The following is a 57,326-nucleotide window of genomic DNA, read 5'->3' on the forward strand; positions in this document are numbered from 1 at the left end:
AAAACTTTTGGGGTTCTGCATCTAAGATATAAAAGTCAGCACCAAAAGTTCTATATTCAAGACCGTTTACTTCCATGACTTTCGTGGAAAACAAAGCCTCACCTTTTTTACCGTTCTTACTATCCTCAGCAAAAGTAGCGTAAAGCACCTGTTCAACCTTATCTTCTAAGTCAGATTTAATTGAGATAAGTGTTGCGTTAGTTAGTTTTACTCTTGGTCTCATGCTTGTGCTTCCTTCTTATCTTCTAGGCAAAACGGGCGGAAAAAACTAAGGTACTTAACTCCATTAACTTTTAGTAAATTGTTGTCAGCATCAAAATGTGACAGAACGCTAGACTGATACAACGAAATATATTTTTCATAATCGATGGTGTTAAAAAAATTGGTATCGACACGTCGTGCATGGAAAACAAGAGCTTGCTGATCGATACGAACAATGAACTTTTGATCACCATCTAGATTTTTAACCTGTAGACATAAATCAGGTTTGTGCCAATCAGATACAAAGGAAGGAATCAGTGGGAAGCCATATACCAAATAGCGCATACCTTCGATTTTGAAGGTTGTTGGATTGAACTGAGCCTTATTTACTTTGCCGCTACGGAATAATTCAAGTGTCAACACCAGCCAGTGCTTATGCTTAGAAAATGTATTTCCTTCAGAAATACAGCCTTCGAACTCACTATCATGGTTTACATGATTGATGTACATGTATTTTTTAATGTCATTCAAGGAAAGCTTTTCAACCGGAAACTTTGAAGCTATGAGCCTGAAATAACAACCATGAACTTTTAAATCTGCATATTGAACTATCAACGGATCATCAAAGGCATCAAAGTATGGTCGCCACTCTAAGCGGAAGTCTGCGCCTGTATTAACAATAAACTTGGCATCTTCAGGTAACCCTAAAACTTGGTATATCAATGAAACTAAATCTAAAGTTTCAATATCTACCAGCATCAGGCTTTCAATACGGTTTGCCATTGACTCAATTTCTTTATGAAGCGATTCAATAATTTCTTGATCATCGTGTTCGTTGATCATTAAATATTTCAGGGAATCGTGCTTTAGAATTGAATCCAGTTTTTTCTGTTCAAATGCTTCAGTGAGGCTATTATGGGTATCAGAAAAATGAGGGCAGTTATAAACACCTCTAGCCCACAGGCCTTGGGCGTAAAGATCAGGAAACTCTAATAACTCAGCAAACTCTTTTGCTTGTTTATTGAGTTTATTCTTTAATTGATAAAGTGAGATCATTTAGTTCTCCAAACAACTTTTTAATAAACAATGGCCTACCAACACATTGCTTTATTTATTGTTCAAATAACCAAATTTTTACGGATGCTCCGCTTCACTGTTCACGTTTTCAAGGCGAAAAACATGTGTAGGCGTAGGCTGTCCGTTCAGCCTTCTTATTATAATATCGCCAAAAAACAAAATGACAACTTACGTATTTGTACAACTTTAGGTAGATATTTTGAGTTTGAACTCTGAAAAGCTAAGCCCAAACAAGGATACGACCATCTCTTCATTTATATTGGAGCCGGGAAATTTTTTTTCAAAATTTCCAATAATGCTATCTAGGTGGCTAGCTAATATTTTTACTAAAAATATTTCCGAGTTTGGTGAGAGTGCAGACAGTGCTATCAATGGGTTGTCAAAGGATTCAGCTTTTATTTTTACTAGTAAATCGCTGTAACTGTCACAGCCGTAAAGACAAATAGCTAGGGCTTCTTGGGCTTGTCCAAGGGGAATAGTTAATAATTTAGATAATCGTTTTGCCTGCCTTTTTATATTTACTAGCAGGTCTTCTTTATTAAAAGACATCAATACACCAAAAAACGGCAACGCTAGGCCACGCACCTATGTCACTCAGTTTTTGTGAATATTTAATCTTTTAGTTCAGAGTAAATCCATTTCGTCCTGTTTTCGTGGGAACGGGCTTCTCTGAAAAGCCACTGCAAAAAGCAGTGGCTATTGTCGCAATATTATAAGGAAATGTGAATTGTAGTTTGATGCCTACATGTTCTTTTCAGTGAATTCAGCCAAGCTACTACGCTCTACTTCATCAAATATCAATACTGAGCCTTTTTCATAGTTTCTATACACGTTAACAGCCGCGCTAGCACCTGAAGATGCGGGTGTGACAAACTTATCATCAATCTGGGCTAAGTTGCCCAACACGATTGTGCGACAATTTTTGCCACCACGGCTTAACATGCCCTTAATTTGCGCTCTAGTCATGTTTTGAGCTTCATCAATGATTAAAACAGCATCGTCTATTGAACGACCTCGGAAGTAAGCCATACTAGTAAATTCTATATTGGCTTTTTCGATCACATGCTCGACTGTTGCATGAATATTTGTTTCATGGCTATCATCTGAATGCATCGAAATTAAGGCGTCAGTAATACCAGCCAGAAGAGGCATCGATTTTTCTGTTAAATCCCCCGGTAAGAATCCCGGATCGTCGTCCATAAAGTCTCTGGAGCGCACCACAACGATTTTTTTGTACTTTTTTAACTCCAATACTTGATGCAGCGCTGAAGCAACTGCTAAAAAAGTTTTTCCGGAGCCAGCAGGGCCAAGGATGATATTTAAGTCATAATATGGATCTGTTAATTGGCTTAAAGCTACTGCCTGACGCTGATTTTTAGGCAAAATGCCCCATACTTTTTCTTGTTTACGAGGCAATAACTTTGTGAATACCTCAGTATCTGTTACTTCTGAAATTCGCCCAATGTGTCCAGCTTCATCGTACCAATACATGTTTGGCTGAACTTCATCGTTAAACAAGCTTATAGGGAATGTATAAACCTCTCCTGAAACTTTGAAATCTTTATCTGATTCAATTCGATCAAAAAGGTCGCCTTCAAAAGCCTGTACTCCTGTATACAACAAATCTATATCTGCGATTTGATTATCAACGGATACATCTTCAGCCATAACACCAACTGTACGTGCTTTCAGTCGCATATTGATGTCGCGGCTAACAATTGTTACGTCTTTATTGAGTTCTTTTTGAAGATATAAAGCATAATTAATTATTCTGTTATCAGCGTCACTTCCTATCCCGTGCTTTAACTCCTTAGCCAGATCCAATTGAGTGTCAATTCCAATGAAAAGCTTTCCTCTCTGGGCTGTTTCGGTAGATGGTAAAGGAATACCTATTTCCATTTCCTCGGCTGTATGTCCATTTATAATGTCTTCAAGCATTCTAATGCACATACGGGCATCGGCACTTACCGATTTATTAGTTCTTTCTTTCAGGTTATCAAGCTCTTCAAGGACAGTTAGACAGATGTAAATATCATCTTTGTAGCTAAAAATAGATTTTGGATCATGTACTAATGCAGATGTGTCTAGTACACGAGGATTTCGATTATCAATAGAGCTTTTCATTACGCAGCCCCCCAAAAGATTGAATCGTTGCTAGGCTTTGTGTTGTACTTTTCTTGTAAATTACAAATTTTGAGTAAAGGTTTATTGTTGAGAGACTGCTCAGAGTAGCTAAGGTAATCAATTTTTTTGGAAATTCTTTTTACTTTTTCTACAGGCCAATAAAAACAAGGGGGTAAAAACTTTAAAACATCCCCAATTCGGGGTTGCAAAATTACCACGGCATTCTGGATACTACGCCCACGCATGAAGTTCACCGATTTAAACTGAATATTGGCTTTTTCCATAATATAGTTGCGACTGGAAATCGGGTTCTCATCGCCTTTGTGCAACACCTCCAAAGAATCGGTGATCGCTGCCAGCCAAGGCGCCATTTTCTCTTCCTCTGTGCCTGGCAAAAAACCTATAGACTCCGCTATTTCAGGGGTATTGCGGGTCACAATTAGTTTGTCGTATATGCCTTTTTCGATGATCATTTCAAGGGCGGCCGCTAAGGCTAAAATCGTTTTGCCGCACCCTGCCGGACCAGTGAGTAACACCAGTTCGATATCTGTGTCGAGCAAGGCGTCCATGGCCATGCCTTGGTAAATATTTTTTGGTTTAACGCCCCAGGCGCTGCGCGCCAAAAGCCGTTCGACTCCTAGGTCTTTTAGGGTTATATGTGCTTCATCATAGCCAACTACACGAGCCGCGAAATGGCCACTGTCATCAAGCAAATATTCATTGGCAAAGATATCAGGTACCAACTCTCTGGCAACGTGATGAAGGGCATCGCGCCCTTGCTGCTCGGTTTCACACTCCCCGACATGCTGCCAGAAATCACCCTCTATTTTTTTATACCCTGAGGTCAGTAGCGTAATGTCATCAATCAGTTGGTCTGTACGGTAATCTTCAACATAATGCAGACCCGCACCTTTGGCTTTAAGACGCATGTTGATATCTTTGGTCACTAGCACCACTTTGGCGTCGCTGTACTGCTTTTGCAGATACACCGCGCAGTTAATGATGCGGTGATCGTTTTCATCCCCAGGCAGTCCAGAGATGCTATCTGCAAACAAATGATCATTAACAATAATGAGCTTACCCCGAGGCGCTTCTGGTGCACGTTTATTACTGGGTAATAGCCCCCCCTGCAACATTTGCTCTGGGGTGGCATCGCGCAATACTTCATCGAGTGCACGAATAGCCACTCGTGCATCGCGACTCACATCACGTTTGCGGTCTTTTATGTGGTCGAGCTCTTCGAGGACAGTCATTGGCACAATTACATCGTGTTCTTGGAAAGAGAGGAAAGCAAGGGGTTCGTGGAGTAATACGTTGGTGTCGAGCACATACATTTTACTACTGGTAGCGTGGCGGTCTTGGTCCATAGCGCGTTCCTATTTGTCTTTTATTGTATGTATGCCGCCGCAGCTCAATAAACAGCCTGAATCAGTAGCAGCATACTTCAAGTTTAGTCTATGGATTACAAAAGACGCTTTTATGACAGTAAAAAAGACGGTGAAAATCACACTTTTTTGTTTGCAAAAATGCCCTTCTTTTGCTGCTGTATATAAAACACACAAGCGTAGAAACTTTTCTGCGTTTTGTGGTGATAATCAATCAAGAGCACGCTAATATAGCCGCCTTTTTTTGCTTGGGCCAACGCGCTCAAGCCTAGGTAAATCAAAGTCGAGTCGAGCAAGTAATGAATTTTTCCTTAGGTCAACGTTGGATCAGTGATACCGAGTCCGATTTAGGATTAGGTACCGTAGTTGCATTGGAAGGACGCCAAGTCAGCATTCTTTTTCCTGCAAGCGGGGAAAACCGGGTCTATGCACAAAGTGAAGCCCCCGTTACCCGTGTAAAGTTCAATCCTGGCGATACTATTCGCAGTGCTGATGAATGGGAACTTGAGGTCAGCGAAGTAACACAAAGCGATGGCTTATATACCTACGTAGGCAAACGTCTTGATAATGACGAACCGGTGGAACTCAAAGAAACTTTTCTCGATCATTTTATTAAGTTTAATAAGCCTCAAGACAGGCTTTTTGCTGGTCAAGTAGACCGCTTCGATCGTTACACGCTGCGCTACAACACGTGGCAACATCGCTACCAGCGCGCGCAGTCACCACTAAAAGGGTTAATTGGGCAACGCGCTAGCCTGATTGAGCACCAATTGCATATTGCCCGTGAGGTGGGACAACGTTTTGCCCCGCGCGTGTTACTCAGCGATGAAGTGGGTCTAGGTAAAACCATTGAAGCCGGTATGATTTTGCACCAACAGTTGCTTACCGGGCGCGCTGCGCGCGTGCTCATAGTCGTGCCGGAGAATTTACAACATCAATGGCTAGTAGAAATGCTGCGCCGCTTTAACTTACAGTTTGCCATTTTTGATGAGGAGCGCTGCGCCGAAGCCTATGCCGACAGCCCCAATGTGTTTGAGACCGAACAGTTGGTGCTCACTAGCTTAGAATTCCTAACCAAGAAAAAACGCTGGTTTGAACAAGCAACCTTGGCGGATTGGGACCTTATGGTGGTTGATGAAGCGCATCACCTAAGCTGGTCGGTGGATAACCCCAGCACCGAGTATCAGCGCATTGAAGAGCTCAGTCGCGATATTGCCGGTCTTATTTTGCTTACCGCCACCCCAGACCAACTTGGCCACCAAAGTCACTTTGCCCGTTTGAAACTGCTCGACCCTGACAGGTTCTATGACTACGACGCCTTTGTTGCCCAAGAAGCGCATTATCAAGACATTGCTGACGCAGCCAATAGCGTACTCCAAGAACAAGCTCTGAGCACTGACCAACAGCAAGTACTTACCAACCTGCTAGGTAGCGAAGCACAAGCACTACTTGCTGGTATTGCTAAGGGCGATGAGCAAGCGAAAGCCAGCATGTTAGAGCAGCTTCTGGACCGTCATGGCACAGGGCGCATTTTATTCCGTAACAGCCGCAGTGGCATAAGCGGCTACCCCGAGCGTATTTTACACACCTACCCAATGACAATGCCGTCGCAATACCAAACGGCGATGAACGTAATGGGCAGTTTAGGCAGCTCAGGACCGGCTGAGCTCAACGCCATGCGCGCGCTGTTCCCAGAGAAAATGTTCCAAGAATTCGAGGGCCAAGACAGCAGCTGGACACAGTTCGACCCTCGGGTGCAGTGGCTTATCGACACCCTTAACGCCAATAAGCCGCAAAAGATGTTGGTGATTTGTGCTAAAGCCGAAACCGCGTTAAGCCTTGAGCAAGCCCTGCGTGAACGCGAGGGGATCAAGGCCGCACTGTTCCATGAAGGCATGAGCATTATTGAACGTGACCGCGCCGCCGCATTCTTTGCCGACATTGAAGACAGTGCTCAGGTCCTTATTTGTTCTGAGATTGGCTCTGAGGGGCGCAACTTCCAGTTCGCTCACCACCTCGTGCTGTTCGACTTGCCGCTCAACCCAGACCTGTTAGAGCAGCGCATTGGCCGTTTAGATCGTATCGGCCAAAGCGAAGACATTAAAATTCACGTGCCTTATTTTCAACACACTGCACAAGACACTCTGCTGCAGTGGTATCACCATGGCCTGAATGCCTTTGAACACACCGCCAGCACTGGGCATATTCTCAATCAAGAGTTTGGTGATGAACTCATCGAGCTGCTGGCTGATGGCAGCTACCAAGATGAACCGCTACAAGCACTGGTACAACGCGTTCATGCGCGGTATCTAGCGCTCAAAGCGCAAATGGAATCAGGACGTGACCGGTTATTAGAGCTGCACTCTAGCGGCCAAGGCCAGTCTGAGCACCTAGTGCAGGATATCAATGCCTTAGACCACAGCTTTGAGCTGCCCAGCTACATGATCAATGTGTTTGATATTTGGGGAGTGAACCAAGAAGATAAAGGCGAAAATAGCATTATCCTCAAACCCACGGAGCACATGCTCGGTGCCACCTTCCCCTGCTTAAAAGAAGAAGGCATCAGTGTCACTTTTGATAGAGACACGGCGCTTGCGCAAGAAGATTTGCACTTTATCAGTTGGGATCACCCCATGGTCGAAGGGGCGATGGAGATGATCTGTGATGACGATTTTGGCACCGCTTCGGTGGCGCTGTTTAAAAACAAAAAACTGCCGGCCGGCACCTTCTTTGTTGAATTGGTTTACATCGCCGAAGCCATGGCTCCGAAATCGTTACAGTTAGGCCGCTATTTACCGCCGACGCCCATACGACTCTTACTGGATAAAGGCGGTAACGACCTCAGCGCCAATGTTGCCTTTGATACCTTTAATCAGCAATTAAATGCCGTTGGCAGACAAACGGCATCGAAGCTTGTGAACGCATTGCAAAGTGCCATTCACCCGCTGATTGAGCAAGGCAATGAGCAGGCGCAGGTGCACATGGAGCAACTACGTGAACAGGCCAAACAGAGTATGCATCAGGCACTGGATACAGAGCTGACTCGCCTGCAAAACCTGAAAGAAATCAATCCGAATATTCGTGACGAGGAGCTCAGTTATTATCGTGATAACAAGCAGCAAATGGATGATTACATCGACAAAGCCAAGGTTAAACTCGATGCCATTCGCTTAATCGTTGTCAGCCACTAAGCATTTCTTTAAAATGGCCGGCCTTATCTAACGGGGCTGGCCATGCTGTTACACTACAATCCACCGCGCACTCCTTATCTGCGCATTCTTTACCAAGATGATGACTTATTAGTACTGGATAAACCCAGTGGCTTACTCAGCGTTCCCGGAAAAGACCCCAAGCATGCAGATTGTGTGATCCGTCGCGCTAACCTTGTTTTTCCTAGCGCCAAAATTGTGCACCGCCTGGATATGGCCACCTCCGGGGTTATTTGTCTGGCATTAAATAAAGCCGCACACCGCCACCTAAGTATGCAATTCCAAGAGCGGCAAACGGCCAAGCGTTACCTTGCTCGGGTTGAGGGTCACCTAAAAGAGCAAAATGGCAGTATCGATTTGCCCCTGATTTGCGACTGGCCAAACCGGCCAAAGCAAATGGTCGATCATGACCGAGGGAAACCCTCACTCACGCATTATCAGGTGCTTGATTATGAGCAGGACGCCACCCGCGTTGAGCTCACCCCGATCACCGGGCGCAGTCACCAGTTACGCGTACATATGCTTAGCCTAGGACATGTGATCCTCGGCGATAGACTTTACGCCCACGAACGTGCCAAAGCGCGAGCAGATAGGCTACAACTACACGCCACTTGGCTACAGCTACGCCATCCTAGTAACGAAGAGGTGATGGAGTTCACCGCTTCGTGTCCGTTCTAAACTTTTTATGGCGGTGGCCGATAGCTATGTAGATATAAAATAATAGAGAGTGTTTAACGTCTGTGCTGCGATTGATACTGATATTAATAGGGTTGCTCGTGCAATGGCCAACCAATGCCAGCCCGGCCCTCGATAGGCATTACTTAGCTAGCCTCGATGAGACACAAACGCTGCTCGCCAAAGGGGAAGAGTTTAATGTGGTGTTTCGCCCACATATGGCTTCAGAGCATCGCGGTGTAGTGCTTATGATCCCGAGCATCGATGATCCCTATGGTAATCAACGTGGTTTTATATTTTTACGGGCACTGCTCAGTGAGCGTGGCTATAGCAGCTACCTCTTAATTAATCGCCCAGCAACACTTGACGATGAGCAACAGAGCGAAGCTGCTCAGCAAGACGCTAACGAAGAACAGCAACAAGGCCAAGCGCAGCAATCTCAGGAGCCGCCTCCACAACCCGCTGACGAAACCGAGCAGCCGCAACCCAGTTATGTCCCTGGCTATCAACAAGCCATCTCCTCTGAGCTGTTGGATAAAGAACAACAGCGCTTAAGCGCACAACTAGTTAGTCTACTAGAGCGGGCACAAGAGCAAGGCAAAGCGGTTAGTGTGTTCGCTGCTGGGCGCAGCGCCGGCTTACTCAGTGAGTACTTTGTCGATAATCTACAGGTGGATATTAACGCGTTTATTGCTGTGGGCGCCTACTTGCCGATCCCTACGCGTCACCATCATATTAGTGCCAATTTATCAGTGATGCCTCCTGCGGTGCTCGACGTGTACACCCCTTTTGATCATAGCTGGGCCACGCAGCAACGGCCACAGCGACGACTCTGGGCAGAGAAAAACAGAAAGCTTGATTACCGCCAACGTACATTGTTCGCTGAGCTTAGTGAGCAGCAGCAAATACACCGCCTCGCAACGGAAATCGACGGTTTTCTGCGGCGCTTATTCTAAGCCTTTAGGTACTCATACGCCGCTTGGATATCCTGGCTTTTCTTTTGCGCTAACTTCATCATATGCTCAGGAAGGCCCTGGGATACCAACTTATCTGGGTGGTGCTGCGCCATCAACTTGCGGTAGGCCTTTTTTACAGTGCGCGCATCCGCTCCCTCTTCCAAACCAAGAATATCCAACGCCTGACGACGATTCATACCGGCATCGCTGGTACTTGATGTGCGCCCTTGATGATGTTGTCGTTGCTGCTGTTGAAAGCGTTGTTGCTGTTGGCGAAAAGCAAATTCGGCTTGGTAGCGTTTGAGGATAAAGTTAAAATGGGTTTTACTGACACCCAGCCCTTTGGCGACCTGCTCCAACAGCGCTTTTTCTTGCTCAGCTAAGTGGCCATCACTGAAGGCCATCTGAATTTGGATTTCCAAAAATAACTGCAACATATCGAAGCGCCCGGCAAAATGCTCGCGGAACTCTCGCAGCGTCGCATTCATGGAGAAATCAGCCTCTTTACCCGCGCGAAATGCATGCTGAGCTTCGCGCTTGTCCTCACCACTTAAGCCCATTTCATCCATAAACTGTGTGGCTGCACGAATATGCATCTCGTTGACGCGACCGTTGGACTTCGCAATATGCCCCATGACAGCAAAGCAACTAGAGAAAAATAAGGCTTGGCGCTGAGATACATCTTCGTGGTTAAAAAAGCCACGAAAACCGCCAGCACGGTCAAAGTCCTGCTTTAAGCTTCTATCGAACATGTGCCCAACGAACAGCCCCAATAAGGCGCCAAGAAACTTACCAAACATAAAGCCAAAGCAGGCACCAAGAAGCTTGCCCCACATCACCAAAATACCTCTGAAAACCAATGTGCACCACATAGTGACGAAAAATCATCGAACTAACAAGCGAAAGCATGGCCCAGTAGCGCACCTAGTTGTATACCCTAGCGCTTTTATCGCTAACAATTTTTAACCCTTATCCGCTGACATCGCTTTGTCAGCGGATGTAATTACGGAAAAATTGCTTTATTATGTCATGCTTATTTCCAGTGCACTTGGCAAGCAACATTAAGTTTAAGGGAAGTCGATGAATAAATTGTGGGGCATGGTTATTCTCGCCCTGTATGGTGCCAGCGCAGGAGCTGTTTTTGCGCGTACAGCAGAGCTTGCGGCCAATACCGCTTCGGCGCAAGAGCACACAGATACCGATAAAAAACAGTTATCACAAAATATTAAGGTAGCGCACTGCTTAGCTGCTTCACGCCCTGCGCCTTGGCAAGCCCCTAACTTACCCTTGGGTCTAGTAGAAATTGTTTCCGACGATGTTGAATTAATAGGCCAAGATAGTGCTCAGTTTGACGGCAACGTCAACATCAATACGCGCACCATGAGCTTACAAGCGCAGTCGGCACTGATTGACAAACAACAAGGCTTATTAAATGCGACTGGGCCGCTCACTTACCGAGACGGTGTTTCTAAAATCACCAGTCGCGGCTTAAATGCAAGCTTAAACGACTCTAATATCAGCCTTCTTGGTGCCGATTATCAGCTCACTCAACAGCAAGGCCGTGGTGGCGCTGAACAACTTCAAGTTAATGAGGACGCCTTAGAGCTGAGTAATGCCAGCTTCACGACCTGCCCGGTCGATAGCGAAACCTGGGCAATCAGCGCCGATAAAATCATTCTTTCGCAAAAAGAAGGTTGGGGCGAGACCTACGGTGCCACGCTGAAAATTTATGATACTCCGGTGTTGTATCTGCCCTATTTTACCTTTCCTATCGATGATAAACGCAAAACAGGGTTTTTAGCACCACAGATTTCCAGCTCAAACCGATTTGGCGTGGAGACTATCACTCCTTACTACATCAACTTGGCTCCCAATTACGACCTCACATTGACGCCGCGCTATATGTCCAAAAAAGGCATTCAGCTGCAGTCTGAGTTTCGCTATTTAACCCCGAGCAGCCAAGGCTTGCTGGGACTCGAATACTTAGATTCAGATAAAAGTGAGCGCGAGCTTGGAAACCGTTATTTATTCCACTGGCAGCAGCAGAGCTATTTTAGTGATGTCTGGCGTGCAGGCGTTGATATTACTAATGTGAGTGACGATAACTACCTCACTGACCTGAATTCTAATTACGCCAATAAGACCGACACCCACTTAGCCCGTACGGGGATTCTTACCCATTGGGGTGAACGTTGGCGCACCGATATACAATTGCAAGATTATGAAGTCCTGGGCGACCATCTTGAGTCCTACACAACCTTGCCTCGCATCGGCTTTACACAGACAAATGCTTATAAATTGGGTTGGTTTGACGCTTCAGTAAGCGGCGAGTTGAGCCATTTCCGTAACAGCACGCGAACTATTGATGAAGCCACACGAGTGCACATAGAACCGCAACTGCGTTTTAGTGAAGAGCGTTATGCTTGGTCATTTCTCTCCGAGTTCAGTGTGCTGCACACTTATTATGACCAGCAAGGTAATCTTGAAGGGACGCAGTATGAGCAAACGGTAAACAGAACTCTACCGAAAGTTCGCCTATACAGCCAACTTAACTTCGAGCGCGACACCAGCTTACTCGTCGAAGATGGTATTCAAACCCTGGAACCACAAATTCAATATTTGTACACCCCCAACAAAGACCAAAATAACATTGGCCTGTTTGATACCACCAAGCTCCAAGACGACTTTTATGGCCTGTTCCGCGATCGTCGTTTCTCCGGTGTAGACCGCATCGCTGCGGCTAACCAAATTACCCTCGGGGCGACAACGCGTATCTTTGATAAACAAAATGAGGAATTATTTAACCTCAGTGTCGGGCAAATATTCTATCTCTCTGATTCTGCTAAACCCACAGAGCAAGACTTTGCCGGCGAAAACAATTACAACGCGTTATTCGCCGGTGAAGCCATGTGGCACTGGCACCGTCGTTGGTACCTCTCTGGCGGCATTCAGTACGACACCGATGGCAAGCAAATAATCCAATCCCATGTAACCCTAGATTATAAGGGCGACGATAATGAGTTGGTGCAGTTGAACCATCGCTATGCAAACGATGTCTCAGGGAATACAATTGAGCAAATAGGTATGTTTACCAGTGTCCCAATTGACGATAACTGGCAATTCGTGGCCAGCTACCACCGTGATATTGAAACCGGTCGTAGCATCGAAGTGTTCAGTGGTTTACAGTATGAGTCATGTTGTTGGGCAGTGCAGATCACTGGCCGCAGACAAATAGAAACGGACTTAAACCAAAGCATAAACCAAGAGCAAGCCATCTTCGACTCGGGGATCGGCATCAAATTTGTCCTTAAAGGACTTGGAGGCAAGAGCAGTTATGATGCACAAAAGTTACTTAGAGAAGGCATTTTTGGCTACCGTCGCCCCTATTTCCTTACCAATTAAAGCAATAAAAAGTATGAAATTCAGACGTTTTTTAGCAACAACTTTATTTGCCCTAGGGTTATCTCAGGGTGTACAAGCGCAAGAACAACTTATTGACCAAGTCGTAGGTATCGTTAACGAAGGGGTGATCCTTGAAAGTGAAGTGGATGCCATTGTTAACCGAGTAAAAGCACAAGCCAAAGAAAGTGGTCAAGATCTGCCTACTGACAGTGCCTTACGTGTGCAAGCTATTGAGCGACTCGTCAATCAAACCTTACTGATGCAAATGGCTGACCGTATGGGGTTAGAAATCTCCGATGGCCAGCTTGATCAAACTCTTGCAACCATGGCTAAAGACCAAGGCGGTACGATTGCCGACATGCGTCGCTCAGTGGAAGCTTCCGGTGAAAGCTTCGCCCAATTCCGTGAAGATATTCGTAAAGAGATCACCACTCAGCAGGTACTGCGCGCTAACGTCGATCGTCGTATCTACATTAGCTTGCAAGAGATTGAAAACCTTTTGCAAATTATGGAGCAGCAAGGCGGCAACAGTGAAGAATATGATATTGGTCATATTCTTATCGATATTCCCAGCTCTGCAACGCCAGAGGAAATTGCCAGTGCGCAAGACCGTGCAGCTAAAGTTATTGAATTACTTGAAGAAGGCCGAGAGTTTAAACGTATCGCAATCGCCTCATCCAGTGGCTCGAAAGCGCTCGAAGGTGGACAGCTAGGGTGGATGAGCACCAATGAAATGCCTTCATTATTTGCCGAGGCAGTCAAAGGTAAGAAAAAAGACACGATTGTTGGCCCACTGCGCAGTGGCGCGGGCTTTCACATAATTAAAGTACAAGACGTGCGTGGCCGCCAAGTGGTGGAAACAGTCGAGATGCGTTCACGTCACATTCTTCTCAAGCCCTCAATTATATTGAGTGAAGAGAAAGCACGCTCAATGCTTGAAGGCTTTGTCAAAGACTTGCGTGCCGGTGATGCTGACTTTGCCGAATTGGCGAAAGAGTACTCTGAAGACCCGGGCTCAGCGCTTAAAGGGGGTGAGTACGATTGGACCGACCCTACTACCTATGTGCCTGCGTTTCGCGATACGTTAATGTCGCTAGAAAAAGGCGAGATCAGTGAACCGTTCCGTTCCACTTTCGGCTGGCACATCGTGCAGCTGTTAGATAAACGCGTCGCCGATAAAACCGATTTAGCGAAGAAAAACCGTGCTCAGCAGCTGCTCTATAATCGTAAGTTCAAAGAAGAGAGCTTTGCGTTCCAGCAGGAGATCCGCGAGCAAGCGCACATTGAGATCTTCGCAGAGGATTAATGGTTATGACCTTACGTATCGCCATTACTCCGGGGGAGCCGGCTGGCATAGGCCCGGATTTATTGCTTGAATTAGCACAGCAGCAGTGGCCCGCACAGCTGGTCGCTATTGCTGATGCTAAGCTATTGCAACAACGAGCCAAAGCGCTGGGTCTGCCTCTACGGTTAACGCCTTTTGATGAGCAAGCCCCAGCCCAGCCCAGCGAAGCGGGTGAGTTGTATATCCATCAAGTCGATTTAGCAACGCCTGTGGTGGCTGGTGAACTTGATGAGAAAAATGGCGAATACGTGCTTGATACTCTGCGTATCGCCTGTGAGAAAAACATGGATGGCACGTTCGATGCCATCGTCACAGGCCCAGTTCACAAAGGTATCATTAATAAAGCGGGTATTTCTTTTAGCGGGCACACCGAATATTTTGCGCAACAATCAAATACCCCGGATGTCGTGATGCTGTTAGCAACACAAGGACTGCGAGTTGCGTTAGTCACCACGCACATCCCGCTGGCCTATGTAGCCAAAGCCATTACAGAAGAGCGCTTGAAAAAGGTAATTGGTATTCTTGAGCACGATTTACGTACTAAATTCGCAATTGCCAAACCCCGCATTTTAGTCTGTGGTTTAAACCCACACGCTGGCGAAGGCGGGCACCTTGGCCGTGAAGAAATTGAAGTGATCACTCCGACCTTGGAAGCGCTAAATCAACAAGGTATGAACTTAGTGGGCCCCCTTCCTGCAGACACCCTTTTCCAAGATAAATACCTCAATGAGGCGGATGCAGTACTGGCGATGTATCACGATCAGGGGTTGCCTGTGTTAAAATATAAGGGTTTTGGAAATTCCGTAAATATCACCCTTGGCCTTCCTTTTATTCGCACCTCAGTCGATCACGGCACTGCCCTTGACTTAGCTGCGAGTGGCCAAGCAGACGCTGGCAGTTTTCGCGTTGCTTTAAATGAAGCAATCAAAATGGCGAGCAAAAAAGCTAAGAGACAATGACAGATAAATTACACCTAGGCCACTATGCTCGAAAGCGATTCGGGCAAAACTTTCTTCATGACGAAACCGTCATTGATAAAATAGTCACCGCTATCGACCCGCGTCCGGGCGATAACCTAGTCGAGATTGGTCCTGGTTTGGGCGCAATCACCGAACCGGTGTGCGAGTTGACCGACCATCTTAACGTGGTTGAGCTTGATAAAGACTTGGCCGAGCGCCTGATTCACCACCCTTTTATGGCGCCGAAGCTAACGGTACATCAAGGCGATGCGATGAAATTCGATTTTTCCTCGCTGCTACGCAACGACGCCAAATTAAAAATATTTGGTAATCTGCCTTACAATGTTTCAACACCACTGCTATTCCATCTATTCAACTTCGTTGATGAGGTAGAGCATATGCACTTTATGCTGCAAAAAGAGGTGGTTAATCGTATGGTCGCAGGTCCTGGTAGCAAAGCCTTTGGCCGTTTGAGCGTAATGACACAATATTACTGCCATGCCATTCCTGTTATTGAAGTGCCGCCTAATTGCTTTAAACCAGCACCTAAGGTGGATTCGGCCGTGGTGCGCTTAGTGCCTAAAGACAAAGCACAACGCAGCGCTAAAGATACTAAGTTACTTAATACCGTGTGTTTAGAAGCGTTTAATCAGCGCCGTAAGACACTGCGAAATAGCTTGAGCAATTTATTGGATGAAGCGCAGCTAAAAAGCCTAGGTATCGATCCAAGTTTGCGAGCAGAAAGCCTGAGTTTACAACAATTTATTGAGATTGCGAATTGGTTATATGACAACAAGCAGTAGTACAGATTCAGCGATTAAAGTGAATGTCGAGACCTTCTACGTTGAAGGTCAATCGGAGCCAGAGCAAGACAAATACGTATTTGCTTATAACATCACGATAAAGAATCACAGCCTGAGTAGCGCCAAGCTCGTCAGTCGTTATTGGCTTATCACCGACGCCAATGGCAAAGAAGTCGAGGTAGAAGGTGAAGGCGTGGTTGGTGAGCAGCCAACCATCGGCCCGGGTGAGAGTTACAGTTATACCAGTGGCGCTGTGTTAGAAACTCCCGTGGGCACCATGCAAGGCTACTACGTGATGCGCAGCGAATTTGGCAATGAGTTCCAGGCGCCCATTGATGTTTTCCGCCTGAACTGCCCCAACATTTTACACTAAGCTCATGGCGTTATATGCAATAGGTGATCTGCAAGGCTGTTATCATGAATTTGATGCACTGTTGCGGCGCGTTAATTTCAACCCCAGCCAAGATCATCTCTATTGTGTAGGTGATATCGTTGCGCGCGGCCCCGACTCGCTGTCATGTCTGCGCCGACTTGTGCAATTGCAAGGCAGTGTGAGTGTCACCTTAGGTAATCACGATTTACACCTACTGGCTTGTGCAGCATTAAATAAAGAACCCAACCCAAAAGACAAACTCGCCCCTTTATTTGCCGCCGACGATTTTGATTCCTTACTCGCGTTTTTACGTAACCAACCCTTAGCTCTTTGGTTAGCGCCACTGAACACGCTGGTATGTCATGCTGGCTTGTCTCCACATTGGTCACTTACGCAAGCTCTTGAGCAAGCGCAACAAGCGCAGCGCTGTTATCAAGGAAAAGACGCGGCTCATTATTTCGCGCACATGTATCAAAACAGGCCTGTAAAATGGTGCGATTCTCTCAGCGAAATGGAAAAGTTTGTCTATACTATCAATAGTTTCACCCGCATGCGCTTTGTGGAACCCAGCGGTGCTTTAAACCTAAAAGAAAAAGGTAAACCAGGGTGCGATGATCAGCTTGTACCTTGGTTTGCTCACAGCCATCGTCAGCATGATGATTTTGACATTGTATTTGGGCATTGGGCGGCACTAGAAGGTAAAACAGGGCGAGATAATGTACATGCTTTGGACACAGGATGTGTTTGGGGTGGCAGCATGACTCTGATGGACTTGCAGAGTAAGAAAAAAGTTGTAAAGCAATGCGAATTTTTATCGCAATAAGCTGATAAAAACGCAAAAAGTTGTTACATTTTAGCAATAGTTACCTTAATTTATCCTTAATCCTGCCGATAAGTTAAGATATTTTATGTAGTTAGGAACATCTATGAAGCTTACTGTGAGTCAACGTATCTGGGGTGGATTCATCTTTATCACCCTCCTCCTTTTGGTTATAGGTGGCAACTCTCTTGTTCGCATTGCGAATATTGATAGCTCGACGCAAAGTGTTAACCAACTTTCTTTACCTGCTTTAGATAAAAGCTCTGAGCTACAAGTTGAATTTGTGCTCATGAGTAAAGCAGCATTGGGCGCCTACAATAGCGAGGATGAAAAGTCCCTTGCTGAGCTAAAGCAAGCTTACAATAAAGAGCAAAAGCGCTTTGATAAGTCCATGGCTAACCTTATGGATGTGGTTGCTAATGAGCCAGAATTAAAACAGCTCGCGCAAACCGTAGAAAAAACTTACACCCAGTTTGAGGGCCAAGTCACTCAGCTGTTTAACAACAAAGCGAAAGCGCTAGCACTTCGCAACACACTGCGCAGCCAGTTTGACGATATCGACTTAAATGCAGAAGATGCCATTTCTGTGGTTCTTGATATTTCTGACTTAGACGGCCTAGAAGAAGACTCACCACGCGCTTACCAGGCAGTTACGCAATTGGAAAACAACCTCACCGCGATTGCCACCACAGGCAACGATATTCTGTCTGTTAAGAATAAACAAACACTGGAAATTATTAAGAACGACCAACTGTTTTATATGGACGAACTTGAACGCTCAATGGGGCTGATTGAAGAAGCTGTAAGCGCTAAAGATGCGTCGCTTTACAGTGATTTAAATACCTATGTGAGTACCATTAGCGATGCGGTTAAAGGCTCAAGTTCACTTGCCGCAAACAAGTTGGAATTACTTAACACCTTAGATAAAACCACGGTTAATCTTGAAAACTCAGAAGTAACCACTGAGCAGGCGATCAAAAACCTGACCACCTTAGTGAAGCAAGTGAATAACCTTGCCTTCAAGCAACAAGAAGGTGTACGTGCTGATGTCAGTGCCGCTAACCTGTGGACTTGGTTGGGCATGATCATAGCCACCATCATCGCAGTGATTGTTGCTTATTTCACCGTAAGCCGTATTACTAAACCATTGAGTGAGGTAAACAGCGTGCTTAATATTGTTGCCTCAGGAGATATGACGCAACGCTTAGACGACAGTGCACAAGATGAATTCGGTGAGCTGGCACGCAGTTGTAATACCCTAATTGACAGCTTGCGAGCTTTGATTCAAGGTATCATCTCGCGTTCAACGCAACTTGCTGCAGCATCAGAGCAGACGTCGACCATCACCTCTGAGTCAAGCCACGCAATCCAATCGCAGCGCGCTCAGGTGGAGCAAGCCGCGACTGCAACAACCGAAATGAGTAGTACTTCTCAGGCGGTGAACGACAGTGCTCAACAAGCACTGAGTGAGATTAAGAATGCCGACAGCGAAGCTAGCCGTGTTAAAGGGATCTCTAACCAAAACAAAGAGACTATCGAACAGTTGGCTATTGAAGTTGATAACGCCTCACAGGTTATTAATCAGCTGCATCAAGACAGCGCATCAATTGGCGGTATCTTGGATGTTATTCGTGGCATAGCCGAGCAAACTAATCTCCTGGCATTGAATGCTGCCATCGAAGCCGCACGAGCAGGCGAACAAGGGCGAGGCTTTGCCGTTGTAGCTGATGAAGTACGCTCATTGGCAAGTAAGACACAAGAGTCGACGCAAGAGATTCAGAACATGATTGAATCGCTGCAAACCGGCGCTCAAGCTGCTGTAGAAGCGATGTCGAAAGGCCGTCAACAAGCCGAGTCTTGTGTTGAGCAAAGTGAACATGCAACCACTGCGCTAGACTCAATTACTCATGCCGTTGCCACTGCCCACGATGTCAGCGAGCAAATCTCATCGGCAGCGATGGAGCAACAGCAAGTGTCGCAAGAAATAAGTGAGCGCTTGGAGCAAATTGTTTCTATCGCTGAGCAGACAGCTCAAGGGGCCGACCAGACTTCAGAATCAAGTACTGAAGTGGCCAAGCTCGCTGAAGAGCTGCGCCAGTCTGTAGACCGCTTTAAGGTTTAAACAGCTAAGTGCTGATGATAAGGGCCGCTTTAGCGGCCCTTTTTGTTGCTGCTTAATTATCCTCCTCTTACTGGCTGTTCCCTCGCGTATAAATTTGCTACATTCACAAAGCTGCTAAAGAGGATAAAAATGATGAAAAACAGACTCGTTGCACTATTAATGATGTGCTCTATACCTTGCACAGTATTGGCACAAACCACGGTTATTCATAATATAAAAGGCTATACACCCACTCAAAAAGGCGAGCTTGAGACCTTTGCAACCTTAGTGATTAAAGATGGCCGAGTGATCAATCGCGGCAAAGCACAACTTAGTAAAAGCTACCCTGATGCAAAGCGCATCGACGGCCAAGGTAAGGTGCTACTTCCTGGCCTTATCGATGCGCACGGTCATATCATTGGCTTAGGGCAAAACCTAATGCAGCTTGATTTACGTGGCGCAACCTCGGTTGCAGAGGTGGGCAAGCGTCTTCAAGCGTTCGCCGCACAGTCTGAACAGCCATGGATTATAGGTCGTGGCTGGAACCAGGAACTTTGGCCTGGAAAAACCTTCGCCAGTGCCGCTGATTTAGACAAGTTCGTAAGCGACCGACCCGTGGTATTAAGTCGCGTAGATGGTCATGCTATTTGGGTCAACTCCAAAGCCATGGAGTTAGCAGGTCTTGATACTGAGGTAACAAGCCCGGCCGGAGGTGAAATAATACGCACTGCCGAAGGGAGTCCGAGCGGCGTATTTATAGATAAAGCAGAGCAGTTGATCACAGCACACATTCCCAAGCGCAGCGAGCAAGCCCTCGCCACAGCCTTAGATAAAGCCGGTCAACATTTATTAAGCTTAGGTATTACCAGCGCCCATGATGCCGGCATCGATTTTGATACTTGGCAACTGTATAAACAACGTGCCAAAGACAACAACCTTCCGCTGCGCATTTACGCTATGCTCGGGGCCACCGATGCCAAGCTCGAAGCCATGCTCAAAGCTGGTAAAGTCGATGATAATGAAGACATGTTGGCTATTCGCAGTGTGAAAGTGTACGCGGATGGCGCGCTAGGCTCTCGTGGTGCCGCCCTACTGCAAGACTATGCAGACAGAAAGGGGCATCGTGGCCTGATGCTTGAGGACCAACAACAGCTCGAGGATATTTTCAGTTTATGCTTTAAGCATGGTTTCTCCGCTCATACCCACGCTATAGGCGACAGAGCGAACCAAATAGTGCTTAACGCCTACGAGAATGTCTTTAAACGCACAGGTGGTATTTTGCTACGCAACCGTATTGAGCATGCGCAAATTGTTGATACCGATGATATTCCGCGCTTTAAAGCACTTAAGATTATTCCTTCTATGCAGCCGGTTCATGCCACCTCTGACATGCATATGGCCGAGCAACGCTTGAGCGACTCACAGCTAGCAGGCGCTTATGCGTGGCGTACATTTCTAGAGCAAGGCTCTCGTGTGGCAGCGGGTTCAGACTTTCCCGTGGAGCTTGCGAACCCTTTCCATGGTCTTTATAGCGCTATCACACGTCAAGACCATCAAGGCTTACCTGAGCAAGGTTGGCGTCCTAAAGAATTGCTCTCGCGCGAACAAGCCTTGCGAGCATTCACACTAGACGCTGCCTACAGCGCCTTCCAAGAGTTTAAGGTTGGCAGTTTAGAAAAAGGCAAGTGGGCAGATTTTATCCTTGTCGACACCGACATTATTCATGCCCCGGTGCAACAGGTATGGCAAACCAAGGTGTTAGAAACTTGGTTGGCAGGCCAGCGTCGCTACCAGCGTCAGCCTGTGCTTTGACGTTTAGCCTGTGCTAATTTGTGCAAGTGATAGATGTTAACAACAGAGAGTAAGGCGTTGGTCAGTGCCACTGGCCACGCCGCAATGGCGACCCCATAGGCAGTGAACGCGATACAGCCGGCGAGATTAAACCAACGCAGTTTCACGACATCGCTCATCGCCAGTGACGTAACTAACAAAGCAGAAGCGACATAGCCTAAATATTCCCAGGTCATTTGTTCTCTCCTCTGCTTTAAGTTAGCATAAACCTCGCTTGTTATAAGCCATTGTCGGCGACATCGCGAGAATAAGATAAAAAAGCCAATTCACACCACTGAGTAAAAACGAATAAGTAAACACGGGAATGATTAAACCTATGACGGACTCAGTCTCTGTGCGTAAATTGGCATAAAAAAACGCTACATTTTCATCGTAGCGACATATTGGTGTAACAAAAAGGACAATTGTCCCAACGAGTTTTGACTATGTTTCAATATCATTTTTCTACCGACTTGGTAGAGCAGCTACTTCATTTCACTGGCAATCGCTACCAGCAGCAAAAAAAGGAAGTGCTATTACACCAAGATCAACCGCTTAAAAAGCTGGTACTGGTGCGCAGCGGTACCGTGTCTTTTAGCTACGATGTCGGCAATGGACGACGTTTGCTCTTAGGTCAACTTGATTGCAACAACACCCTGATTGGGGAAATAGAAGCGCTTAACAATCAGCCCTGTATCTATACCGTAACCTGCTTTAGCGATGTAAGTTATAACCTTATCGAGCTCAAACATTGGCGCCAAGTATTGTTAGAGAACCCCCAACTGAGCTTGTACACAGCGCAAACTATAGCCGCGAAGTTTCAGGAAAACCAAAAGGTTAACCTTGATAAACTGTTACTGCCGCTAAGCTATAATATTGCCAAAGATTGCTTAATGCGGGCACAAAACAACAACCCGACCTTGTTACGCGCCTACCCCACTGTGAGCGCCGAGGCTGAGCGCTTTGCTACCACGGAGCGGGCTTATCGACGCGTGGTTACCGAGCTGGTTGATAAAGGGCTTATTGTGCGCAGTAAAGAAGGCTTACAAACAATTGATGTGTCAGCTTTAGAGGAGTTTGTAGAAAGCTTCACGTAAGTGGGCTCAGAGCACTAGCCTGCCCACTTGGGTTGTAAAAATGGGATAAAAAAAGCAGCTTACGCTGCTTTTTTTAATCAACTAATAAGTCTTTAATGTTGGCTAAATCCGATTTACCTTCAATCAATTCCTCGGGGGTCAACCCTGAAAGTTCATGAGGGAATACCAGCCACTCATCCGATTCATGGATGTAATAGTCAGGCTTCATAGGGACTTTGGTATTTTTCGGCTTATAGTACGGGCAAGCTACGCGAATGTCTTTAGGCAGGTTCAAACGCATCAATTCTGCTAACTTTTCTTTTAATGCAAAAATACTGCGTCCTGAGTCGAAAACATCATCCACAATAAGGAGTGAATCACCCGCATTGGCATTTTCAATGATGTAATGCAAACCGTGTACTTTGATCTCTTTCGATTGCTTACCAATACCATAGTAAGAAGAGGTACGAACGGCGATATGATCGGTCTCTATCCCTTTATAATCATAAAACTCTTGTACAGCAATCCCAATAGGAGCACCACCGCGCCAAATACCAATAATAAAATCTGGACGGAAGCCGTCCTTATAGACTTGCGCAGCAACACGAAACGAATCTTCTAATAGTTGCTGTGCGGTAATATAAAGCTTATCTGACATAAGTTGCCCCTAGTTTGTGGTGGCTGAAGTTGAACACTGTGCTTAGTGTGCCGCCACCAAACGATAACGTGTGGCGGCAAATTCTATCGCATTTTCAGAATAAATGCTCTAGCCTTGCACTGGCGATTGCTTTTTACTGGGTAAAACAAGATTGAGCACGATGCCAAATATGGCACACAAGCTAACGCCTTGCAGGGCAAATTCATTACCACCTATTTGCATACCCCCAATACCCAACACCAAAATAAGTGCAATAATCACTAAGTTGCGTGGTTCACTCACATCCAAGTCAGCCTTTAATAACGTTTTTAATCCAACCACAGCGATAGAGCCAAACAACAAAATCATAATGCCCCCCATTACTGGGACCGGAATAGTTTGCAAACCCGCCCCCATTTTGCCTATAAACGCCAGCAAAATCGCGATAACTGCGGTCCAAGTCATAACCTTGGGATTGAAGTTCTTGGTCAGCATCACTGCACCAGTGACCTCTGAATAAGTGGTATTGGGCGGTCCGCCAATACTGGCAGCTAGGCTCGTCGCGACGCCATCTCCCATCAGTGTGCGATGTAAGCCCGGTTTTTTTAGGTAGTCTTTACCGGTAACCTGACTAATAGCCATCATATCGCCAATATGTTCAATAGCAGGCGCGATGGCCACGGGGATCATAAACGCCACGGCCTGCCACTTAAATTCTGGCGCGCTGAATGCAGGCACTGCGAGCCATTGGGCATTGTTGATCACCGCAAAATCGACTACGCCAAAGGCCAATGACAAGGCATAGCCAACAACAACACCCGCTAAAATAGGCACTAAACGCCACACTCCTTTGCCAAACACAGCAAAAACCAGCGTTGCCACCAGAGCCGCCATGGATATCCACATTGCATGATCATAGGCCACTAATTGGGCGCTGCCATCACCACTTTTGCCCATCGCCATATTCACAGCCACAGGCGCCAGCGCCAAACCTATAACCATGATCACCGGGCCGACAACCACCGGTGGTAACACGCGGTGCAGCATTTCCGTGCCCTTCAAGCGGACAAGTACGCTCAGTAACATGTAGGCGACACCTGCAGCCATTAACGCACCCATGGTAGCGGCACTGCCATACAATTGGTTACAGGCAATAATAGGTGCGATAAAAGCAAAGGACGAAGCCAGAAATACCGGAACTTGCCCGCGAGTAATAAGCTGAAATGCCAATGTGCCAGCCCCGGCACTAAACAATGCGACGTTCGCATCAAGGCCTGTTAATAAAGGAACTAGAACCAAAGCGCCAAAGGCGACAAACAACATTTGCGCGCCGGTGAGGATGATTTTAGGTGCAAATAAAGGCGTCATTAAACGGTACCAAAAATCTTGTCTCCGGCATCTCCAAGCCCTGGCACAATGTATCCTTTTTCATTGAGGTGGTTATCAACTGATGCAGTATAAATATCAATATCTGGGTGTGCTGCCAGTGTCTTTTCTATCCCCTCTGGGGCAGCGACTAACACGATCACTTTAATTTGTGTACAGCCTGCTTTTTTCAACATATCTAAGGTCGCAATCATTGAGCCACCGGTGGCCAACATCGGATCGATAACTAGGCTCAGGCGCTCATCAATATTGCCGACCAGCTTTTCAAAGTAAGGCACCGGCTCTAAAGTTTCTTCATTGCGCTCAAGGCCAACAACACTTACTTTCGCTGCAGGGATCAGGTGCATCACCCCCTCTAGCATCCCCAAACCAGCGCGTAAAATAGGCACTACGGTAATCTTTTTACCTTTGATGCTTTGCACTGACAATTCATTTCCTTGCCATCCATCAATGGTTTTATCTTCTAACTCTAAGTTTTGAGTGGCCTCATACGTGAGTAATGTTCCCACTTCCGATGCTAACTCACGAAAACTTTTGGTACTAATGCCGTGTTCGCGCATTAAACCTAGTTTATGTTGAACAAGAGGATGATTGATTACATGAACTGCCATATTGATTTCCTGAAACGTTGTCGTAACTGCTATTTTATCTCAGTATAGGAAGAGAACTGAATGGCTATCGCCAATTATAGGCAAAAAAAAACCATGGACTTGGCCATGGTTTCTTTTTTGTAGACGGTGCTTAAAGACCGGCACGGTCCTTAATGGCTGCGATCAGCGGTGAACCTGCGTGATTGCTTGTTGCCCAATTTAAATCGGCGCCATCTTCTAGTGAACTTTTCGGTAAGCTTTTAATGATGTACTCGCCGGTGTCAACTGCGTTGCTCGCAACTGCGTGACGGACTAGGTTGTTGCCATTACACTTTACAGCATCGCTGATATCACGAATCTTAAGGCGTGCTGAGCGCAGCGTCTTACGTAAACGGTTTTTATCATCTGCAGCAATATACTCACAGATACTAATAGCTAGGCGATCATTCGCACTTGCAGGAGTGGTATACAGCGCACTTCCAGCTAATACGGCAGTAGCGATAAGCGTTGACATTAATTTCATTTGTAGCACCCTTTAATACTTTTTTCTTACAAAGTAGACTAATAGTTTACCAACAAGCACTAATTTTATCAATCAACTCACACTTCTTTATTAAGTGTAACAAACTCGTAGTTATGTGGATTCGTCGCATCTTTACTATGGCTAACCCGCTCTACACAGCGCCACCGGCCAACTTGCTCATAATCAGGGAAACGAGTGTCGCCTTCTACTTGCAAATCAATAAAGGTCAGATATAAGGATGAGGCTAAGGGTAAAAACTGCTCATAGATATGCCCGCCACCGATGACCATTACCTCTTCAACATCCTCAACTTGCGCTAGCGCTTGTTGCACCGACGTAACCACTTCGGCTCCTTCAAAAGCATAGTCTGAGTTGCGGGTGATGACAATATTGCGTCGCCCTGGAAGCGCTCGCCCAATAGACTCTAGTGTCTTACGACCCATAATAACGGGCTTACCTAAGGTCACTTGCTTAAAATGCTTTAAATCGGCTGGAAGATGCCATGGCATATCGTTGTCTTTGCCAATTATGCGGTCTTTGGCCATGGCCGCAATCATCGATATTTTCACTACAGATATCCTATATACAAAAGGGCGCAAGTGCGCCCTTCATAACAGTTGTTAACGTTCGTAAATGATCTCTACGTCGTAGTCGTCATCATCCCAATCGTCCCAATCATCGTCATCACTGTCTTTAGTGGCATGACGGTGGTAGGTGTCCCACTTAAACTCAACTTCTTCTTGTTCTTGCTCTTGCGCGAATTTTTCTTTCGGCATGGACTCAAGAAGTTGCATAATATCTTGGCATAACGCTTGGGTGTTCAAGCCGCTCGCCGCTGAGATTTTATAAATATCATGCTCGACACCCAGCTCATTAGCAATGCGGTTACATACCTCATCTACTTCGCTTTCATCGAGTAAGTCAATCTTATTAAAGACTAACCAGCGCGGCTTGTCAGCCAACTTAGGGCTGTATTGGTGTAGCTCATTAATAATGGCAAACGCATTGTCTAAAGGGTCTGAGCCGTCAACAGGCAACACATCGATGATGTGTAATAACACTCGGCAACGCTCTAGGTGTTTCAAAAAGCGTATCCCTAAACCGGCACCATCAGACGCCCCTTCGATAAGCCCTGGAATATCAGCTATAACAAATGACTGCCCAGAGGCCGGACGTACTACACCGAGGTTAGGTATCAAGGTCGTAAATGGATAATCAGCCACTTTCGGCTTAGCTGCGGAAACGCTGCGAATAAAGGTCGACTTACCGGCATTAGGTAAACCTAACAATCCCACATCAGCAAGCAACATCAATTCAAGCTTGAGATTACGTACTTCGCCAGGTGTTCCTAGGGTCTTTTGACGTGGTGCACGATTGGTGCTTGATTTAAAGCGCGTGTTACCAAGGCCATGAAATCCACCTTTTGCTACCAGTAGTTTCTGTCCATGCTTGGTTAAATCCCCTAACCCCTCTTGCGTATCAACATCGGTGACTCGCGTGCCGACGGGCACTTTCAAGGTAAGGTCTTCACCTTTTTTACCTGTACAATTTCGGCTTTGGCCATTGGTACCACGTTGGGCCCGATGAAAACGCTCGAATTGGTAATCAATTAAGGTGTTAAGGTTTTCGTCTGCTTCTAAGTAGACACTGCCACCATCACCGCCGTCGCCACCATCAGGGCCGCCGTCTGGGACATATTTTTCGCGTCGGAATGACACCACGCCGCTGCCGCCGTCGCCAGCTTCTGCACGGATTTCGACTTCATCAACAAATTTCATGATTTTTCACTTAGCGGATCTGCGATTGAATACCTGTATTATACAAGTTTATATGTATTGAAAACAAAAAACCCCGCAAAAGCGGGGTTTTTCTGTAAGCTGGGTTACTGATTATTCAGCAACGATGCTTACGTATTTGCGACCTAGGGGACCTTTTTGTTCGAATTGAACTTTACCATTTGATGTTGCAAATAGTGTGTGGTCTTTACCCATGCCTACGTTTGAACCCGCGTGGAAACGAGTACCACGTTGACGTACGATGATGTTACCCGCAAGAACTGATTCACCGCCAAAGCGCTTAACACCTAGACGTTTACTTTCTGAATCACGACCGTTACGAGTACTACCAGCTGCCTTCTTATGTGCCATCTTTCTGTACCTCTAAATTAAGCGCTAATGCCAGTGATTTTAACTTCAGTGAACCATTGACGATGGCCCATCTGCTTGCGAGAGTGCTTACGACGTCTAAACTTAACAATCTTCACTTTCTCGCCACGACCGTGAGAAACAACCTCAGCTGTTACTTTACCACCGTTTACGAACGGGGTACCGATCTCGATTTTCTCACCATCAGCAACTAAAAGTACTGTGTCAAATTCAACCGCTGCACCAGTTTCTACGTCTAGTTTCTCTAGACGAATTGTTTGACCTTCAGTCACACGGTGCTGTTTACCACCACTTTGGAAAACCGCGTACATAATTAACTCCGTCTGTGCGCCCTCAAATCGACGCAACTAAATATTCTTCAATAGGGCGCGAAGTCTACGCTAAAACGCCCGGCTTGACAAGCTGTTTTTTCAATAAAAACTTGAAAAAATGGCGTCGATGAGGACATGAAAAAAATTTTCCTTATTCTATCTGTTTTTAGCCCGTTGCCAAGCAGATTAAGCAGTTTTTAATCACTTTTTTTAGCTTTGGCTTATTTTTACTGCTAAAGCTTATAAAAATGATGCTTTGCTGGGAAAGTGTCGAGCAATGGCAAAAATTCATGTACAATTCATCGCGCATTTCCTTGAACAACCGACAGTGGGCACGGAGTTAAATGGATATAAAAGCTATCCAGACGCTTATCGCTGACGATATGAACAGCGTCAATCAGTTAATACATGCGCAGATGCAATCTGACGTCGCACTGGTTAACCAGCTTGGTTTATACATAGTAAATAGTGGCGGCAAACGCGTACGCCCCATGTTAGCGCTGCTCGCAGCCCGGGCCTTAGGTTACCAAGGCGATAAACATGTCACCCTAGCGACTATCGTTGAGTTTATCCATACGGCGACCTTATTACATGATGACGTGGTAGACGAATCTGACTTACGTCGCGGCGAACCTACCGCTAATGCCGAATTTGGTAACGCAGCCAGCGTACTTGTAGGGGATTTTATCTACACCCGCTCTTTTCAGCTCATGGTCGGGTTAGGGCAAATGCGGATCATGGATATCTTGGCCGATGCCACCAATGTTATCGCCGAGGGCGAGGTTCTACAGCTAATGAACTGTAACGACCCAGATACCACCGAACAAAGCTATATGCAGGTCATCTATTCGAAGACCGCTAAACTGTTCGAAGCAGCCACTCAATTAGCGGCAGTGATCACTGAACAAGATGCACACGTTGAAGAAGCAATGCGCTTGTACGGTATGCACCTCGGTACCGCTTTCCAGCTCGTTGATGATGTGTTGGATTACAGCGCCGACGCCCACACGCTGGGCAAAAACATTGGTGACGACTTAGCTGAGGGTAAGCCGACGTTACCATTAATTTATGCTATGCAGCATGGCGAAGCGGCGCAGAAACAACAAATACGCGAAGCAATAGAGCAAGGAAATGGCTTAGATTACCTCGATGATATCTTGGCAACATTAACACAAACCAAAGCGCTTGATTTCACTATGCAGCGCGCTCAACAAGAAGCCGACAGAGCCATTTCGGCATTGGATTTTTTGCCTGAAAGCGCAGAGAAAGAGGCGCTTGTTGCCTTAGCGAATATCGCAGTCAAACGCGACCATTAATAGGTGCAAGTAAAAACACACTATAAGTAGTGCTTTGATAAAAGATTACTTAGATCGAAAAAGGCCAGCTAAGCTGGCCTTTTTTGAGCACGGTATTACTACTTATGCCATCGCATTTTGCAGCTTTTTCATCGCCGTTTTTTCTAGCTGGCGTACACGCTCTGCTGACACTTCATATTTTTGTGCCAACTCTTGTAGTGTCGCTTTCTCATCTGCAAGCCAACGCGATGTAACGATATCCTGCGAACGATCGTCCAGCGTTTTCAGTGCTGAGAATAAGCGTGCATGAGATTGCTCTTGCCATTGCTCCTGCTCTACACTTTCGGCTAAATCCGAAGCGTTGTCAGTTAAATATTGCACTGGCGAATAGCTTTGCCCGACACTGCTATCATCTTCGTCAGCACTTAAATCGAAGCCCATATCTTGGCCGCTCATACGTGATTCCATTTCACGTACTTCTTTTTCACTAACGCCTAGCTCGCTGGCCACTGTAGCCACCTCTTCTTGGTTAAACCAACCTAGACGCTTTTTGTTTTTGCGTAGATTAAAGAACAGTTTACGCTGCGCTTTAGTGGTCGCAACTTTTACGATGCGCCAGTTTTTAAGCACATATTCATGGATTTCAGCTTTGATCCAGTGTACGGCAAAAGACACCAAACGCACTCCCACACTGGGATCGAAACGTTTAACTGCTTTCATAAGGCCAATGTTGCCCTCTTGGATTAGGTCTGATTGTGGCAAACCATAACCACTGTAACTTTTGGCAATATGGGCGACAAAACGCAGATGCGACATAATCAGGTGCTTTGCAGCCTCTAGATCGCCTTCTTGCTGTAATCGAGTCGCTAACCGACGTTCTTCCTCGGCCTCGAGCATTGGGATGGTGCTAACAGCCTGCAAATATCCTTCGATGCTCGCGCTTTGTTGGCCAACCGTTAATGCCATTGCATTTAAATTCGTGCTCATTTTTCACCTCGGGTGATCAATCTGTCCATTTAATTTAGCACTCTTTAACCGAGAGTGCTAATCGCATTGTAACCTTTGACCTTATGCATATCAAGAAGTTCTACAAATCTTCTTAATGCGCTTTAACTTAATGATAAAAAAGGAAAATAAGTTGAGATGTTCAATTGTAACTAAGAAAGATGACAAAAGAATAACAACAACTTTTAAATTCAACCTAGCAAAGAAGCCCTGAATTAGAAGTGAACTATAGCACTGCCTCACGCACTTGCCACAAGCAAAGCTGTGAGCATCACTTGATGAAACAACCGTGCTTACAAGCGGTGCCAGCCCATTAAACTTTATCCGGTTCAATTTCCTTAATGTACCGACGCACAGATAAGTACGAACCACTAAATCCTAAGATCACCGCTAGGCCAATAAGAATGAGGAATTCGTTCGCATCGAGCCCTTCTAGAATGAAGTTCGACTGATATATTCCGGTCACTTGCACAACGGCCGACTCTAGCCACCACATCATCAGCAGATTGCAAATTAGCGCCACAAAGCCGCCAATAATGCCATACCAGATGCCTGTCCATAAGAACGGAGCTTGAATAAAGCCGTTGGTAGCACCAACTAATTTCATTACTTGAATTTCACTGCGCTTATCAATAATAGACAAGCGAATGGTATTGCCAATAATAAGAATGACAGAAGTGAGTAATAATAGGGCAATAGTGATCACGCTTTCCTTAAGAAGATTCAAAATTGCATTTAGACGCTCCAGCCACTCGATATCCAACTTGCCAAAGTCGACCTCTCGCTCTTGTTGTAATTTATCTAGTAGCGCATTAGCAGCATCTGCATTACGGTAGCGTTCACCCGGAGTGACCAGCACCACATCAGGCAAAGGGTTGTCATCCAAATAATCTAACGCATTAGCAAAGCCAGACACCTGTTTAAACTCTTCTAGCGCTTGGCGCTTGCTAATAAAGCGCACTTCTTCAACTTCTTTATAGAGCGCCAAACGTTTTACCAAACTTTGTGTTTGTTGCTCCGACATTTGTTCTTTAACAAATAAGGAAATCTCCGCTGCATTATCAAAGCCACTACTGACTTTCTGTACATTTTTAACGACTAAGTACAAAGTAGAAGGTAAGGTTAAACTTAGTCCCAGTACGAGGATTGTCATCATTGATGCGGTGGGTGTACGCCACATCTCCCCTAAGCTCTGCACCCCTTGACGAATCGTATTAATAATACCGAAGTACATGCGTGCAACGGGCGAGTGGCCTTTGCGCTGATAATCAGTTTCCCGACCTTTAAATAATAGACTCATGAGAGCGCCTCCTGAGCCAGTGGATCACTGAGCAGACGGCCTTCTTTAAGCGTCAGGCTACGATATTTCATCCGCGCTATTAAACCAAGGTCGTGAGTGGCGATAAGCACAGAAGTACCATGGCGGTTAAAGTCTTCAAATAATTGCAGAATTTCCATCGATAACTCAGGGTCTAAGTTACCCGTGGGCTCATCCGCGAGCAACAAAGGTGGGGAGTTAACGATTGCGCGGGCTATGCCCACCCGTTGTTGTTCACCCCCAGAGAGAGTTGTTGGGTTACAGCGGGCTTTATCACTGAGCCCCACTTTATCCAACGCAGCATAGACACGCTTTTCTAATTGTTTGCGATGGGCCCCTTCAATAATCAGCGGTAACGCGACATTATCAAAAACGGAGTAACGTTCAAGAAGTCGATGATTTTGAAAAATAATACCTATATCGCGGCGCACAAATGGAATTTGCTTTGCTTTGATAGCAGCGAGGTCTACGCCATTAATGGCGACTTTACCAGCTGAAGGGCGCTCCATTAAGCTAATAAGCTTAAGCAGTGTACTCTTACCGGCGCCACTGTGCCCGGTGAGAAAAGCCAACTCTCCTTTTTCGATATGAAAGCTGATTTTCTCTAAGGCTCGATGCCCCCCCGGATAGGTTTTACTGACCTCTTGGAACTTTATCATTGTTATTATTTCCCAATGTTAGGGTAATTATTGTTCGTTGCTAAACAGCGCCTCTATAAAGTCATCACTTTTGAAAGTGCGCAAGTCATCGATGCTTTCACCCACACCAATATAACGAATAGGTGTTTTAAACTGATCGGCTATGGCGAATATGACTCCCCCTTTCGCCGTACCATCTAGTTTAGTCAAAGTGATCCCGGTCAAACCAACGGCCTGATCAAATAGTTTTACTTGGCTTATCGCATTTTGACCTGTTCCCGCATCAATGGTCAACATCACTTCATGGGGCGCTTCAGGGTCTATTTTTTTCATCACTCGCGCTATTTTTTCAAGCTCTTGCATTAGATTGTCTTTATTTTGCAAGCGCCCGGCGGTGTCAGCAATCAGCACATCAACATTGCGCGCCTTTGCAGCTTGGAAAGCATCAAAGACCACAGAAGCGCTATCAGCTCCGGTATGCTGCGCGATAACGGGAATATCATTACGCTCTCCCCACACCTGCAGTTGTTCCACCGCTGCGGCACGGAAGGTATCCCCTGCGGCAAGCATTACCGACTTCCCTTGTTGTTGATACTGTTTAGCAAGCTTACCTATAGTGGTGGTTTTACCGACACCGTTAACACCGACCATAAGTATGACAAACGGTCCATCTTTGCCCTCAAGGTTTAATGGCTGTTCAGCACTTGCCAACATTGTTGCCATCTCTTGCTTCAGTAGCTCATATAACGCCTCGCCATCTTTGAGCTGCTTGCGATCTGCTGCATCGGTAAGGCTATCAATCAACTTCACGGTGGTATCAACACCGACATCGGCTGTTAGTAATTGTGTTTCTAACTCTTCGAATAATTCATCGTCAATTTTTTTGCCGCTAAATATAGACGCAAAACCGGAACCGATGTTGGACTTAGTTTTTAATAGTCCTTTTTTGAGTCGAGAGAAGAATCCTGGCTTTTTCTCAACTACGGCCGTTTTTTCTGCCTGCTCTTGGGCGAGGCGTTCTTGTTCTTCACGCTCTGCTTTCTCTTTCGCTAAACGTTCTTGCTGTTTACGTTCTGCTTGTTCTTTCGCTAAGCGCTCCTGCTCTTCACGTTCTGCCTGTTCTTTCGCTAAACGCTCCTGCTCTTCACGCTCGGCTTTCTCTTTCGCTAGGCGCTCCTGCTGTTCACGCTCGGCTTGCTCTTTCGCTAAACGTTCCTGCTCTTCACGTTCTGCTTGTTCTTTCGCTAAGCGCTCCTGCTGTTCACGCTCGGCCTGCTCTTTCGCTAAACGCTCCTGCTCTTCACGCTCTGCTTGCTCTTTCGCTAAGCGCTCCTGCTCTTCACGCTCGGCCTGTTCTCTAGCTAAGCGCTCCTGCTGTTCACGCTCAGCCTGCTCTTTTGCAAGGCGTTCCTGTTCTTCTTGTTTTGCTTGCTCTTCTTTTTTGCCTAATCCAAACCAGGACAGAAACTTACTTTTTTTAGCCATTGTATGAAACCATATTTCCAGTCATGGCGATGCACTCGCCTTTTAAAGCAGCTGTCGTTAGCCACAAATATTATTTATAATTGCGCGTTATATTACCATTTTCCCAGCCTGTGGAAAAAGCATATAGTGAGTAAATGCATGCCCATCAACAGAAAAGCCGCAAAACCCGCGCATAAACGCACAACAAAAACAGGGCAAATACGCATTATTGGTGGTCAACATAGAGGCAGAAAGTTACCAGTACATGATATTGAAGGCCTAAGACCAACCACAGATCGCGTAAAAGAGACCGTTTTTAATTGGCTCATGATGGATATTCGTGATGCCCAGGTATTAGACTGCTTTGCAGGTGCCGGCAGCTTAGGATTTGAAGCCCAATCACGATTTGCCAAACAAGTGACTCTGTTTGAGTTGGAGCCTAAAGCGGCACAGCAACTACACGATAACGCGGCACTCCTTAATATGCTAAACGTGAGTGTACAACAAGGGGATGCGTTAACTCTGTTAGCTCAACCAGGCAGTGCGGCGTATGATATTGCGTTTATTGACCCACCTTTTAATAAGGGACTCGCATATAAATGTGCCCAAGCCTTGGAAGAAAATGGTTGGCTAGCTGACGATGCTTTAGTTTATGTGGAAGTGGAGGCGAATAACGCCGACTTCACTGCCCCTGATAACTGGCAGTTACGAAAGGAAAAACGCGCTGGGCAAGCTTGGGGACGCTTATACCAGCGCATGTGATATGTGGCGTTGGGCTAAATCTCTACACCAATGTTAGTGTGCCCATCCTCTAGCGCAAGATGGCGCAAGGCTTTAACATTGTCTTTATCAATGCGATTCAAAGCTGAGACAAAGTCAATTAACTCACTTAGCACCCCAACCTCGTATTCCATTAATGGGTGTTGGTTTACATCTTTGGCTTGATAAGGTTGCTCGTCCAACTCAAACTGATACTCAATCAATCGCGCTACTGTACCTTGAGCAATCTTGCATACGTTGACGTACTCCTGCTCATCCTTGCTTTGAATGCCATGCAAAAGCGTTAGCAGCGCGGTTGCCGCATCGATAGCTGGATATACACCAAAGACATCAAAATCAGACACTTCTGGCACATTTGGCTCAACTTTCTCGACTAACTTCTCGATACTAATCTTGCTTTTTGGTAAGAGAATTTTTTCCCAACATAAAGCGAGTGCATTTTTGAGTACTGCGGGATCTCCAAATTCAAGGGCATCACTGAATAGCGAGTAGTTAGGAAGCATACGTTCCATTAAGGCTGCCGCTAACGCAGCCTTTTGCACCGTATTCAACTCACGAATACGCTGAAAGTTATTGGGCTTGTTCATGTTTTTCTTTCATGCAGGACCAGCACAGATCAAAGCTTGCAGGGTTCCACTGCTGGCAATGGTGGCATTGCCACTTCTGTGCGGATGTTTTCGATTGTCGATATTCTAACAAGATTTGTTGGGCGGCGGACAGTTTTATATCGTACACCCACACACCAACGCCAGCCTCTATGAAAGGGATCTCTCCCAAGGCCCCTTGCAGAGCCTCGCCGGTCAAACGACTTTCGATACCAGCATGTTGTAGGCGACCTTTAATGATATTGGCCTCGACGCCGTGCTCAGCGTCGAAGACCTTAACCCACTTGAAATCCACTACGAATCGCTTTGCAGCTGCTTCTGGGCGTAGTCAAATTTCAATTTGTATTCCATCATTTTCTCTTGTGCTTGCTCTAGCTCATCTTTGAGTTCGATATGCTCAGAGCGTAAGCTATCAAAAGCTTGACGAGCTTGTCGTGAATCATTATCTATACGTGAACGCAAGCTCTCATTACGCTCTCGCTCATCGCGATGGCGATTGGTAAGCTCTTGAATTTGCTTCTTCAGCTCTTCAATTTCTTGCTCTTCTTGCTCACAACGTACTTTATGTTGCTCAAGCTCTTCAGCAAGCGATTGCTTCTGTTGATCCAGTTCTTCGGTTTGCGATTGCTTCTCAGCTAAGCCCTGCTCTAATTCCTCTAACCGCGCCTGCCACTGTTGCTGCTGCTGTTCAAATTGAGCTTGTTGCTGTTGCGCTTGTTCTTGCAGAGCTTGCTCATGCTGCTCGCTTTGCGCTTGCATTTGCTGCTTTAACTCATCAATGGTGCCCAGCTGTGCCGTAAGTTGCTCGATTTTCTGCTGCGACTGCTCAATTTGCTGAGCCATATCGCCGCTACTCGCATCTTGGCGCTCTAAACGTTCGATGAGTTGCTGATTTTCTTCCTTATGTTGAGCAACCGCAGCTTGTTCCTCGCTGAGCTGTTCACGTAGCTGCTCACCTAGTTGCTGTAAGCGCTCAACAGTAAGCTGGTGATTTTCACCTTGCTGCTCTGTTTCATTGAGCTTTTCAGACAGCTCCGAGAGTTGCTGATTCTGACGGCTAACAAGCTGTTCGTAGTGAGCAAGTTGCTCTGCAACGGCTTCATTTTCTTTTTGCAGATCAGTAAGCTGTTGTTCGAGCTGCTCGTTACCTTGCTGTTGCGAAGACACTTCTTGCAGTTTTTCTTGCCACGCCATATTGCTTTGACGTTGGCTCTCAAGCGCCTGCTTCAACGATTGGTTGTCTTGCTCCAACCGTGTTTTTTCCTCTCGCAACGCTGTTACGGCATCCAATAACTCTTGGCGCTCACTTTGCGAATTGTAATTATCGCTCTCAAGCTCCGTTAAACGATGCTTTAACGCCGCCAGTTCATGTTGTTTTTGCTTAAGCTGAACATGCTCATCGGCATACTGCGCATTTTCCTGCTGCGCTTCTAGTAACTGACGATTCTGTTTGGCATAGCGCTCTTTAATAGCACTGAGCTCGTTACGCAATTCGTCTAGCTCTGCGCTATCTCCACCACGACCCAGGTGCGCTGCAACGAGAGCAATGCTCAGCTGCTGACTTAATTGCGCGGCAAGTTGATTTACTTGTTGATCACTGGATGAAGCCGCCAAGGCTTGATTTAACTGCTCTGGCTCAACATTGAACAAATCAGCACAACGTTGTGCGAAGTCACTTGCTAATTTATCCGTTACTTCATTGTGATGGTATTCACCACTGTTGATAGCCATCTCTCCCCCTTTGCATCAACGTGCGGCACCGTATCACCGACACGAGCCCTCTACGCATACGCATATTCTTGATTAATCTTGTCTTTTGCCTTAGCTTTTGAATTGGCGAGCGGCAAATTGTTAACATTAAGCCCGTTATTTGTAAAAATGTCTAGCCCATAGTTAACATTCCCTAATTATACACATAAAAATTGGAAAAAATGATGACATTAACCACCCCTGCACTGCTTTTTCCAGCGATTTCTCTTCTCCTGTTAGCCTACACCAATCGTTTTCTCGTACTGGCACAACTGATCCGCGAACTTAATGCCCGCGAAGGCGAGCAAATCCGGCCCTTCGTGATTGAGCAAATATTAAACTTAAAGAAGCGAATTCGACTTATCCGCAGTATGCAATTTTGGGGGGTGGCGTCATTTTTACTGTGTACCCTAGCGATGTTTGCATTATTTGTTGAATTTACTCCTCTAGGCACGGCCTTATTTGGCATAAGCTTAGTGGCACTCATGGTCTCTTTGCTCACCTCTTTATACGAAATACATATTTCCTGTGATGCGATTGCCATTGAATTAGAAAGCATAGGAAAACATTCTCACTCACCAGAGAAATAAATCTCACCTATACTCAGGTTACATTGACCTGAAATGGTGGAACCCAGTGTGAGTGAGTATCTTTTTTCCGAAGTCGATGATGCAGAAACACAAACAACAGAAACTAGTTTACCGCCTTGGCGTGTACTTGTTGTTGATGACGACCAAGATATTCACCATGTCACTCGGTTAGTGCTCTCTAACTTTGAGTTCGAGCATCGCTATGTAGAATTAACACACGTCTATTCAGCACAAGAAGCTATCGAATTACTGGAACAAGATAGCACTTTCGCTGTCGCGCTAGTCGATGTGGTTATGGAAACCAATCACGCCGGATTGATGCTCATAAAGCATATTCGCGAGCAAATTGATAACCATGATATCCGTCTTATTTTACGCACTGGGCAACCAGGAGAAGCTCCCGAAGAGTCGATTATCCGCGACTACGACATTAACGACTACAAAAATAAAACTGAGCTTACCGCTATAAAACTCAAAACATTGGTTTATTCGGCGCTGCGCGGATATCGCGATATTCAATTGATTAACCGGCAGAAACAAGGGTTAGAGCGCATTATCAACGCCTCTACGGTGTTTCTCAAGTGTGACAGCATCCACCAATTTGCGTCCGTGGTGCTCAATAACATTTCCCATATACTGGGCCTAGAAGATGCCGAGCTATACTGTGCTGCGGTGACCTACAGCAGCAACCAAGAAGATACTGAGTTTAAATTGCTCGCGGCTTCAGGACACCCTCCCGAGTCAGACATTAGTAAACTACCACACAATGTGCGCCAAGATTTTCACAGTGCTCACCAGCGCAAACGTTCAATAAAAAATGATAGTAACTATGTCGGTTACTTCCCAGGTCAAAATGGCATGGAGACCATGCTATATGTAGATCGCGGCGCCCACTTGAATACTCATGAACATCAATTACTAGAGTTTTTCGCCAACAACGTAGCGCTGGCTTACAACAACTTAAAATTACGGGAAACGGTAAGAGAGTCGCAAAAAGAGCTTTCGTATATTCTCGGTGAAGCCGTGGAAAAACGCTCGAAAGAGACCGGTTCTCATGTAAAAAGGGTGGCTAATTACAGTTATCTATTGGCAACACTTTATGGCTTAAGTGATTATCAAGTTGAAGTACTTAAACTGGCATCACCGTTACATGATATTGGCAAAATCAGCATCCCGGATCATATTTTAAATAAGCCCGGAAAGCTCAATGATCAAGAATGGGAAATAATGCAACAACATGCACAAGTAGGCTACGAAATACTCCACAGATCCAGTAACGAAATTTTACAATGTGGTGCAATAATCGCTGGCCAACACCATGAAAAATGGGATGGCTCTGGATACCCTAAAGGCCTTGCCAAAGAGGCCATTCACATTGTTGGCAGAATTACGGCTCTGGCAGACGTATTTGACGCACTGGGGAGCGAACGCTGTTATAAAAAGGCTTGGCCTATGGAGGATATAATAGACTTTATAGAACAACAAAAAGGGCATCATTTCGACCCGACTTTAGTCGAATTAATGATCAAAAATATTGATGAATTCATTGCTATAAAAAACCGCTACCCCGACTAATGATTTTTATTAATTAACCCCACGATGAACTTGAAAAATTTGTTACAAAAGACATCTTTTTATTTCAGGTACAATGTACTAGTATTGAGGAGGATTAACCCCAATCCATACACCTAATAACTTACTTAAAAGGAATTAAAAGTGAGATTCGAACAACTTAAACAATTCCTCGCCCTTGGCTCTTTGCGCCATTTTCGCCAAGCGGCAGAAAAAACCAACATTAGTACCTCCGCATTAACACGAAGCATTCAAACTTTGGAAGAGGAAGTTGGTCATCAACTAGTATCACGCTCTACACGCTCAGTCATATTAACGAAGGAAGGCGAAGTTTTTTTACGTTTTTGCCAAAATACCCTAGATGAATATGCACGCACCAAACAATTACTCGACAAACTCAGTGGCAAAAGTGAAAACCGTGTTGTAATTGGCTATACCAGCTCTGCGAGCTCCATTGTGCCAATGTCTTGCGGTCAGTTTATGGCACAGCATCCTGAAGTGAAAATCGAGATGCAGCTACAAGATCAGCAAGAGTTACATTCTCGTCTGAAACGAGGCGAAATTGATATTTTTGTCAGTGAAGAAAACGCCTGCCTCGGTGGCAGCGATATCCATCTACCGGATCAGCTCGTACTCTTTGCAAGTCGCAACCACCCTTTAGCACACAAAGCCAGCGTCACCTTACATGACCTTGATGCCTATCCGCTGTTTGGTTGTTTTTCGCAAAGCCAACATGTGCAAAGCATGATAAAAGAGGCTGCCGACGTACTGCGCAAAGGCAATGGCCTGCGTTTAGGTAGCTTAGAAGAAGTGATAAACGCGGTGACCAACGGGCAAAGCATTGCCATTGGCGGTATTGAACATACAAATGCTATCAACAACCACGATGACCTTATATGTCTACAAGCCAGTGATGAAGCGCACTCGCGTTTAATCGTCAAAACCCAAGAGCAATTGGAGCAGCAACAGCACATTATTCAACTATTAGATGTGATTGAACAAGTTGCCAGCGCTCGGCACTTGAGTGCTTAACTGCTTCACAGCTTCTAAGTATACACCTACCTACTCGCTCAAACTTGAGCGAGTATTACTGCCACTCCTTAAGTGCCAAACCAAAAAAATAGCAGCCAAGACTAGGCGGTCGAGGCTTAACTATCAATGTGCCCACATTTACACCAATAAACAGTAGAGCTTTGTCATTTCAAAGGTATACTAAGCCACCTTTTAACTTGAATTTCCTCATGTGAATCAAGAACCATTATTTGCACAGATCATCGATGATGTGCATCAGCACGGTTATGCAGTGATTGAACAGGCATTACCGAGCTCTTTAACCAGCCAGCTCCTGAATACAGCGCAACAACAATACGATGCTTTTTCACCAGCTGGAATCGGCCGCCGCCAAGAGTTTCAACATAACGAGCAAATAAGAAAAGACAAAACTTTGTGGTTTAGCGGACACTCGCAAGCAGAGCAAGACTACCTAGCTTTAATGGAAGCATTGCGCCTGCACATTAACCGACACTTTTTCCTTGGCCTGTTCGATTATGAATGCCACTTTGCCCATTATCAGCCTGGGGACTTCTATAAAAAGCATTATGATGCTTTTAAGGGGCGCTCGAACCGTGTATTTACTACGGTTTGCTACCTAAACACCCCTGATGAGGGAGGCGAGTTAGTGATCTATCAACCGCGCTCCAAATTAGTGGCCCGGCGCGTAGCCCCTCGCTGTGGCACACTGGTTGTGTTTGAAAGTGAGCTATTTATGCATGAGGTATTGCCAGCAAAGCAGTCACGCTTCTCTATCGCTGGCTGGTTTCGCAAGAATAATTCTGTCGCCGGCTTTGTTGACCCGCCGAATTAAAGCAAGCTAACGGCAATACCAATAAAAATGGCTAGGCCGACATAGTGGTTATTCAAAAATGCATTGAAACACTCGGCTCGTTCTCGGTGGCGACACAAGTAAAGCTGTCGCACCAACAGCATAGTAGCAATGCTGAGACCAAGCCAAAATGGCCAAAAGAGTTGCATATCCAAGCCGATATAGGCCAACAGTGCAATAAAGGTGGCATCCAATAAAGCCACCGCCAGAAGGTCGTAACGACCAAATAAGATAGCGGTGGATTTGATTCCTATTTTAACATCATCATCCCTATCCACCATCGCATATAAGGTGTCATACGCCACAGTCCACACTACATTGGCAAAAAACAGTAACCATGCATATATCGGCAGCGCTTCGATAGTGGCCATGTAAGCCATTGGAATTGCCCAGCTAAACGCAGCTCCTAACACCACTTGGGGTAAATGGGTATAGCGTTTCATAAAGGGATAACACGCAGCCAAGGCAAGCGCTCCAAATGACAGTAATATCGTCTGCCAGTTAAGTAATAACACGAGCGCAAAAGCCATAACCACCAGCAAAGCGAATAAGCTCAGCGCCTCACCGGCACTCACGGTTCCTGCAGCCAGAGGGCGCTGTTGAGTGCGCTGCACCGCACCATCAACATTACGATCGGCAAAGTCATTGATCACGCACCCTGCGCTACGCATAACCAACACCCCCAAGGCAAAAATAACCGCGAGACTCACCGGCGGCCAATCTGCACCAGCAAGCCACAAAGCCCAAAAAGTGGGCCACAGCAGTAGCAAGGTGCCGATAGGCTTATCAATACGCATCAATTGCTTATAGTAAGGCCAATGCATCGCCTTAAGTGGTGCTAGTTTCATAGGTAAGGATAGGCTCCGGGTAAAAAGATCTCGCACACCATTATTTGTTGGTTCGTTAAATTGAAGCAACTACGGCGTCCCCATAGCGGCTCACTAGGCAGCTTTAACGAGTGTGTAAGCTCAGCCAGACTCTGACTGTCAGCGAAATCAGCCACCTCCATACCTACTCGTTGGATTTGCGGGTCTTGGAAAATCACTTCGCCCAATGGGTTATTGCCCAAATGGGCTAAATCAACCCCTTGCTGCGACTGCTGTTCAGGAAGCCAGGTTTGCGCATAGACCATAGGTTCATTATCGCAAAACAGCAACACTTCACGCACACGCACATTCGTACTGGGGGGCTTAAAAACAGCGTGATCGCAAAAGCGACTGGCTACCACTTTTTCACTTAGAACTTCCACCGCAAATTGTTGGCATTGTGATTTTAAACGCTTCGTTAGCGAGCCAGGCTCCAGTAGCCAATCGGCTAGTGTGTCAGTCACCTTAGCGTGCTCGATGCTTATCCACTGCGCGCGAAGAGGTATAGGGTGTGCAGGCAAAACATACTACCTTGATTCGACTATTGCTTCGATCATACCACTGCTACACTAATGGCAAAAGCTCTCACAGAGCACAGTAACCCCTTTACTAATAAATCTGGACGATAAATCGCTAAGCGCGCTAAAATATGGATAACTTGATGAAAACTAGCACACTAATTATTATGCCTCGAGCGCTCAAACTATTACTTGTCAGTGCCTTTACCCTGCTCATGTTCAGCCCCGCAAAGGCGGCGGGAGATGTTGGTTATTATGGCTTTGAGCCTGATATCGTCGCGAACTACATTAGCCAATCAAGTAAGAAGCTCGGCTATGTGCGAGTGACTGTCGATCTGATGTTAGAAGATGTTGGCAATATTTCAGTGGTTGAACATCACATGCCACTGCTGCGTGACGCCATTGTTGAAATCTTATCGCAAGAGCCAGAGGATAAAATCAAAAGTTTAACGGGCCGCGAAGAGATAAGACAGAAATGCATCGAACGGCTTAAAACCTTACTGAAGCAGGAAACCGGTAAAGATATTATTCGCGATGTACTGTTTACCAAATACCTTTATCACTAACATCACGAGTAATAAAAAAGCGGCTTAAGCCGCTTTTTTATTACTTCCAAAGGCCATCACCAGCGCTAACACGATACCGCTGACTAAACCGCCTAAATGCGCCCAGTTGGCCATAGGCATAAAGAAAGTATCGGTAAAACCAAAAACTAGCCACAGTAGCAGAAAACCAATCATCGCCTTGGTCATCATCGGTTTAGTTTTCGCTAGCAAAGGATAAATCCAACAAAACCCTACCTGCGCATACACAACACCTGAGAGACCACCGAAATTAGGGCCGACCATAGTATATTGCGCCCACGCGCTGGCCAAAGAGCCAAGTAAAAACACACTCAATAAAGTGAGTTTCGATGTCTGGCGTTCGATAGCCGGCCCTAAGGTCAACCACCACAGCACATTAAATATCAAATGAATTGCAGAGAAATGAACGACAGCTGGCGTTATCCAAGAGAGCGGCTGCGATGCTTTAAACTGTAACAATGGGAATATATGGCTAAACTGGCCCAATAAAAACAGCGCATAGATAATCACACTGATAATACTGACGCTTTTAACCAATAAACTTAGCCCGTTAAAGCGTTGCCACAAATTAAGCTTATTGCCACTGTAAACCAAGCCTGAATCGGTACGCCCGCTTTGCCATGCGGCATCACTGTATCGCGGATGATTCGGCTCTGTTTTAAACTCATTCCATAACGGCTGAACAGCATGAAAATGCTCCGGATCAACAGCAATAATCACATGCCCCGGCTGTGCAGGTTTGAGCTCGCCATGCAGCCCTTGAGTACTCAAGTAATCAATAAACCCTTGAGCAGCACGCACGTTATTGGTGCTCCCTAGTTCAATCATTTTTCAACCGATTGTGGAAATTGTTTCGCCCAGGCGTCAAAGCCGCCATCCATACTGTATACGTCATCAAACCCTTGCTCAGCTAAGTAACCAGCAGCACCTTGCGAGCTAATACCGTGGTAACACACAACAATAATAGGTTGCTCATACTCCTTATGCAGCATGAACTCACCGATATTACTATTACTTAAATGCTCGGAACCAGGAATATGGCCGCTTGCGAAACTGTTCGGGTCACGTATATCAGCAATAACGACATTATCGTCGTTTAGTAATTCATGTGTCTGCGACACCGAGATATGTTTAAAAGCCATGGGACTCCAAATTTACTAAACACTGAAAAGGCGGCTTAGCCGCCTTCATAGGCTACTTACTGCCAATCGAGAATAACTTTACCTGACTGCCCCGACAACATCGTGTCGAAACCTTGCTGAAAGTCATCGATATTGAATTGATGGGTGATCACAGGGGAAATATCAAGACCTGACTGAATCAAGCTGGCCATTTTGTACCAGGTTTCAAACATCTCACGGCCATAAATTCCCTTGATTACCAAGCCTTTGAAAATAACTTGGTTCCAGTCTACAGCCATATCTGAAGGTGGAATACCCAGCATGGCTATCTTGCCGCCATGGTTCATGTTATCAAGCATAGAGTTGAATGCCACCGGCACCCCTGACATCTCTAAGCCAACATCAAAGCCCTCTGTCATCCCCAGCTCTGTCATCACGTCTTCGAGCTTTTCTTCACTGACGTTAACAGCCCGTGTAGCGCCCATCTTACGGGCCAAATCAAGGCGGTACTCGTTGATGTCGGTGATCACCACATTGCGTGCGCCAACGTGCTTAGCTACAGCTGCAGCCATAATACCAATCGGGCCTGCGCCGGTGATCAATACATCTTCACCGACCAAATCGAACGACAAAGCAGTGTGTACAGCGTTGCCAAACGGGTCAAAAATAGAGGCCAGCTCATCGGAGATATTATCGGGGATCTTAAAGGCATTGAACGCTGGAATAACCAAGTATTCCGCAAAGCTACCTTCACGGTTAACGCCCACACCTGTGGTATTACGACACAAATGTACACGCCCGGCGCGACAATTACGGCAATGACCACAGGTAATATGACCTTCACCAGAAACCCGGTCACCCACTTCAAAGCCACGCACTTCCTGGCCCATATCGACAACCTCACCGACATACTCATGACCTACCACCATAGGCACTGGAATGGTATTTTGCGCCCACTCATCCCAGTTGTAGATATGCACATCGGTGCCGCAAATAGCGGTTTTACGAATTTTAATCAATAAATCGTTATGGCCCACTTCCGGTTTTGGCGCATCAGTCATCCAAATCCCAGTTTCAGCCTTTAATTTTGATAATGCTTTCATCACTGCGCTCCTAAATTACGCCCAACTCTTTGCCGATACGAATAAAGGCATCAATGGCTTTGTCGAGTTGCGCTTTGCTGTGTGCAGCAGAGATTTGGGTACGAATACGCGCCTGCCCTTTTGGCACCACTGGGAATGAGAACCCGGTGACATAAATGCCTTCAGCCAGTAGTTTATCGGCCATTTGCCCAGCGAGCTTGGCATCTCCTAACATCACAGGAATAATGGCATGATCTTTACCAGCACAAGTGAAACCCGCCGCTTCCATTTGCTCACGGAAGTAAGCCGCATTGGACCATAAAGTATCGCGCAACTCTTTGCCATCAGCCAGCATATCCAGCACTTTTATTGACGCAGTCACAATGGATGGCGCCAGCGAGTTCGAGAATAAATAAGGACGTGAGCGTTGGCGTAGCCACTCGACGATTTCTTTCTTACCTGAGGTATAACCGCCTGATGCGCCGCCTAAGGCTTTACCTAAGGTGCCAGTGATAATATCGACACGGTCTAACACGCCACAGTACTCAGGCGTACCACGGCCATTTTCACCAACAAAGCCTACAGCATGAGAGTCATCGACCATAACGAGGGCATCGTACTTATCAGCCAAATCACACAGCGCTTCAAGGTTACAAATTACGCCATCCATCGAGAACACGCCGTCAGTGGCAATCAGCTTGGTTTTAGCACCTGCTTCATCAGCGGCAATCAGTTGCTGCTCAAGGTCGGCCATATCATTGTTGGCATAGCGGAAACGCTTTGCTTTACATAGACGCACACCGTCGATAATTGAGGCATGGTTTAGGGCATCGGAAACAATGGCGTCTTCAGGGCCAAGAATGGTCTCAAAAAGACCCGCATTAGCGTCAAAACAAGAAGAGTAAAGAATGGTGTCTTCGGTTTGTAGAAAGTCACTGATTTTGCTTTCAAGGGTTTTGTGAATGTCTTGCGTACCACAGATAAAACGCACGGAAGCAACACCGAAACCATGGTCGTTCAAGCCTTGTTGCGCTGCTTTAATAAGCTCTGGATGATTCGCTAAACCAAGGTAGTTATTGGCACAAAAGTTAATCACTTTATCGCCGCTGGCAACGTCAATTTCAGCCTGTTGCTGCGAGGTAATAATGCGCTCGCTTTTGTATAGACCATCGGCTTTGACTTGCTCGATTTGCGCTTGCAGTTGAGTATAAAACGCAGAGGCTCTCATAGATTTCTCCAATACTTGAACGGGGGACCCATGCTACGTCAAAGACGTGGGTAGGTTCGCTTGTTAAACAAAGTTAGGGGTATTGTAAAAGGTTACACGTACAATTGCATTGTTTGTACACGCGGTTGGACCACAGCACAGCGTGGTAACCCATACCGGATGTAAAGATTCCCTCACAGCAGTGCAGGCACATCAGCGAGCGAGTCGCAGGTGTAATCAGCATCACTTTGCGCCTTTTGGTCAAACTTTTGGCCGCTACGCACCAACACTTTAGTGCCAATGCCACAGCGCTGTGCAGCTTGGATATCGCCATGTTTGTCGCCGACCATGACACAGTGCTCGGGGTCGAGGTTAAACGCAGCAATGCCGCGTTGCAACATGCCCGGCTCAGGCTTACGACAAGTACACTGCTGACGGTAGTCGCCTATCCCCTTAGTGGGGTGATGAGGACAGTAGTACACCTCATCAATGCGCACATCATGCTGTAAAAACTGCTCTTTCATCCACGTAGTAAGTTCAGCAAATTGTTGTTCGCTGTAATAGCCGCGGGCAATACCCGATTGATTCGTGACAATAATCAGTCGATAGCCACGCTGTTGAAAGCTACGACAGGCGGCAAATACGCCATCAATAAATTCAAAGTCTTCGGGTTTGTGGACATAGGCATGGTCGACATTAATAACGCCATCGCGGTCTAAAAAAACGGCTTTATTGCTCATAATCGGTGCTCGTGTACAACTTTATCAAACATCGCGGTCACAGCTTCAACACTAATGCGATGCATTAGCTCACCTTTAACTCGCGTGCCCCAAGGTAACTGCTCAGCAGGCTTACCATGCTGTTCTTTAACTGCGTCAAAATAGCTTTCCACTACGTACTGCTGCGATAGGTAGGGCCCGGTGCGCTTCGGGTTTGAGTGCGCATATAAGCCAATAACGGGTGTGCCTTGGGTCGTTGCCATATGCGCCGGACCGGTATCGGGAGCCAGTACCACAGTGGCCAAAGCCAACACGCAGGTCAGCTCTTTAAGCGAGGTTTGGCCCACCAAGTTATTCACCTCAAAATCGCACTGGCTGATAATATCAGCGGCTAAAGCGCGCTCCATGCCGGTCGGGCCGCCGGTGAGTGCCACCTTGAAACCTTTACTCGCCGCATACTTAGCAACAGCAGCATAACGTTCAGGTAGCCAATTACGCTCTGCTTTACTTGCCGCAGGGCTTATCACCAATAACGGATCGCCATTGTCGCCCACCAGCTCAACGGCTTTGGCTTTATCTGCCCCGCTCAAGGGCAACTGCCAGTGCGGGGTAAAATCTTGCACCCCTAATTGCTCGGCAAATTGCATAAAGCCTTCGAGCACATGAGGTTCACTCTTAGCGTCGATGCGTTTATTAATGAATAAGCTGTGCAGTTCTTTTGAGCGTGCTTTATCGAAACCGATTTTCACCCTCGCTGGAATACAACGGCTAACCAAGCCCGCTCTAAAAGCCACTTGCATGTTCAATAACACGTCAAAGCGCTGGCCTTTGAAGCGTTGCTTTAAAGCTTTAAAAGCTGCCCTTCCCTGCTTTTTATCAAACACCACCAGCTCTACCCCCGGCAATCCTTGCAACAGCATGGCCTCAACCTTGCCAATCACCCAGGTAATCTTGGCATTAGGGTGCACTTTTTGAATAGCTTGCACGGCACTGACGGCATGACACACATCGCCAATCGCAGACAAACGAAGGATACAAATGGATTGCACAGACTCTAGTGGCACGCGGTATTTCCTAATAGCAATTAATCTTCGCAAATGGTAAAGCAACCCCAGCGCAATGCAAGCGTGAAGCGGTTTAACCTGACTCCAAAAGCAGCTACACTAGCGCCATTATTTTGTTTGCCTTGTAACACTCATGCATACTCGCCCACTTTCTTCCAAGCACACGCTATTAACGTACAAATACCCAGCGCAATCTGTGCAGGAAAATTGGTTCGAGCCGACGTTTTGGTTAAAGCAAAATAAGGTCTATGCACAAAAAAGCGGCCGAGCAACCACCTATTTTTTCGAACATCAGGGTTTGCGGGCAGTGCTTCGCCACTACTGGCGCGGCGGATTGATTGGTAAGGTGCTGAGCGATCAGTATTTTTATACTGGTTTAGCCAACACCCGAGTATACAAAGAGTTCGCTCTCACCTGCCAACTTCATGAACAAGGCCTGCCTGTAGTTGAACCCATAGCTGCCATGATTCGTCGCAACGGCTTAATTTACCGGGGCGACATTATCACCCGGGCACTACCAGGGGCGCAAAGTTTGTGTGAAAAGCTAGTTGCCGCGCCCCTAGAAGATACGCTGATAAGCCATATCGGCACCACCCTTGCTCGCTTCCACCAAGCCGGGGTGTATCATGCCGATTTAAATATTAATAATATTTTGTTTGGCGCTGACAACCAGGCCCATGTTATCGATTTTGACCGTGGCGAGCTGCGCATTCCCAAGCAACAATGGCAGCAGCAGAATATCGCCCGCTTACAACGTAGTTTCGCTAAAGAAGCCGCTCGACAGCCCAGTTTTCATTGGCAAGAACACCATTGGCAACGCTTAGAGCAAGCTTACCTCAACACCCTAAACGCTCTATAACGCCAATAACTCTTGAAATTGCTTGGCAATGAAATCTTGGCTATGCAATTGCGCACGCCCCTGCAAAGCGTTTTGTATGTTTGCCCACTGCCGTTCATCATTGAGCAGTGCTACCGCTTGTGCAGTCAGCTTGTCACGATTTAACGGCGCAGCATGCACTACCCCCTGTGCAGAGCACATTGCTAGGCGCTTGGGCTGATCTTTAGAAACGGGCGCGGCAACACAAGGGAGCTGCAAAGCAATCGCTTGTAATAAAGCATCGCCGGCACTCAGCAGACCCATTTTGGCATTAGCCAGTAAAGCAATAAACTCAGCATTACTCAAGCCACCGACAACATGCACCAAGGGATCGCTCGATACCGGCAAAGCATCAGGGTAATTCGCCCCAAATACGACCACCGTCGGGATATTTAAGCGCTCACTTAACTCTTGTGCAGCCTTATAAAACACATCGGCACAGACTCCTTGCTCACTGAGGTGCCCGCCTGAGCCGGCGTTAACAACAACGTATTGACCCGCTTGAATCCCTCTATCGGCCATTACTTGTCGCGTTGATTGAGCATCAGGGAGCGCAAAGTAAGGGCCTATGTTGATTGGCTCAACTAAGTTGAAACAGCGAATTTTAAGGCGTTCCAACCAACTTAGTGGTTCGATGCAAAAGTCTGGCTGCACCACCCAGTGCTTATCAATACAATCAACGCGATTTAGCTTGAGCCCTTTGGCGCGCTTTTTAGCGTGCTGAGAAATAAACACAACCTGGGCTCCCGCTGCTCGGGCACTGCGCATCTGCGATGCTCTTCCAGCACAATCAAAAATCACGACATCGGGCTTATAATCTTGGATTAACGCACACACACGCGTATTTTCTTTTGTCGGCGACTGCGCCAGTAAGGTGGTATTGAAGGGACAGGTACTGGCGTACTGGGTGTGCTGATTAAGAGCAAAATGCACATCAATAGCATCCGCGTAGCGCTGCTTTAAACTCAGGGCTAGGGTTAGAGAACGTATATATTCGCCGATACCTTCAGTGGATGAGACCGGAATGAATAGCAGCCGTTTTACACTTGTTGGTGCTATTGGGCTAATGCGCTCGGAATGTTCCATTTACTCCACATTCTGGCTTGCGTTAATCGCCTCATTATATAGGGGGTTGATGTAGTTTTCGATACCCTCACGGTCGCTGTATTGAATATTTAATAAATTATCAAAGCGTATTTCAACTGCTGCAAACTCACTATTAGCTTGGTAGACTACCCGCTCGTTTTGTATTAGGGACTAATAACGTGCGCTTCTCTACTTCTTCATTATGCACTTTTTTGTGTTTAGTTAGTTCTTCAGTTTTTGCTGAGCCTTGGGTTAAGCCTGATGATTATGGTCTTCGTGCAGATATCCAACGCCTTGCCGATGCCGGTGTAATCTCAGCCCCGGTAACCACATTTCCACTTATGTGGAATAGCTTTATCGACGAGTTGCGCGCGGCACCGGTTGCATCATTAAGTGCTGAGCTTCAAGATGCGGCACTGCGCGTGCGTCACCGCTTTGAATCCGAAAATGGCCAACCTCACAACTTTCAAGTGCATAGCTTTAAAGCCACCGATCCCCGTGCAGTCACCAGTTTTGGGATGAGCCACTCTCAGCAAACAGAAATGCTTGCAAGTTACAGCTATTTGGGAGAGAACTTTGCGGCAAAACTAGCCGTTAATCATCGTGAAGACGGACGTAATTGTTATATCAAAGATAAAGGTCAAGCGGATATTGTGGCCAATGAGCAAGCACTCGAGCAATGTGATGACACGACTTTGGACCACAGTTATATCGCTTATCGTTTAGGAAACTGGATATTTCGTGCCGGTGCAGTTGAACAGTTTTGGGGGCCGGGTATTGATAACAGCTTGATTATGTCCACCAACGCCAAACCGCTACCAGCGATTAGTGTGAGCCGTGAAAAGGCCACCGCGTTTGAAACGCCCTGGCTAAGTTGGATTGGCCCTTGGTCATTTACCGCACAGATGGCGCAACTTGAGTCAACACGGGTCGAGCCTGATGCGATGTTATGGAGTACCCGCGTTAATTTCCGCCCGCTACAACAACTTGAAGTTGCTTTATCGTGGTCAGCGCAATGGGCAGGTGAAGGCCAGCCAAGCTCGTTAGGAGACTTTGCTGATATGATCTTAGGTAAAACCGAATGTGCAAATGGCGCTGACAGCTGTACCTCTGAGCAGGAGACCAAACTCGGTAACCAACTTGCCGGGCTCGATGTGCGTTGGTCGGACACGCTTTTTTCTCAGCCTTATGCTTTGTATGTAAGCACAATTGGCGAAGATGCGAGCAGTTACTTTAAACCGGCAGATAGAGCCTATGTCTTTGGCGCCCAAACCAGCGCATATGCATTCGCGCAAAACCTGACTTTTAACCTGGAATATATCGATACTGGCGTCAGCTGTGCCGCCGAGGCACCGGATATTGAGAACTGCTATTATGAGCACTCTATTTATCTATCCGGCTATCGTTATCAGGGGCGGACTATTGGCTCGGCTTACGATAACGACACGCAATCTTGGGTATTTACTGTTTTAGGCCAACAAAGTAATGGTCATGACTGGCAAGTCAAGTTGCGCCAAATCGACTTTAACAGTGACAACAGTGATCGCTACCCCAACAACCCTGACCTTGGTCATAGCATTACCAAAACACCGATTGATAGCCAGCAGCTGGAAGCTCGCTATCGCTTTTTAGCGATGAAAGGACGTTTCACTGTGGGTGGCGTTGTTGCTAACAATGATACCGTTGAGGGCTCAGAAACAGACACCAGCGCATACCTAAAGTTTGAATACAACTTTTAAACCTGACTCATCAAAAAAGGAGCCGTAGCTCCTTTTTTACTGTCCTTTTTTAATTCGCTCTATGACGTTGGAAGTTGAGCAACCATCGAGAAACTCCAGCACTTCAACATGGCCGCCATGGCGCAGCACATGTTCGGCCCCTGCAATATCTTCTACTTTGTAGTCTCCGCCCTTGACTAAGATATCCGGGCTGATTTGCTCAATCAGTTTTGCCGGCGTGTCGCCCTCATGCTCTTTGCCGAAAGGGATCACCCAGTCCACAGAGTTCAGTGCACTCAATACCATGGCCCGCTCAGCTAAAGGATTGATAGGACGTTCAGGCCCTTTCAGCCGGGCAATGGAATCATCGGTATTTAAGCCAACAACGAGCCTGTCTCCCATAGCTTTCGCTTGTGCCAAATAGCGCACATGACCGGCGTGGAGGATATCGAAGCAACCATTGGTGAATACAATTTTCTCACCATTTTGTTTCGCAAACTCAATATGCTGGATTACCGATTCAAAAGGCGTTTGGTAATGCTCGCCATTCGCACGCAGGTACTGGCCTAGTTTTGCACTGAGCTCCTCAGGCGACACGGTAGCCGCACCTAGCTTACTCACAGCAATACCCGCTGCTAAATTGGCCAGCTCTACCGCATCAGAATCTGGCATTCCTGCCCCGAGCATCACCGCTAAAGTTGCGATTACGGTATCGCCAGCGCCTGTGACATCACTCACTTCTTGCACTTGTGCGGGATAGTCGTGTTTAGCGCTGGCACTAATCAACGACATACCTTGTTCTGAGCGAGTCAGCAACATCGCGCCAATTCCCGCCTCTTTTATTAATGCCCGCGCCGTATCAGTCAATGCCTGCTCGCTGCTGGCATCGCCTCCGGCGAGCTTAAACTCATTTAAATTAGGCGTGATGTAGTCGGCACCACGGTATAGACCTAACTGCGGCGACTTAGGATCTACCAATACGGTTTTTCCAGCGTCTTTGGCCACCCGGATCATGGCCTCAATGAGCGTCAATGAGCCTTTGTTGTAATCTGAGAAAACAATGAAATCATAGTCACCCACCACACGCTCTAAACGATTCAACAATAACTGCGAATGCTCTTTAGAAAACTGTTCTTCTTGGTCTAGGCGCACCACTTGCTGGTGTCGACTAATCACCCTGAGCTTGGCTATCGTCGGCAATTCCACAGCATGGACTAACTGTGAGTCAATGTGTTCATCAGCAAGAATGCGCTCTAGAATTTGACCACTTTCATCCTCACCAATAAGCCCTAGCAGGCCTACCTGACCATCAAGGCGCGCGATATTCTTGGCGACATTGGCAGCGCCACCGGCTTTGTCTTCAAGCTGGTTCACTTTGACCACCGGTACCGGCGCTTCAGGGGAAATACGCCCGGAGTCACCATGCCAGTATCGGTCAAGCATGACATCGCCAACCACCAAGACCTTGGCATTGTGCAGCTGTTTTAACAGACCTAAATCCATGTTGCTTACTCCGCCACTAGCATATCTAGGGCTTCACACAACCAGTGGCCGATAAACATATGGGCTTCTTGGATACGCGCGGTCTCATCATTGCTGATGATAATAGGAAGTTTAGCAATATCTTTAACGGAGCCGCCTTCACGGCCAGTCAAAGCCACGGTGTAAGCACCAATGTCGTTGGCCGCTTGAAGCGCGAGATTGATGTTAGCGCTGGTTCCCGAAGTCGTCAGGCCAATCACTAAATCCTGTGGTTTACACAACGCCTGAACTTGACGCTCAAATACAGTCTCAAAATGATAGTCGTTAGAGTGCGCGGTTAAAATGGAAGTATCCGTTGTCAGAGCAATGGATGCCAGTGGCCCGCGCTCTTTTTTATAGCGCACCACAAACTCTGCAGCGAGATGCTGTGCATCTGCGGCGCTGCCACCATTACCGAACCAGATCACCTTACCACCAGCAGCTAGTGCCTGATGACAGGCGCTCAACAATTGCGATACTTGCGGTTGGTATTGTTCCATGGTGTCGAATAGTGCGCGGTGGCGCGCAAGACTATCGAGGTAAGTGTTGGCGGCGTTGTCAATATTAGCCATAAAGCGTCCTCATTCACGGGTTTATCGGCATTATTCCAAAGAGTACTGATAAATGCACGTTTTTGTCAGCCAAGCTTTGGCTTGCCCTATTGCCTGCGGTACACTTTAGTCGAATTTCACAATTAGGCTTTATCGTGTTTGCCCGTTTTCTTTATTCGCTTGTATTAGTACTACTGATCCCCATAGCCTGGGTATACCTATATTGTTTGCGTGGTCGTAAGAACCCTGGTTATCGCCAACACTTTGGCGAGCGCTTTGGCTACGCTCAGGCCACTGGCGATATTATTTTGCATTGCGCCTCAGTCGGTGAAGTGCTTGCCAGCGCACCACTGATAAAAGCCTTGCTCGGTGCCAAGTACCGCTTAGTCATTACTTGCAACACCCCCACCGGGCGTGAGCAAATCACCACTTTATTCGCTGACGCCATAAACAAAGAGCGATTAAGCTGCTGCTACTTACCGTTCGATTTGCCTTGGTGTCAACGGCGCTTTATCCGTCGTACACAAGCAAAAGTACTGTCTATAATAGAAACCGAACTGTGGCCGAACTTATTAAAGCAGGCGAAACAAGCAGGTTTAGCGACCGTGATTATTAACGCGCGGCTGTCGGCGAAATCCGCCAACGGATATGCCAAAGTAGCCCCCCTCACTCGGGATATAATGCGCCATATTGATGTGCTTGCCTGCCACCATCATGATGACGCCGAGCGATTTGTAAAGCTGGGTCTGGCCCAACATAAAGTGCATGTTACCGGTTCCATCAAGTTCGATATCACCGTCAGCGAAAAGCACCAGCAACAAGCTCAGCAATTGCGTCACAAGTTCAATAAACCCTTTGTTTGGATTGCCGGCTCCACTCACCCTTGCGAGCCGGAATTACTCCTTCAAGCACACCAGCAATTACTTAAGCAGCAGCCCTCGGCTTTACTGATCATTGCCCCGCGTCATCCGGAGCAATTTGATAATGTCGCCACCGTGCTTAAACAGCAGAATTATGATTTTTGTCGTCGTAGTCACAACGACTACCAAGGGCAGAGCGTCATGCTCGCAGATACCCTAGGGGAGCTGACCATGCTTTATGGCTGCGCTGATCTCGCTTTTATCGGCGGCAGTCTTATCGCGCGCGGCGGACACAACCCATTAGAGGCGTGCGCCCACGCCATTCCAGTTTTAACTGGCCCCCATACTTTCAACTTTGCCCACGTTTACCCAGAGCTCATCAACCAAGGTGGTGCGCAGCAAGTGCAAGCCGATAACTTAGCAGCACAACTGATCGCACTCAGCCATGACCCTCATAAGCGCCAACAAATGGGCGCGATAGGCCTTAATGTCGTGAAGAAAAACCAAGGGGCGATAGCGAAAACATTGGCGATTATAGAGGAATACACTGATGTCTAACTGTGTTGCAGCCATGCGTGAATGGGTCAGTGCGGTCATTGTTAAATACAACTTTTGCCCGTTTGCTCGCAAAGAAGTCGAAAGCCAACGCATTCATTATCATCCCAGTGATGCCGTTAGCGTTGATGAGGCGGTGCTTGACACCCTAGAGCAGTGTCGTGTGCTTGATAATGATAGCGACATTGAAACCACCTTGGTGATTTTTGCTAAGGGTTTTAACGACTTTGATGATTTTCTCGAGCTAATAGATTTAGCTAATGCTTTATTGGTTGCACAGGGTTTTGAGGGCACCTATCAATTAGCCCACTTTCATCCTCACTATGTGTTTGCTGACGCCGAGCCTGAGGATGCCGCAAATTACACTAATCGCGCCCCCTACCCGGCCTTACATATTATTCGCGAACACAGTATGGAGCAGGCACTCGCACAGTACGATGACCCTGAAAGTATTCCCGAAAACAACATTCGTTTGGCTCGGCGTAAAGGTAGCCGTTTTTGGCAGCAACTGTTGCAACACTGCACTAACGCAGCCGATAAGTAAAAAAGACCATTAACTGGTGCGTATAATGTGTCGATACTAAGGGGCTGTGATAAATTTCATCGTCCCACAATTCGCTTCGGTAAGCGGCCACTGCCTGCCATTGCGGTGCGAATTGATAACTCAGGGCAATACGTGCAAAAGGGTTGATAGCGCCTTGGGAGTGATACTCCGTGCGCCCATACTGTGGGGCAGCTTGCACCCTACTTACACCATAAAAGTGTTGGGTATAATCTTCACTGAGCAACCGAACTCCGAATCTTGTGTGTACCCGGAGCTTGTCACTCAACTGCCAAGGAGACAGCGTGTAGGAAACGTTTGCCGCCAGCGAACTGGATTCATTGCTAATATCTTGGGCAAAACGGGCCGAGAAGCCATGATAGTTGAGCGCCATAGTTGCGACCAGCTCGCCACTAGGGTCGTCATAAGAGGTGAATACAGGGTCGTCAGAAAGGTCGCTCTTATATAACAGAACACTGTCGTAGCTGGGATCGCGAAAGTTAAGACCCATATCAATACCGACTTGACTATCCAACACGCGGTAGCTCACCAGCCCTTGGTCAACACTAAAGCGCCAACGTCCATATTGAGCACTTACAAACGGCAGTGACTGATGTTGTGTTGCCATCCCAGCCCAAGGGGTTGTGATAATGGCTCCGCCAGCACCGAGGGTGACCTGCCATTGAGTAGACTGCTCAGCCTGGGCCTGCACGGCGACTAACAAGAACCAGGCAGCGTTCAATACTTTTTTCATTGTTCGTATCCTGTGATGTGATTGAAATGTCACTGTAAAGAGCAACATCCCATTCGACCTGTGCCAAATGTCACTGGATGCGAAAAAAGACTCAAAAAAAAGCGCCTTCAGGCGCTTTTCTATCTGTGCTTTATTACGGTTTCAATGCCGCTTTGCGTTCATTATAGCCGCGTATCAGTTCATCCACCGTGTCCTGACAATACTCACGAATCCCCGAGACCAGCATATGCTTTTCTCCACGACCCACGACTTCACCCTGCGCCAGTAAATCAAAGCGCAAAATAATCTTGCCGCGCTTACCTTCGTAGGTAAATACATGTTCGGCTTCACGCAGTTCAGGAGCCGTTACTACTAGGGTATCCATATGAATGCTCATTGATTCATAAATGATCATTGGCCGCGCAGGGTTAATCATTACACCTTGCTTTGCCATCAGTGGCACAACCACATGGGGAAAGGCCTTTCCCGAGAATTCAACATAGTTTTTGATCAGCGCATTGGTCAGGGTTTTACATTGGCTGTTTTCGCCCTCACGCTGCACGCTTAGATAGCATTTGTCGCCGTCTTTAATATCGAACTGTGCTTCTCCTTGCGGCATGCTTAGCTTTACACCCTCATCGACCATATTGGCGAAGGTGAAGTGCATTTGCTCATTAATTCCATATTTATCGAGTACCACCGAGAACAGTAAATCCCCAGGCACGCAAAATTTCTTCGCCTCGACATCATGTAACGGGTTGAAGTCATCGGCGACCGCTTTAGCAAATCGACTGCCTTGCTCACGAGAAATGCACACATGGGTACCAAAGTCTTGATAAAACTGCTCTAACATACCTGCTCTGCTTTAGTTCAAAAA

The 57,326-nt window shown here is 46.6% G+C and carries 58 protein-coding genes; 23 read left to right on the forward strand and 35 right to left on the reverse strand.

What is annotated here, in order from left to right:
* From W04_RS14805 to W04_RS14825, 5 genes are all read right to left on the reverse strand, one after another.
* A partial coding sequence (locus tag W04_RS14805; protein WP_053911378.1) for a hypothetical protein occupies window positions 1-223 on the reverse strand: 223 nt, incomplete at its 3' end.
* Window positions 220-1,257, reverse strand: coding sequence for a hypothetical protein (locus W04_RS14810; RefSeq protein WP_053911379.1), 1,038 nt, complete (start codon window positions 1,255-1,257; stop codon window positions 220-222). The genes W04_RS14810 and W04_RS14805, both read right to left, overlap by 4 nt.
* Before the next feature lie 207 nt (window positions 1,258-1,464).
* On the reverse strand, window positions 1,465-1,827 hold the full coding sequence (locus W04_RS14815; protein ID WP_008109624.1) for a hypothetical protein: 363 nt from the start codon (window positions 1,825-1,827) through the stop codon (window positions 1,465-1,467).
* A 192-nt stretch (window positions 1,828-2,019) separates the two neighbouring features.
* Entirely contained in the window at window positions 2,020-3,402 is a 1,383-nt protein-coding gene (locus tag W04_RS14820) for a PhoH family protein (RefSeq protein WP_053911380.1), read from the reverse strand.
* Window positions 3,402-4,769 (reverse strand): PhoH family protein, encoded by a 1,368-nt coding sequence (locus tag W04_RS14825; RefSeq protein WP_053911381.1) that lies wholly within the window; start codon window positions 4,767-4,769, stop codon window positions 3,402-3,404. The genes W04_RS14820 and W04_RS14825 overlap by 1 nt, the downstream gene beginning before the upstream one ends.
* 317 nt (window positions 4,770-5,086) lie before the next feature.
* On the opposite strand from W04_RS14825, the gene rapA reads away from it, so the two are divergent.
* The 3 genes from rapA to W04_RS14840 all read left to right on the forward strand — a co-directional run bounded on the left by rapA (window position 5,087) and on the right by W04_RS14840 (window position 9,627).
* Window positions 5,087-7,978 carry an RNA polymerase-associated protein RapA gene (gene rapA / locus W04_RS14830; RefSeq protein ID WP_053911382.1) on the forward strand — a complete coding sequence of 964 codons (2,892 nt, stop codon included), beginning with the start codon at window positions 5,087-5,089 and terminating at the stop codon, window positions 7,976-7,978.
* A 42-nt stretch (window positions 7,979-8,020) separates the two neighbouring features.
* A complete protein-coding gene (gene rluA / locus W04_RS14835; protein WP_053911383.1) occupies window positions 8,021-8,674 on the forward strand; it encodes a bifunctional tRNA pseudouridine(32) synthase/23S rRNA pseudouridine(746) synthase RluA in 654 nt (217 codons plus the stop codon).
* A gap of 98 nt (window positions 8,675-8,772) precedes the next feature.
* Entirely contained in the window at window positions 8,773-9,627 is an 855-nt protein-coding gene (locus W04_RS14840; protein WP_053911384.1) for a DUF3530 family protein, read from the forward strand.
* Here W04_RS14840 and djlA read toward each other — a convergent pair.
* Window positions 9,624-10,463, reverse strand: coding sequence for a co-chaperone DjlA (gene djlA / locus W04_RS14845; RefSeq protein WP_053911385.1), 840 nt, complete (start codon window positions 10,461-10,463; stop codon window positions 9,624-9,626). The two genes, W04_RS14840 and djlA, sit on opposite strands and share 4 nt — an antisense overlap.
* A 244-nt stretch (window positions 10,464-10,707) precedes the next feature.
* On the opposite strand from djlA, the gene lptD reads away from it, so the two are divergent.
* From lptD to W04_RS14885, 8 genes are all read left to right on the forward strand, one after another.
* Window positions 10,708-13,029, forward strand: coding sequence for an LPS assembly protein LptD (lptD, locus tag W04_RS14850; protein WP_053911386.1), 2,322 nt, complete (start codon window positions 10,708-10,710; stop codon window positions 13,027-13,029).
* 13 nt (window positions 13,030-13,042) lie between these two features.
* The gene (gene surA, locus W04_RS14855; protein ID WP_022946348.1) at window positions 13,043-14,335 is read left to right on the forward strand and encodes a peptidylprolyl isomerase SurA; all 1,293 of its coding nucleotides are present in this window, start codon (window positions 13,043-13,045) and stop codon (window positions 14,333-14,335) included.
* Window positions 14,336-14,340: 5 nt separating this feature from the next.
* A complete protein-coding gene (gene pdxA, locus W04_RS14860; RefSeq protein WP_053911490.1) occupies window positions 14,341-15,333 on the forward strand; it encodes a 4-hydroxythreonine-4-phosphate dehydrogenase PdxA in 993 nt (330 codons plus the stop codon).
* On the forward strand, window positions 15,330-16,136 hold the full coding sequence (gene rsmA, locus W04_RS14865) for a 16S rRNA (adenine(1518)-N(6)/adenine(1519)-N(6))-dimethyltransferase RsmA (protein WP_053911387.1): 807 nt from the start codon (window positions 15,330-15,332) through the stop codon (window positions 16,134-16,136). Before pdxA ends, rsmA begins: the two co-directional genes overlap by 4 nt.
* A complete protein-coding gene (gene apaG, locus W04_RS14870) occupies window positions 16,120-16,509 on the forward strand; it encodes a Co2+/Mg2+ efflux protein ApaG (RefSeq protein WP_022946351.1) in 390 nt (129 codons plus the stop codon). Before rsmA ends, apaG begins: the two co-directional genes overlap by 17 nt.
* Window positions 16,510-16,513: 4 nt before the next feature.
* Window positions 16,514-17,332: a symmetrical bis(5'-nucleosyl)-tetraphosphatase gene (locus W04_RS14875; RefSeq protein ID WP_053911388.1), complete on the forward strand. Its 819-nt coding sequence runs from the start codon at window positions 16,514-16,516 to the stop codon at window positions 17,330-17,332.
* Window positions 17,333-17,435: 103 nt separating this feature from the next.
* Window positions 17,436-19,451, forward strand: coding sequence for a methyl-accepting chemotaxis protein (locus W04_RS14880; RefSeq protein ID WP_053911390.1), 2,016 nt, complete (start codon window positions 17,436-17,438; stop codon window positions 19,449-19,451).
* A gap of 129 nt (window positions 19,452-19,580) precedes the next feature.
* A complete protein-coding gene (locus tag W04_RS14885) occupies window positions 19,581-21,242 on the forward strand; it encodes an amidohydrolase (protein WP_053911392.1) in 1,662 nt (553 codons plus the stop codon).
* On the opposite strand, the gene W04_RS14890 is transcribed toward W04_RS14885, so the two are convergent.
* Window positions 21,227-21,457, reverse strand: coding sequence for a YgjV family protein (locus W04_RS14890; RefSeq protein WP_053911394.1), 231 nt, complete (start codon window positions 21,455-21,457; stop codon window positions 21,227-21,229). The two genes, W04_RS14885 and W04_RS14890, sit on opposite strands and share 16 nt — an antisense overlap.
* Window positions 21,458-21,706: 249 nt before the next feature.
* Between W04_RS14890 and W04_RS14895 the strand changes: the two genes are divergently transcribed.
* On the forward strand, window positions 21,707-22,357 hold the full coding sequence (locus W04_RS14895; RefSeq protein ID WP_022946356.1) for a Crp/Fnr family transcriptional regulator: 651 nt from the start codon (window positions 21,707-21,709) through the stop codon (window positions 22,355-22,357).
* A 73-nt stretch (window positions 22,358-22,430) separates the two neighbouring features.
* On the opposite strand, the gene W04_RS14900 is transcribed toward W04_RS14895, so the two are convergent.
* The 8 genes from W04_RS14900 to rplU form a co-directional block, all read right to left on the reverse strand.
* The gene (locus W04_RS14900) at window positions 22,431-22,994 is read right to left on the reverse strand and encodes a phosphoribosyltransferase (RefSeq protein WP_022946357.1); all 564 of its coding nucleotides are present in this window, start codon (window positions 22,992-22,994) and stop codon (window positions 22,431-22,433) included.
* A gap of 108 nt (window positions 22,995-23,102) precedes the next feature.
* Window positions 23,103-24,341, reverse strand: coding sequence for a uracil-xanthine permease family protein (locus tag W04_RS14905; protein WP_053911396.1), 1,239 nt, complete (start codon window positions 24,339-24,341; stop codon window positions 23,103-23,105).
* Complete coding sequence (upp, locus tag W04_RS14910; RefSeq protein WP_053911398.1) at window positions 24,341-24,970, reverse strand: uracil phosphoribosyltransferase; 630 nt, start codon at window positions 24,968-24,970, stop codon at window positions 24,341-24,343. Before upp ends, W04_RS14905 begins: the two co-directional genes overlap by 1 nt.
* 130 nt (window positions 24,971-25,100) lie before the next feature.
* The gene (locus tag W04_RS14915; protein ID WP_022946360.1) at window positions 25,101-25,472 is read right to left on the reverse strand and encodes a DUF3718 domain-containing protein; all 372 of its coding nucleotides are present in this window, start codon (window positions 25,470-25,472) and stop codon (window positions 25,101-25,103) included.
* Window positions 25,473-25,549: 77 nt separating this feature from the next.
* Window positions 25,550-26,029 (reverse strand): type 3 dihydrofolate reductase, encoded by a 480-nt coding sequence (folA, locus tag W04_RS14920; RefSeq protein WP_022946361.1) that lies wholly within the window; start codon window positions 26,027-26,029, stop codon window positions 25,550-25,552.
* Window positions 26,030-26,092: 63 nt separating this feature from the next.
* Window positions 26,093-27,250: an Obg family GTPase CgtA gene (gene cgtA, locus W04_RS14925; protein ID WP_045979625.1), complete on the reverse strand. Its 1,158-nt coding sequence runs from the start codon at window positions 27,248-27,250 to the stop codon at window positions 26,093-26,095.
* A gap of 111 nt (window positions 27,251-27,361) precedes the next feature.
* The gene (rpmA, locus tag W04_RS14930) at window positions 27,362-27,619 is read right to left on the reverse strand and encodes a 50S ribosomal protein L27 (RefSeq protein WP_022946363.1); all 258 of its coding nucleotides are present in this window, start codon (window positions 27,617-27,619) and stop codon (window positions 27,362-27,364) included.
* Window positions 27,620-27,636: 17 nt separating this feature from the next.
* Window positions 27,637-27,948, reverse strand: a complete 312-nt coding sequence (gene rplU / locus W04_RS14935) for a 50S ribosomal protein L21 (protein WP_022946364.1) — start codon at window positions 27,946-27,948, stop codon at window positions 27,637-27,639.
* Between the two features lie 344 nt (window positions 27,949-28,292).
* Between rplU and ispB the strand changes: the two genes are divergently transcribed.
* Window positions 28,293-29,264, forward strand: a complete 972-nt coding sequence (gene ispB, locus W04_RS14940) for an octaprenyl diphosphate synthase (protein ID WP_053911400.1) — start codon at window positions 28,293-28,295, stop codon at window positions 29,262-29,264.
* Window positions 29,265-29,366: 102 nt separating this feature from the next.
* Here ispB and rpoH read toward each other — a convergent pair whose 3' ends face one another.
* The 4 genes from rpoH to ftsY all read right to left on the reverse strand — a co-directional run bounded on the left by rpoH (window position 29,367) and on the right by ftsY (window position 33,689).
* On the reverse strand, window positions 29,367-30,230 hold the full coding sequence (rpoH, locus tag W04_RS14945; RefSeq protein ID WP_053911402.1) for an RNA polymerase sigma factor RpoH: 864 nt from the start codon (window positions 30,228-30,230) through the stop codon (window positions 29,367-29,369).
* A gap of 331 nt (window positions 30,231-30,561) precedes the next feature.
* Window positions 30,562-31,548: a permease-like cell division protein FtsX gene (gene ftsX, locus W04_RS14950; protein ID WP_022946368.1), complete on the reverse strand. Its 987-nt coding sequence runs from the start codon at window positions 31,546-31,548 to the stop codon at window positions 30,562-30,564.
* Window positions 31,545-32,225, reverse strand: a complete 681-nt coding sequence (gene ftsE, locus W04_RS14955; protein ID WP_022946369.1) for a cell division ATP-binding protein FtsE — start codon at window positions 32,223-32,225, stop codon at window positions 31,545-31,547. The genes ftsX and ftsE overlap by 4 nt, the downstream gene beginning before the upstream one ends.
* A gap of 27 nt (window positions 32,226-32,252) precedes the next feature.
* A complete protein-coding gene (gene ftsY, locus W04_RS14960) occupies window positions 32,253-33,689 on the reverse strand; it encodes a signal recognition particle-docking protein FtsY (protein WP_053911404.1) in 1,437 nt (478 codons plus the stop codon).
* Window positions 33,690-33,827: 138 nt separating this feature from the next.
* Between ftsY and rsmD the strand changes: the two genes are divergently transcribed.
* On the forward strand, window positions 33,828-34,430 hold the full coding sequence (gene rsmD, locus W04_RS14965; RefSeq protein WP_053911406.1) for a 16S rRNA (guanine(966)-N(2))-methyltransferase RsmD: 603 nt from the start codon (window positions 33,828-33,830) through the stop codon (window positions 34,428-34,430).
* A 14-nt stretch (window positions 34,431-34,444) separates the two neighbouring features.
* Here the strand turns inward: rsmD and W04_RS14970 are convergent, their stop codons facing one another.
* From W04_RS14970 to W04_RS14980, 3 genes are read right to left on the reverse strand one after another with little or no spacing between them, the layout of a single operon-like run.
* The gene (locus tag W04_RS14970; RefSeq protein ID WP_053911408.1) at window positions 34,445-35,035 is read right to left on the reverse strand and encodes a YjaG family protein; all 591 of its coding nucleotides are present in this window, start codon (window positions 35,033-35,035) and stop codon (window positions 34,445-34,447) included.
* The gene (locus W04_RS14975; protein WP_022946475.1) at window positions 35,019-35,348 is read right to left on the reverse strand and encodes a DUF2007 domain-containing protein; all 330 of its coding nucleotides are present in this window, start codon (window positions 35,346-35,348) and stop codon (window positions 35,019-35,021) included. Before W04_RS14975 ends, W04_RS14970 begins: the two co-directional genes overlap by 17 nt.
* Complete coding sequence (locus W04_RS14980; RefSeq protein ID WP_053911411.1) at window positions 35,348-36,784, reverse strand: hypothetical protein; 1,437 nt, start codon at window positions 36,782-36,784, stop codon at window positions 35,348-35,350. The genes W04_RS14975 and W04_RS14980 overlap by 1 nt, the downstream gene beginning before the upstream one ends.
* A gap of 203 nt (window positions 36,785-36,987) precedes the next feature.
* Between W04_RS14980 and W04_RS14985 the strand changes: the two genes are divergently transcribed.
* The 4 genes from W04_RS14985 (at window position 36,988) to W04_RS15000 (ending at window position 40,828) form a co-directional block, all read left to right on the forward strand.
* Window positions 36,988-37,392 carry a DUF2721 domain-containing protein gene (locus tag W04_RS14985; protein WP_022946477.1) on the forward strand — a complete coding sequence of 135 codons (405 nt, stop codon included), beginning with the start codon at window positions 36,988-36,990 and terminating at the stop codon, window positions 37,390-37,392.
* Window positions 37,393-37,440: 48 nt separating this feature from the next.
* Window positions 37,441-38,967 (forward strand): DUF3369 domain-containing protein, encoded by a 1,527-nt coding sequence (locus W04_RS14990; RefSeq protein ID WP_053911413.1) that lies wholly within the window; start codon window positions 37,441-37,443, stop codon window positions 38,965-38,967.
* A 141-nt stretch (window positions 38,968-39,108) separates the two neighbouring features.
* Entirely contained in the window at window positions 39,109-39,996 is an 888-nt protein-coding gene (locus W04_RS14995) for a LysR family transcriptional regulator (RefSeq protein ID WP_022946479.1), read from the forward strand.
* Window positions 39,997-40,207: 211 nt separating this feature from the next.
* Window positions 40,208-40,828, forward strand: coding sequence for a 2OG-Fe(II) oxygenase (locus W04_RS15000; protein WP_053911415.1), 621 nt, complete (start codon window positions 40,208-40,210; stop codon window positions 40,826-40,828).
* Here the strand turns inward: W04_RS15000 and ubiA are convergent.
* Together ubiA and W04_RS15010 are read right to left on the reverse strand one after the other, a co-directional pair.
* Window positions 40,825-41,694 (reverse strand): 4-hydroxybenzoate octaprenyltransferase, encoded by an 870-nt coding sequence (gene ubiA, locus W04_RS15005; protein WP_053911417.1) that lies wholly within the window; start codon window positions 41,692-41,694, stop codon window positions 40,825-40,827. The two genes, W04_RS15000 and ubiA, sit on opposite strands and share 4 nt — an antisense overlap.
* Entirely contained in the window at window positions 41,691-42,233 is a 543-nt protein-coding gene (locus W04_RS15010; protein WP_053911419.1) for a chorismate lyase, read from the reverse strand. The genes ubiA and W04_RS15010 overlap by 4 nt, the downstream gene beginning before the upstream one ends.
* A gap of 212 nt (window positions 42,234-42,445) precedes the next feature.
* Here W04_RS15010 and W04_RS15015 point away from each other — a divergent pair, with 212 nt between their 5' ends.
* On the forward strand, window positions 42,446-42,796 hold the full coding sequence (locus W04_RS15015; RefSeq protein ID WP_231658170.1) for a flagellar basal body-associated protein FliL: 351 nt from the start codon (window positions 42,446-42,448) through the stop codon (window positions 42,794-42,796).
* Between the two features lie 24 nt (window positions 42,797-42,820).
* Here the strand turns inward: W04_RS15015 and glpG are convergent, their stop codons facing one another.
* The 6 genes from glpG to W04_RS15045 all read right to left on the reverse strand — a co-directional run bounded on the left by glpG (window position 42,821) and on the right by W04_RS15045 (window position 48,007).
* Window positions 42,821-43,642, reverse strand: coding sequence for a rhomboid family intramembrane serine protease GlpG (gene glpG / locus W04_RS15020; RefSeq protein ID WP_053911420.1), 822 nt, complete (start codon window positions 43,640-43,642; stop codon window positions 42,821-42,823).
* The gene (gene glpE / locus W04_RS15025; RefSeq protein ID WP_053911422.1) at window positions 43,639-43,956 is read right to left on the reverse strand and encodes a thiosulfate sulfurtransferase GlpE; all 318 of its coding nucleotides are present in this window, start codon (window positions 43,954-43,956) and stop codon (window positions 43,639-43,641) included. The genes glpG and glpE overlap by 4 nt, the downstream gene beginning before the upstream one ends.
* 56 nt (window positions 43,957-44,012) lie before the next feature.
* On the reverse strand, window positions 44,013-45,038 hold the full coding sequence (gene tdh / locus W04_RS15030; protein WP_022946486.1) for an L-threonine 3-dehydrogenase: 1,026 nt from the start codon (window positions 45,036-45,038) through the stop codon (window positions 44,013-44,015).
* Window positions 45,039-45,048: 10 nt separating this feature from the next.
* Window positions 45,049-46,245 (reverse strand): glycine C-acetyltransferase, encoded by a 1,197-nt coding sequence (locus tag W04_RS15035; RefSeq protein WP_053911424.1) that lies wholly within the window; start codon window positions 46,243-46,245, stop codon window positions 45,049-45,051.
* A 173-nt stretch (window positions 46,246-46,418) separates the two neighbouring features.
* Window positions 46,419-46,964: a D-glycero-beta-D-manno-heptose 1,7-bisphosphate 7-phosphatase gene (gene gmhB, locus W04_RS15040; RefSeq protein ID WP_053911426.1), complete on the reverse strand. Its 546-nt coding sequence runs from the start codon at window positions 46,962-46,964 to the stop codon at window positions 46,419-46,421.
* Entirely contained in the window at window positions 46,961-48,007 is a 1,047-nt protein-coding gene (locus tag W04_RS15045; protein ID WP_053911428.1) for a glycosyltransferase family 9 protein, read from the reverse strand. The genes gmhB and W04_RS15045 overlap by 4 nt, the downstream gene beginning before the upstream one ends.
* Window positions 48,008-48,140: 133 nt before the next feature.
* On the opposite strand from W04_RS15045, the gene W04_RS15050 reads away from it, so the two are divergent.
* Window positions 48,141-48,866: a 3-deoxy-D-manno-octulosonic acid kinase gene (locus W04_RS15050; RefSeq protein WP_053911429.1), complete on the forward strand. Its 726-nt coding sequence runs from the start codon at window positions 48,141-48,143 to the stop codon at window positions 48,864-48,866.
* Here the strand turns inward: W04_RS15050 and W04_RS15055 are convergent.
* Window positions 48,861-49,970: a glycosyltransferase gene (locus W04_RS15055; RefSeq protein WP_053911431.1), complete on the reverse strand. Its 1,110-nt coding sequence runs from the start codon at window positions 49,968-49,970 to the stop codon at window positions 48,861-48,863. The two genes, W04_RS15050 and W04_RS15055, sit on opposite strands and share 6 nt — an antisense overlap.
* Window positions 49,971-50,149: 179 nt before the next feature.
* On the opposite strand from W04_RS15055, the gene W04_RS15060 reads away from it, so the two are divergent.
* Entirely contained in the window at window positions 50,150-51,709 is a 1,560-nt protein-coding gene (locus tag W04_RS15060; RefSeq protein WP_053911432.1) for a capsule assembly Wzi family protein, read from the forward strand.
* Window positions 51,710-51,745: 36 nt separating this feature from the next.
* On the opposite strand, the gene hldE is transcribed toward W04_RS15060, so the two are convergent.
* Both hldE and W04_RS15070 read right to left on the reverse strand, forming a co-directional pair.
* Window positions 51,746-53,191, reverse strand: a complete 1,446-nt coding sequence (hldE, locus tag W04_RS15065) for a bifunctional D-glycero-beta-D-manno-heptose-7-phosphate kinase/D-glycero-beta-D-manno-heptose 1-phosphate adenylyltransferase HldE (protein ID WP_053911434.1) — start codon at window positions 53,189-53,191, stop codon at window positions 51,746-51,748.
* A gap of 5 nt (window positions 53,192-53,196) precedes the next feature.
* Window positions 53,197-53,781, reverse strand: coding sequence for an SIS domain-containing protein (locus W04_RS15070; RefSeq protein WP_053911436.1), 585 nt, complete (start codon window positions 53,779-53,781; stop codon window positions 53,197-53,199).
* 134 nt (window positions 53,782-53,915) lie between these two features.
* Between W04_RS15070 and waaA the strand changes: the two genes are divergently transcribed.
* Together waaA and W04_RS15080 are read left to right on the forward strand one after the other, a co-directional pair.
* Complete coding sequence (waaA, locus tag W04_RS15075) at window positions 53,916-55,178, forward strand: lipid IV(A) 3-deoxy-D-manno-octulosonic acid transferase (protein ID WP_053911491.1); 1,263 nt, start codon at window positions 53,916-53,918, stop codon at window positions 55,176-55,178.
* The gene (locus W04_RS15080) at window positions 55,171-55,719 is read left to right on the forward strand and encodes a DUF1415 domain-containing protein (RefSeq protein WP_022946496.1); all 549 of its coding nucleotides are present in this window, start codon (window positions 55,171-55,173) and stop codon (window positions 55,717-55,719) included. Before waaA ends, W04_RS15080 begins: the two co-directional genes overlap by 8 nt.
* On the opposite strand, the gene W04_RS15085 is transcribed toward W04_RS15080, so the two are convergent.
* Both W04_RS15085 and W04_RS15090 read right to left on the reverse strand, forming a co-directional pair.
* Window positions 55,700-56,470: a MipA/OmpV family protein gene (locus W04_RS15085; protein ID WP_053911439.1), complete on the reverse strand. Its 771-nt coding sequence runs from the start codon at window positions 56,468-56,470 to the stop codon at window positions 55,700-55,702. The two genes, W04_RS15080 and W04_RS15085, sit on opposite strands and share 20 nt — an antisense overlap.
* Window positions 56,471-56,603: 133 nt before the next feature.
* A complete protein-coding gene (locus W04_RS15090; protein WP_053911441.1) occupies window positions 56,604-57,302 on the reverse strand; it encodes a DUF3581 family protein in 699 nt (232 codons plus the stop codon).
* Window positions 57,303-57,326: the final 24 nt, after the last annotated feature.

The sequence above is a fragment of the Pseudoalteromonas sp. SW0106-04 genome (genome assembly GCF_001293805.1).
GTDB lineage: Bacteria > Pseudomonadota > Gammaproteobacteria > Enterobacterales > Alteromonadaceae > Pseudoalteromonas > Pseudoalteromonas ruthenica.

Excerpts from the sequence above, each read along its gene's own strand:
- W04_RS15080 (WP_022946496.1), top strand. The coding sequence starts at position 55,171 with ATGTCTAACTGTGTTGCAGCCATGCGTGAATGGGTCAGTGCGGTCATT.
- W04_RS15090 (WP_053911441.1), bottom strand. The coding sequence starts at position 57,302 with ATGTTAGAGCAGTTTTATCAAGACTTTGGTACCCATGTGTGCATTTCT.
- W04_RS14980 (WP_053911411.1), bottom strand. The coding sequence starts at position 36,784 with ATGGCTATCAACAGTGGTGAATACCATCACAATGAAGTAACGGATAAA.
- W04_RS14915 (WP_022946360.1), bottom strand. The coding sequence starts at position 25,472 with ATGAAATTAATGTCAACGCTTATCGCTACTGCCGTATTAGCTGGAAGT.
- gmhB (WP_053911426.1), bottom strand. The coding sequence starts at position 46,964 with ATGAGCAATAAAGCCGTTTTTTTAGACCGCGATGGCGTTATTAATGTC.
- glpE (WP_053911422.1), bottom strand. The coding sequence starts at position 43,956 with ATGGCTTTTAAACATATCTCGGTGTCGCAGACACATGAATTACTAAAC.
- rluA (WP_053911383.1), top strand. The coding sequence starts at position 8,021 with ATGCTGTTACACTACAATCCACCGCGCACTCCTTATCTGCGCATTCTT.
- rpoH (WP_053911402.1), bottom strand. The coding sequence starts at position 30,230 with ATGAGCACGAATTTAAATGCAATGGCATTAACGGTTGGCCAACAAAGC.
- ftsE (WP_022946369.1), bottom strand. The coding sequence starts at position 32,225 with ATGATAAAGTTCCAAGAGGTCAGTAAAACCTATCCGGGGGGGCATCGA.
- W04_RS15015 (WP_231658170.1), top strand. The coding sequence starts at position 42,446 with ATGTTCAGCCCCGCAAAGGCGGCGGGAGATGTTGGTTATTATGGCTTT.
- W04_RS15055 (WP_053911431.1), bottom strand. The coding sequence starts at position 49,970 with ATGGAACATTCCGAGCGCATTAGCCCAATAGCACCAACAAGTGTAAAA.
- surA (WP_022946348.1), top strand. The coding sequence starts at position 13,043 with ATGAAATTCAGACGTTTTTTAGCAACAACTTTATTTGCCCTAGGGTTA.
- cgtA (WP_045979625.1), bottom strand. The coding sequence starts at position 27,250 with ATGAAATTTGTTGATGAAGTCGAAATCCGTGCAGAAGCTGGCGACGGC.
- W04_RS14810 (WP_053911379.1), bottom strand. The coding sequence starts at position 1,257 with ATGATCTCACTTTATCAATTAAAGAATAAACTCAATAAACAAGCAAAA.
- W04_RS14900 (WP_022946357.1), bottom strand. The coding sequence starts at position 22,994 with ATGTCAGATAAGCTTTATATTACCGCACAGCAACTATTAGAAGATTCG.
- glpG (WP_053911420.1), bottom strand. The coding sequence starts at position 43,642 with ATGATTGAACTAGGGAGCACCAATAACGTGCGTGCTGCTCAAGGGTTT.
- W04_RS14825 (WP_053911381.1), bottom strand. The coding sequence starts at position 4,769 with ATGGACCAAGACCGCCACGCTACCAGTAGTAAAATGTATGTGCTCGAC.
- W04_RS14880 (WP_053911390.1), top strand. The coding sequence starts at position 17,436 with ATGAAGCTTACTGTGAGTCAACGTATCTGGGGTGGATTCATCTTTATC.
- W04_RS15085 (WP_053911439.1), bottom strand. The coding sequence starts at position 56,470 with ATGAAAAAAGTATTGAACGCTGCCTGGTTCTTGTTAGTCGCCGTGCAG.
- ftsY (WP_053911404.1), bottom strand. The coding sequence starts at position 33,689 with ATGGCTAAAAAAAGTAAGTTTCTGTCCTGGTTTGGATTAGGCAAAAAA.
- W04_RS15050 (WP_053911429.1), top strand. The coding sequence starts at position 48,141 with ATGCATACTCGCCCACTTTCTTCCAAGCACACGCTATTAACGTACAAA.
- W04_RS14875 (WP_053911388.1), top strand. The coding sequence starts at position 16,514 with ATGGCGTTATATGCAATAGGTGATCTGCAAGGCTGTTATCATGAATTT.
- ftsX (WP_022946368.1), bottom strand. The coding sequence starts at position 31,548 with ATGAGTCTATTATTTAAAGGTCGGGAAACTGATTATCAGCGCAAAGGC.
- rpmA (WP_022946363.1), bottom strand. The coding sequence starts at position 27,619 with ATGGCACATAAGAAGGCAGCTGGTAGTACTCGTAACGGTCGTGATTCA.
- upp (WP_053911398.1), bottom strand. The coding sequence starts at position 24,970 with ATGGCAGTTCATGTAATCAATCATCCTCTTGTTCAACATAAACTAGGT.
- rsmA (WP_053911387.1), top strand. The coding sequence starts at position 15,330 with ATGACAGATAAATTACACCTAGGCCACTATGCTCGAAAGCGATTCGGG.
- W04_RS14905 (WP_053911396.1), bottom strand. The coding sequence starts at position 24,341 with ATGACGCCTTTATTTGCACCTAAAATCATCCTCACCGGCGCGCAAATG.
- W04_RS14985 (WP_022946477.1), top strand. The coding sequence starts at position 36,988 with ATGACATTAACCACCCCTGCACTGCTTTTTCCAGCGATTTCTCTTCTC.
- rplU (WP_022946364.1), bottom strand. The coding sequence starts at position 27,948 with ATGTACGCGGTTTTCCAAAGTGGTGGTAAACAGCACCGTGTGACTGAA.
- folA (WP_022946361.1), bottom strand. The coding sequence starts at position 26,029 with ATGATTGCGGCCATGGCCAAAGACCGCATAATTGGCAAAGACAACGAT.
- W04_RS15035 (WP_053911424.1), bottom strand. The coding sequence starts at position 46,245 with ATGAGAGCCTCTGCGTTTTATACTCAACTGCAAGCGCAAATCGAGCAA.
- rsmD (WP_053911406.1), top strand. The coding sequence starts at position 33,828 with ATGCCCATCAACAGAAAAGCCGCAAAACCCGCGCATAAACGCACAACA.
- W04_RS14970 (WP_053911408.1), bottom strand. The coding sequence starts at position 35,035 with ATGAACAAGCCCAATAACTTTCAGCGTATTCGTGAGTTGAATACGGTG.
- W04_RS15070 (WP_053911436.1), bottom strand. The coding sequence starts at position 53,781 with ATGGCTAATATTGACAACGCCGCCAACACTTACCTCGATAGTCTTGCG.
- W04_RS14895 (WP_022946356.1), top strand. The coding sequence starts at position 21,707 with ATGTTTCAATATCATTTTTCTACCGACTTGGTAGAGCAGCTACTTCAT.
- lptD (WP_053911386.1), top strand. The coding sequence starts at position 10,708 with ATGAATAAATTGTGGGGCATGGTTATTCTCGCCCTGTATGGTGCCAGC.
- ubiA (WP_053911417.1), bottom strand. The coding sequence starts at position 41,694 with ATGAAACTAGCACCACTTAAGGCGATGCATTGGCCTTACTATAAGCAA.
- W04_RS14820 (WP_053911380.1), bottom strand. The coding sequence starts at position 3,402 with ATGAAAAGCTCTATTGATAATCGAAATCCTCGTGTACTAGACACATCT.
- pdxA (WP_053911490.1), top strand. The coding sequence starts at position 14,341 with ATGACCTTACGTATCGCCATTACTCCGGGGGAGCCGGCTGGCATAGGC.
- apaG (WP_022946351.1), top strand. The coding sequence starts at position 16,120 with ATGACAACAAGCAGTAGTACAGATTCAGCGATTAAAGTGAATGTCGAG.
- W04_RS14885 (WP_053911392.1), top strand. The coding sequence starts at position 19,581 with ATGATGAAAAACAGACTCGTTGCACTATTAATGATGTGCTCTATACCT.
- djlA (WP_053911385.1), bottom strand. The coding sequence starts at position 10,463 with ATGTGGGGCAAGCTTCTTGGTGCCTGCTTTGGCTTTATGTTTGGTAAG.
- ispB (WP_053911400.1), top strand. The coding sequence starts at position 28,293 with ATGGATATAAAAGCTATCCAGACGCTTATCGCTGACGATATGAACAGC.
- hldE (WP_053911434.1), bottom strand. The coding sequence starts at position 53,191 with ATGGATTTAGGTCTGTTAAAACAGCTGCACAATGCCAAGGTCTTGGTG.
- tdh (WP_022946486.1), bottom strand. The coding sequence starts at position 45,038 with ATGAAAGCATTATCAAAATTAAAGGCTGAAACTGGGATTTGGATGACT.
- rapA (WP_053911382.1), top strand. The coding sequence starts at position 5,087 with ATGAATTTTTCCTTAGGTCAACGTTGGATCAGTGATACCGAGTCCGAT.
- W04_RS14890 (WP_053911394.1), bottom strand. The coding sequence starts at position 21,457 with ATGACCTGGGAATATTTAGGCTATGTCGCTTCTGCTTTGTTAGTTACG.
- W04_RS14815 (WP_008109624.1), bottom strand. The coding sequence starts at position 1,827 with ATGTCTTTTAATAAAGAAGACCTGCTAGTAAATATAAAAAGGCAGGCA.